Raw genomic sequence first — 57,671 nt, 5'->3', positions numbered from 1 at the left:
GCCGCAACGTGTCCCGCGCCCTCGACGAACGCGGCATGCTGCTGGCCCACCTGGTCCGCGCCCAGGAGGTCGAACGCCGGCGCATCGCCTACGACGTGCACGACGACACGATCCAGTCCATGGTCGCCGTCGGCATGCGCCTGCGCGCGATGGAGAGCGGCCTCGGCGGTGAGCGGGCCGCCGAGGTGCGCGGCATCGGCGAGGCCGTCGAGGCCGCCGTCGCCCGCCTGCGCGACCTGACCTTCGAGCTGCGCCCGCCGGCCCTCGACGAGGAGGGGCTGGTCGAGGGCCTGGCCGGCTACCTGCGGCAGGTGACGGCCGGCACCGGGTTGTCGTTCGAGATCGACCACCGCCTCGACGCCGACCCGCCGCCCGAGGCCGCCGTCACCATCTTCCGGATCTGCCAGGAGGCGATCACCAACGTGCGCAAGCACGCCCGCGCCACCTCGATCAGGCTCTCGCTGGTCTCGCTCGACCGCGGCGTGCACGTACGCGTCGCCGACGACGGCGCCGGGCTGCCTCCGGGCGCCGAGGGGCCGCTGCGCCACTTCGGGCTGATCGAGATGCGCGAACGGGCCGAGATCGCGGGCGGCTGGTGGAGCCTGACCGACCGGCCGGGGGCCGGGACCACCGTGGACTTCTGGGTCCCGGCCGTCCCCCACGCCTGACCGGAGCGACCGGCGGAGCGGCGCTCAGCGGCGGGGGAGCACCTCCAGGGACTGGCGGGCGATCTCCCACTCCTCGTCCGTGGGGACGACCAGCACCGCCACCTCCGCGCCCGGCGGCGAGACCGCCCGCTCCCCGGCCGGGCCGGCCGCGTTCAGCGCGGGGTCCACGGTGATGCCGAGCCGGTCGAGCCCGGCCAGGGACTCCGCGCGGGTGGCCGCGTCGTGCTCGCCGACGCCGCCGGTGAACACGATCGCGTCCAGGCGGCCGAGCAGGGCGTAGTACGCGCCGACGTACTTGCGGATGCGCCGGGTGTAGACCTCCAGGGCCAGCCGGGCCTCCTCGTCGCCGCGTGCCCGCACCTCGCGCATGTCGAGCGTCCCGGCCAGGGCGCGCAGGCCGCCCTCGTGGCTGAGCGCGCGCTCCACCTCCTCGCCGCCCATGCCGCGCACCCGCGCCAGGTAGCCGGCGATCGCGGGGTCCACGTCGCCGGAACGGGTGCCCATCACCAGCCCCTCCAGCGGGGTCAGCCCCATGGAGGTGTCCACGCTGCGCCCGCCGGACATCGCCGTCGCGCTGGCGCCGTTGCCCAGGTGCAGCACGACCAGGTCGAGGCCGGCCAGGTCGCGGCCGAGCAGGGCGGCGGCGCGGCGGGAGACGTAGGCGCAGGAGGTGCCGTGGAAGCCGTAGCGCCGCACGCCGAGCTCCCGCCAGGCCCGCGGCACCGCGTACGTGTACGCCTGCGGCGGCAGCGTGAGCTGGAACGCCGTGTCGAACACCGCCACCTGCGGCACCCCGGGGAACGCCGCCCGCGCCACCCGGATCCCCGCCAGGTTCACCGGGTTGTGCAGCGGCGCGAGCGGCGCCAGCTCCTCGATCGCGGTGATCACCTCGTCGTCGACGAGCGCCGGGCCGGTGAAGCGGGTGCCGCCGTGCACGACCCGGTGCCCGACCGCGACCGGCGCCAGCTCGGGCCCGGCCCGCGCGAACGCCTCCAGCATCGCCGCCAGCCCCTCGGCGTGCCCGGGGAAACGCTCCTCCCGCACGTACGGCGGTCCGCCGTCCGCGTGGTGCGTCAGCCGCCCGCGCTCCTCGCCGATGCGTTCCACCAGGCCGCGCGCCGGCCGCTCCCGGGTGCGCACGTCCACCAGCTCGTACTTGATGGAGGAGGAGCCGGTGTTCAGGACGAGTATTCGGCCGGCCATGTCCACGACCTGATCTCCGCCGGGTCCTCGCCGTGCTCCCTGGTGTACGCGCGCGCCCGCAGCCGCGCGTCGCTCATCCGCTGGCGCAGGTGCGCGGCCTTGGAACCGAGCCCCGGCACCCGGTCGATGACGTCGATGACCAGGTGGTAGCGGTCGATGTCGTTGAGCATGGCCATGTCGAACGGCGTGGTCGTGGTGCCCTCCTCCTTGTAACCGCGTACGTGCATGTTGGCGTGCCCGGTGCGGCGGTAGGCGAGCTGGTGGATGAGCGAGGGGTAGCCGTGGAAGTTGAAGATGATCGGCCGGTCCACGGTGAACAGCGTGTCGAACTCGGCGTCCGGCATGCCGTGCGGATGCTCCGACCGCGGCTGCAGCCGCATCAGGTCCACCACGTTGACGACCCGCACCTTCAGCTCCGGCAGGTGCTCGCGCAGCAGCGCCGCGGCGGCCAGCGTCTCCTGGGTCGGCACGTCGCCCGCGCAGGCCAGCACCACGTCCGGCTCGCTGCCCTGGTCGGTGGAGGCCCACGGCAGGATGCCCAGGCCGCGCGTGTTGTGCGCGATCGCCTCCTCCATCGTGAACAGGTCCAGCACCGGCTGCTTGCCCGCCACGATCACGTTGACGTAGTCGCGCGAGCGCAGGCAGTGGTCGGCCACCGACAGCAGGGTGTTGGCGTCCGGCGGCAGGTAGACCCGCACCACCGACGCCTTCTTGTTGACGACCACGTCCAGGAAGCCGGGGTCCTGGTGGCTGAAGCCGTTGTGGTCCTGCCGCCACACGTGCGACGACAGCAGGTACGTCAGCGACGCCACCGGCCGCCGCCACGGGATCTTCTGCGACGACTCCAGCCACTTGGCGTGCTGGTTGAACATGGCGTCCACGATGTGGATGAACGCCTCGTAACAGTTGAACAGGCCGTGCCGGCCGGTCAGCAGATAACCCTCCAGCCAGCCCTGGCACAGGTGCTCGCTCAGCACCTCCATCACCCGGCCGCCCGGCCCCAGGTTCTCGTCCGTGGGCAGCAGCTCGGCCTCCCACGCCCGGTCGGTGACCTCGAACACGTCCTGCAGCCGGTTGGAGGCGGTCTCGTCGGGGCCCATCAGCCGGAAGTTGCGCGGGTTGCCGGCGATCACGTCCCGCAGGAACCCGCCGAGCACACGCGTCGGCTCGGTCAGCTGCGCGGCCGGGGACTTGACCTCGACCGCGTGCTGGCGGAAGTCCGGCAGCCGCAGCGGCTGCAGCAGCTCGCCGCCGTTGGTGTGCGGGTTGGCGCTCATCCGCAGCGGCCCCCGCGGCACCGTCGCCAGCACCTCCTCGACCGGCCTGCCGTCGGAGCCGAACAGCTCCTGCGGCCGGTACGAGCGCATCCACTCCTCCAGCATCGCCAGGTGCGCCGGGTTGTCCCGGACCGCGGCCAGCGGCACCTGGTGGGCCCGCCAGGTGCCCTCGACCGGCTTGCCGTCCACCTCGCGCGGGCCGGTCCAGCCCTTCGGCGTGCGCAGGACGATCATCGGCAGCCGCCGGTCCTGGCCGTCCTTGTACTCGGCCAGCTCGTCGAAGACGGTGTCGAGGGTGGCGGCCATCTCCTCGTGCGAGGGGCCGACCAGATGGGGGCGGTAGCCGTACCCCTCCATGAGCTTGAACAGGTCCTGCTCGGGGATGCGGGCGAGCACGGTGGGGTTGGCGATCTTGTAGCCGTTCAGGTGCAGGATGGGGAGCACGACGCCGTCGCGCCGGGGGTCGAGGAACTTGTTGGAGTGCCAGCTGGCGGCCAGCGGGCCGGTCTCGGCCTCGCCGTCGCCGATGACGCAGGCCACCACCAGGCCGGGGTTGTCGAACGCGGCGCCGTAGGCGTGGGCCAGGGAGTAGCCCAGCTCGCCGCCCTCGTGGATGGAGCCGGGGGTCTCGGGCGCGACGTGGCTGGGGATGCCGCCGGGGAAGGAGAACTGCCGGAACAGCCGCCGCATGCCCTCGACGTCCTGGGAGACGTCCGGATAGCGCTCGGTGTAGGAGCCCTCCAGCCAGGCGTGCGCGACGGCGGCGGGCCCGCCGTGCCCGGGACCGGCGATGTAGATCATGTCCTGGTCGCGCTCGGAGATCACCCGGTTGAGGTGGGCGAAGCAGAAGTTCAGCCCCGGGGTGGTGCCCCAGTGGCCGAGCAGGCGCGGCTTGATGTGCTCGGGGCGCAGCGGCTCGGTCAGCAGCGGGTTGTCCAGCAGGTAGATCTGCCCGACGGACAGGTAGTTGGCCGCCCGCCAGTACGCGTCTATGTGGTCCATGCCCTTGCCCATTCCTCTGCAGGCGGTGCTGAATCCCCGGGCTGCCGATAATGTGCCGTCACATGGCGCTGCGCAGTTCCCACTGGTACTCCGGTGACGACAGGAACTCCTACATCCACCGGGCCTGGATGCGCCGCGGCCTGCCGCGCGAGGCGTTCGAGGGCGAGCGGCCGCACATCGCGATCGCCAACAGCGCCTCCGACCTCGCGCCGTGCAACTCCCACCTCGACGAGGTCGCCCGCAGCGTCATGAACGGCGTGTGGGAGGCCGGAGGCGTGCCGCTCGACCTGCCCGTCCTGTCGCTGGGCGAGACGAACGTGCGCCCGACCGCCATGCTCTGGCGCAACCTGGCCGCGATGGCCGCCGAGGAGCTGCTGCGGGCCAACCCGATCGACGGCGTGGTGCTGCTCGGCGGCTGCGACAAGACCGTTCCCGCGCTGCTCATGGCCGCCGCCTCGGTCGACCTGCCGGCGCTCGTCGTGCCCGGCGGGCCCATGCTGACCGGGCACTTCCGCGGCGTGCCGCTCGGCTGCGGCACCGACGTGTGGCGGCTCAGCGAGGAGGTGCGGGCCGGCACGCTCTCCCGCGAGGCGTTCCTCGCCTCGGAGTCGTCCATGATCCGCAGCCGCGGCCACTGCAACACGATGGGCACCGCCTCCACCATGGCCTGCCTGGCCGAGGCGCTCGGCATGACGCTGCCCGGCACGGCGGGCACCCCCGCCCCCGACAGCCGCCTGCTGGAACGCGCCCACGACAGCGGCCGGCTGGCCGTCGAGCTGGTACGCGCGGGCCGCCGCCCCAGCCACGTCATGACCCGGGCCTCCTTCCTCAACGCCATCGTGACGCTGGCCGCGATCGGCGGCTCGACCAACGCGGTCGTGCACCTGCTGGCCGTCGCCGGGCGGCTCGGCGTCGAGCTGAGCCTCGACGACTTCGACCGCGCCGGCTCGGGCGTGCCGCTGCTGGCCGACCTCCAGCCCGCCGGACGCCACCTGATGGACGACCTGTTCAGGGCGGGCGGCCTGGCCGCCGTGCTGCGGGAGGTCGAGGACCTGCTCGACCCCGCGGCGATCACCGTCACCGGCAGGCCGCTGGTCGAGCACCTGGCCGGCGCCGAGATCTGGGACGACACCGTGATCCGGCGGCGCGGCGACCCGCTGCTGCCCGACGCGGGCATCGCCGTGCTGCGCGGCAACCTCGCGCCCGACGGCGCCGTGATCAAGCCCGCGGCCGCCTCGCCGGAGCTGCTGCGCCACCGCGGCCGGGCGATCGTCTTCGACGGCGTCGAGGACGCCCGCGCCCGGCTCGACTCGCCCGGCCTCGACGTCGACGAGACCTCGGTGCTGGTGCTGCGCGGCTGCGGCCCCAAGGGCTACCCGGGCATGCCGGAGGTCGGCAACCTGCCGCTGCCGCGCAAGCTGCTGGCCAGGGGCGTGCGCGACATGGTGCGGGTCAGCGACGCCCGGATGAGCGGCACCGCGTACGGCACGGTCGTCCTGCACGCCTCGCCCGAGGCGGCGGCCGGCGGCCCGCTGTCGCGGGTGCGCACCGGCGACCCGATCGTGCTCGACGTGGCCGCCAGGAGGCTCGACGTCGACGTCCCCGACGCCGAGCTGGCCGCCAGGGAGCCGGTCATGACCGGCCACGCCCGCCCGGCCCGCGGCTGGGAGCGCCTGTACGTCGACCACGTCACCCAGGCGCACCTCGGCGCCGACCTCGACTTCCTGACGGGCTCCTCCGGCGACGCGCCCGGCCGGGAGTCCCACTGAACGCAAAGTGTGCCCGGCGCCATGCGCGGAATCTTCCCCGTGGGGTACGGGGTTCCCTGACGGGAGCCCGGCTCAGCGGATCTCCCGCGAGTACGGGACGATGTGATCAGGTTTGACGACGTATGAGGAGGAAGCGGTGAACGGCGACATCAGCCAGAGCCAGGAGTGGGCGGCTCTGGGCAAGCATCACGAGGAGCTGGCGGGAAAGCAGCTTCGTGAGCTGTTCGCGGAGGACCCGGGCAGGGCCGGGCGGATGACGGTGAGCGCCGGGGACCTCTACCTCGACTACGCCAAGCACCGCGCCACCCAGGAGACGATCGACCTGCTGGTGGCCCTGGCCGAGCGGGCGGGCCTGCGCGAGCGCATCGCCGCGATGTTCGGCGGCGAGCACATCAACGTGAGCGAGGACCGCGCCGTCCTGCACGTCGCGCTGCGCATGCGGGAGAACGCCAAGCTGGTCGTGGACGGCCAGGACGTCGTGGCCGACGTGCACGCGGTGCTGGACAAGATGAGCGCCTTCGCCGACAGCGTCAGGTCCAAGGAGTGGAAGGGCGCCACCGGCCGGCCGATCACGACCGTGGTCAACATCGGCATCGGCGGCTCCGACCTCGGCCCGGCCATGGCCTACGAGGCGCTGCGCGACTACGTGGACGCCGGCGTCGAGGCCAGGTTCGTCTCCAACATCGACCCCGCCGACATCCTGGGCAACCTGCGCGACCTCGACCCGGCCGGCACGCTGTTCGTGGTCGCCTCCAAGACCTTCACCACCCTGGAGACGCTGACCAACGCCAGGGTCGCCCGGTCCTGGCTGGTCGACGCGCTGGGCGAGGACGCGGTCTCCAAGCACTTCGTGGCCGTCTCCACCAACGCCGAGAAGGTCGCCGAGTTCGGCATCGACACCGACAACATGTTCGGCTTCTGGGACTGGGTGGGCGGCCGCTACTCCTTCGACGGCGCGATCGGCCTGTCGCTGATGGTCGCCGTCGGGCCGGACCGGTTCCGCGAGATGTTGTCCGGCTTCCACAGTATGGACCAGCACTTCCGCACCGCGCCCTTCAACGCCAACATGCCGGTCCTGATGGCCCTGCTCGGCATCTGGTACACCGACTTCTTCGGCGCCGAGACCCGCGCCGTGCTGCCCTACAGCCAGCGGCTGCACCGCTTCCCGGCCTACCTCCAGCAGCTCACCATGGAGTCCAACGGCAAGTCGGTGCGCGCCGACGGCAGCCCGGTGACCGTCCCGACCGGCGAGATCTTCTGGGGCGAGCCCGGCACCAACGGCCAGCACGCCTTCTACCAGCTCCTGCACCAGGGCACCCGGCTCGTCCCGGCCGACTTCATCGGCTTCGCCGAGCCGTTCGAGGACCGCGAGGGCATGCACGACCAGCTCACCGCCAACCTGCTCGCCCAGACCAGCGCGCTGGCCTTCGGCAAGACCGCCGAGGAGATCGCGGGCGAGGGCACGCCGCCGGAGATCGTGCCGCACAAGGTGATGCCGGGCAACCGGCCCACCTCGACGATCCTGGCGACCAAGCTCACGCCGTCCACGCTGGGCCAGCTCGTCGCGCTCTACGAGCACATCGTGTTCGTCGAGGGCACGATCTGGGGCGTCGACTCCTTCGACCAGTGGGGCGTCGAGCTGGGCAAGAAGATGGCGCTCGACGTGGCGCCCGCGCTCACCTCCGACGAGCCGCCGCAGACCTTCCCCGACTCCTCGACCGAACAACTCGTGCGCAGATACCGCGAGCTGCGCGGAAGGCGGGCCTAGAGATGGGGCGGGCGGGCGCGCTGGTCCTGTTCGGCGTCACGGGTGACCTCGCGCGCAAGATGCTGCTCCCCGCGCTCTACCACCTGACCGCCGACGGCAGGCTCGACCTGCCGATCATCGGCGTCGCCAAGACCGACATGGACCTCGACGCGCTGCGCGAGCACGCCCGCGAGGCGTGCGGCGGCGTCCAGGACGCGGCGTTCGAGAAGCTGGCCGGCAACCTGCGGCTGGTGGCGGGCGACTACCGCGACCCCGAGACGTTCGCGAGGCTGCGGCAGGAGGTCGAGGGCAAGGGGTTCCTCGTCCACTACCTGGCGGTGCCGCCCGCGCTGTTCTCCGTCGTCGCCGAGGGGCTGGCCGGCGCCGGGCTCAACCACGAGGCCAGGCTGGTGGTGGAGAAGCCGTTCGGGCACGACCTCGACTCCGCGCGGCGGCTCAACGACGAGCTGCTGAAGTACTTCGACGAGGACCACCTGCGGCGGGTCGACCACTTCCTGGGCAAGGAGCCGGTCGAGGACCTCATGGTGTTCCGGTTCGCCAACATGCTGCTCGAACCCCTGTGGAACCGGAACTACGTGCGCAGCGTGCAGATCACCATGGCCGAGGACTTCGACGTCGCCGACCGCGGCGGCTTCTACGACGCCAACGGCACGGTCCGCGACGTGGTCCAGAACCACCTGCTGCAACTGCTGGCCATCCTGGCGATGGACGCGCCGCCGTCCATGGACGCCCGCGCCCAGCTCGACGAGAAGTGGCGGGTGCTGCGCGCCGTCCAGGCGATCGACCCGGCCCACGTCGTGCGCGGCCAGTACGACGGCTACCTCGACACCCCCGGCGTCCGGCCCGGCTCCACCACCGAGACGTTCGTCGCCATGCGGCTCTACATCGACAGTTGGCGATGGGCGGGCGTGCCCTGGTGCATCCGTTCGGGCAAGGCGCTGCCCACCACCGACCTGGAGATCGTGGCCGAGCTGCGCAAACCGCCGGTGACGATGTTCCGCGGCGGCGACGTGCCGCCGGGGCCCAACCTCATCAGGTTCCGGCTGCAGCCCGACGCCGGGGTGACCTTCGACGTGCTGGCCAAGGAGCCGGGCCGGCAGCGGACGATCCCGGTGCCGGTGAGCGTCGACTTCACCAAGGTGCTCGGGCCGATGGAGGCCGCCTACGAGCGCATCCTGACCGACGCCGTCAGCGGCGACCCGCGGCGGTTCGCCCGGTTCGACCTGGTGGAGGAGTCGTGGCGGATCGTGGGCCGGCTGCTCGACCTGCCTGACCAGCCGCTGCCGTACGAGAAGGGCACCTGGGGGCCGGAGCCGGCGGAGAAGATCCCGCCGGGCGGCTGGCACGAGATCTCCACCACGTTCGACTAGCGGCCGATCCGGGTGAACGATGGGCCCATGGACATCAAGGAGCTGTTGGAGCAGTCGAAGGACGCCGTCACCGTCAGGCGGGTGTTCGGTGAGCCGATCCACCACGGCGACGTCCTGGTCATCCCCGTCGCCCGGGTCGCCCAGGGCGGCGGGGCCGGTCAGGGGCAGGGCCGGGACGAGAAGGGCGAGGAGATCGGCAGCGGCGGCGGTGGCGGCTTCGGCTACAGCGCCACCCCCGCCGGGGTGTTCGTGATCAAGGACGGCGACGTGCAGTGGCGTCCGGCCGTCGACGTCAACCGGATCGTGCTGGGCGGCCAGATCGTCGGCCTCGCCCTGGTGCTGACGATCCGGACCATCTTCAAGAAGTGGCGTCGCGGGAAGTAACGGGGGCACATCATCTGACGTGCTCATCGATCTGCTCGACGCGGGGCTGCCCGGTCACGAGGCGCTGCTGCCCGGCTCCAACCTGCCGGTGCGGGTCACCCCGCTGGGCGGCGGCACGTCGCTGGTCCGCTTCCCGCCCCGGTGGAGCCGTCCGGGCCGCGGCCACTACCTGGCGGGGGAGGAGTTCGTGCTGCTGGAGGGCGAGCTGCGGGTGTCGGGGGTGGCGTACCTGCCGGGGGAGCACGCCTGGCTGCCCGCCGGCGCCCTGCGCCACTCCGGCGCGGCGCCGGCGGGGGCGCTGGTGTGCACGTTCTTCGCCGGTGAGCCCACCTGGGTGTCCAGCGACCTGGACGAGCCCGACGGCCCCAGCCTGCGCACCCCGCTGGGGAGCGTCGTCGTCCCCGGCGGCGGGTTGCCGCTCACGCCTCACTCCGTCCTGGTGGACACGCCCGTCCCGCTCGACCATCCGGCCGAGATGATCACGGTGCCGAGCTGGACGTGGGAGCTGTCCACCTTGATCCCCGAGGGCCGCGTCCTCGTAAGGTGGACGCCGTGACGCTCCCCCTGACGTATCACGTGACCTTCGGCGTTCTGGTGATGGTCGGGGCGATGTCGCCCGGCCCCGCCTTCGCGATCGTGGTCCGCCGCGCGGCGCTGTCCGGCCGCGGGCCCGGCATGGCGGCGGCGGCCGGGATCGCCGTGGGCGTGGCCGCCTGGGTGGTGGCCGCCGCCACCGGCGTGGCCGCGCTGCTGGCGGCCTCCGCCACGGCCTTCACCGTGATCAAGGTGGCCGGCGCCGCCTACCTGCTGTACCTGGGGGCCAGGGCGCTGCGCGCGGCCCTGCGCAAGGGCGGCCCGCTCGACCTCGGCCTGCCCGGCCGCCCTGACCGCGGCCCGTGGGCGGCCTTCGCCGAAGGGCTGCTGACCAACACGCTCAACCCCAAGGCCGCGCTGTTCTTCATGGTCCTGGTGCCGCAGTTCGTGGACGAGGACGCCGCGTTGGGCGAGACGCTGCTGCTGGCGGCGGCCGCGCTGGCCGGGACGATGGTCTGGTTCCTCCTGGTGGCGAACGTGGTGGGCACGCTGCGCCGGGTGGTCGCCAGGTCGGGCGTGCGCAGAGCCGTGCACGGGCTGACCGGCGCCGGGCTCATCGCCCTCGGCGTCAGCCTGGCCGTCACCGGCCGCCCTTGAACGGCTCCTCGACGGCCCGGCGATGAGCGGTGCGCGCCGGCGTCAGGAGACGGCGACGCCGAGCAGGTGTCCGAGGCCGAAGGTGACGGCGGCGGCGCCCGCGCCCAGCCCGAGCTGGCGCAGGCCGCCCAGCCACCACGGCCGCGCGGTCATCACGGCCACCGCCGCGCCGAACCCGAACAGCGCCACCATGCTCAGCGCAAGCGCCAGGAACAGCCCCGACGCCCCGAACAGGAACGGCGCCAGCGGCACCAGCGCCCCGGCGGCGAAGGCGAGGAACGACGAGCCCGCCGCCAGGTAGGGCGAGGGCAGGTCGTCGGGGTCGACGCCCAGTTCCTCGCGCACGTGCACGCGCAACGCCTGCTCCGGATCGGCCGACAGCCCCTCGGCGACCCGGCGGGCGAGGTCGGCGTCCAGGCCGCGCGACCGGTACAGGGCGGCCAGCTCGGCCCGCTCGCCGTCGGGGTTGCGGGCCAGCTCGCGCCGCTCCACGGCGATCTCGGCCCGCATCAGCTCGGTCTGGGACCGCACCGACGTGTACTCGCCCGCCGCCATCGAGCACGCCCCCGCGACCAGGCCCGCGAACCCGGCGAGCACCGCGCCGCGCCCGGCGCCCGCGGCGCCCACGACGCCGGCGATGAGCGCCACGTTGGAGACCAGCCCGTCCATCGCCCCGAACACCGCCGGACGCAACCAGCCGCCGGTGACGTCACGGTGGCTGTGGTGCTTCTCAGGAGAGTAGGGCCGGGCAAGCTCAATGGTCATGACAATCCTCCCCTTAGTGGCAGTTCGTCAGGGAATCTAGGCCCTTCCGGCATGATCCGCAACGAAGGAGAGGCTTGCCTGATCTGCGGTTTTCCCGCTGCGTCACCGGCCGTGCACGCGCGATCACGTGCCCGGGGACGGGAACACGAACGTCCCCCCGGCACCCGCGGCGCGCGGGAGCCGGAGGGACGCGGACGAGGTCAGGCGTGCGCCGGGCTGGCAGGAGCCGGCTCGGCCGGATCGGGCTGAGCGGAACCGGACCGGGCGGCCGCCGGGCCGTTGACGAGCGCGTCGCAGTCGGCGATCGCGTCCTCCAGCAGCCTGCGCAGCAGCGCGTCGGGGTCCTTGATGCACGCCTGGACGATGCCGACCACGGCGAGCTGCACCGCGTTGGGCGCCGCGTACCGGCGGAAGCCCTTCTCGGTGATCTTGGCGGCCCGGCTGAAGCGCCTGGCCTGCTCGGCCGCGTGCGGCACCTGCTCCATCGCGCTGCGGCTCAGCTCGCTGAGCCGGCCGGACGGCGCGCCGTCGAGCCTGGCCAGCATCTCCTCGGCCGCCAGCACCGACACCGCGAGCGCGAGCTGGCGCTCGGCGGCGGCGACCGGGAGGGCCGTGGTCGCGCAGCGCAGCGCGATGTGCGCGTCGATCCGCAGGTCGTCGCCGGCCAGCCCGATGATGGACGGCACGAGCCCGACCAACTGGGCGCGGCTCTCGTCGCCGGTGTTGTCGTTGACCAGGCGGGCGAGCGCGGCCAGCAGCGGATGGGTGCAGGCCGGGTGGTCGCTCCACCGCTCGCCGGCCAGGTAGGACGCCAGCTCCATGAAACAGGCGCCGCGTTTCGGGTTGCGATGCCTGCCGCGGGACAGGACCGGCATGTGATCAAGGTGATTGTCCACGGGGTGCTCCATGCTCCACGCGATCGCCGTCCAGCCAGTTTGCGCTGTCGGGCGCGTCAAAGCCAGTGATCGGGCATCTTCCACAGGAATGGTTCCCTCAGGCGATGCGATCATTCCTCAACCGCTATTCATGGTTATGGCACCAAAGAATTTAATTTATGAGGAATTTTCGGCATTTATGACGAAAACAGCGGCCGTGCGGGCCGGAACCGTCAGCGTGCCGGCCGCCGGGTCGTAGGACGACCGCCTGACCACCTCGTCCGCCGACGCCGCCTGCACCGGGTGCAGCGCCACCCGGCGGCCCGGCGGCACCCCAGGCGCCCGCGTACAGGGCGACGGGGTGGGGTTGAGCACCACGACCACCGCGTCCCAGCGCGGGTCCAGCCCCGCGGTGTCCACCCGCATCACGATCACGCCCTCGCCGCCGGCCGGGAACGACAGCCGCCGCCGCACCTCCTCGGCCGTGCCCAGCGCGAACGCCGGGGTCGAGGCCCTGATCCGCAGCAGCTCCCCGAACGCCGCCCGCGCCGCCCCGATCGCCGCGCAGCCCGGACGCAGCGCCGGGTCCGCCAGCAACGGCCGGGCGTACGGCCAGGCGGCCTCGTTGTCCGCCCTCGGCGGCAGGCCCGCGCCGAACCCGTTGCCCGCCGAGCAGTCCCACAGCAGCCGGTTGAACCAGTCGCCGGAGTCGTAGGAGTTGCGGTCGAGCGACTTCGAGCGCAGCCGCTCGCTGCCCGCGTGCACGAACGCCGCTCCCTGCCCCAGCAGCACGGTGGCCAGCGACAACACCTGCATGCGCACCCGGTCGGCCATCGGCGTGCCCGCGGGCAGCTTGTAGGCCAGCGCGTCGAACAGCGTCTCGTTGTCGTGCGCGTCCACGTACGTCACGACGTCGTCCGGCCGGGCGGCGTAACCGGCGGCGGCGCCGTTGTGGCCCACTTCCGAGCCCGCGCGGCCCGAGGGCAGCACGTAGTCGCGCAGGCCGCCGGCCAGGCCCAGCATGACCAGCTCGGTGCAGTGGCGCAGGCGCTCGCGCTGCTGCTCCTCCGAGCCGTTGGAGGGCGCGCCGTTGGGCGCGCCGGCCAGGCCGGAGCCGAAGCCCTGCACCCGCGGGTCGGCGTCGAACGGGCCGCCGCCGCGCACCGCGTCCCGCAGCCGGTCGTCGAACGTGCCGATGCCGGTGCCGGCCATGTTGGCCTGCGTGGCCTGCTCGAACCTGGCGTCGCCGGCCACCTCGCCGAAGCTCCAGCCCTCGCCGTACAGGATGATCGAGCGGCCGTCCACGCCGTCGCGCTCGGGGGTGAGCGCGTCGAGCGCGGCGCGCACGGCCAGGATGTTGGCCTTCGGGTGGTGGCCCATGAGGTCGAAGCGGAAGCCGTCCACCTTGTACTGCCTGGCCCAGGTGCGCACCGAGTCGACCACGAGCCGGCCCATCATGGCGTGCTCGGGCGCGGTGTTGGCGCAGCAGGTGGAGGTGGCCAGGGAGCCGTCCTCCAGCAGGCGGTGGTAGTAGCCGGGCACGATCGGGTCCAGCACGTCCGCCGAGTGGGTGTGGTTGTAGACCACGTCCATGACCACGCGCAGCCCGGCCTCGTTCAGCGCGGCGACCATGGCGCGGAACTCCCTGATCCGCTCGTCCGGGTCGGTCGCGTACGAGCCCTCGGGGACGGTGTAGTGCAGCGGGTCGTAGCCCCAGTTGAAGGAGTCGCGGTCCGCGGTGAGCGCCACGATCTCCTGCTGCCGTTCGGAGTCGGGCGGCAGGGCGGCGAGGTCGCAGTCGGGCTCGGTCCGGTCCGACCGGCGCTCGGGGACCGTGGCCAGGTCGAACACCGGCAGCAGGTGCACGTGGGTGAGCCCGTCCGCGGCCAGCGCGCGCAGCTCGCGCATGCCGTCGCCGTCGTGGCGGAAGGCCGCGTACGTGCCGCGCAGCTCCTCGGGCACGGTGGCGTCGGAGGCGGAGAAGTCGCGTACGTGCAGCTCGTAGATGACCGCGCGGTCCAGCGGGACCGGGGCGGGCTTGGCCAGGCGGTCCCAGCCGGGCGGCTTGAGCGCGGGGTCGTCCAGGCTCACCAGCCTGCTGCGCACCCCGTCGGGCGCGGTGGCCAGGCTGTAGGGGTCGGTGACCTCGCTCGTGACGACGCGGCCCGCGGCGGGGGAGTAGACGGTGACGCGGTAGGTGTAGTCCTTGCCGTACCAGGTGGGCAGGCCGCGGATCGACCACACGCCGGTCTCCTCGTCCAGCCGCATCGCGTGCCGGCGGCCGCCGAGCGCCAGCTCCACCCGTCGCGCGGTGGGCGCCCAGAGGGCCAGGCGGGGCAGCAGACGTCCCGACGGCCCGAGCCCGGCGCGGACGGCCCCGGCGTAGACGTCGTCGAGCACGCCCGGGATCTGCACGCCGGTCGCCGCCGCCACCGCGCCCGAACCGTCGTGGGCCACGGCCACCACCTGGCCGCGCAGCGCCTCCTTCACCAGCCCGGCGTCCTCGGGGCGCAGCTTGAGCGCGGTGCCGCCGGTCAGGTGCGGCCACGCCTGCCGCCGGACGTCGTCCAGCGCGCCCGGCGTGAGCGGGACGGTCACGGCATGGCCGGTCAGCCGGCCGTCGTGGCAGGCGATGCCGCCGGCCGGGGCGCAGGCCAGCGCGTGCGTCAGCGACGGATCCACCGTCCAGACGACCGTCTCCCTGTCGATCCAGTGGGCCCGCGCCTCGCCGTCGCCGATCGCGGTCACGTAGATCATGGTGCCCGCCCGGCGGCGGCCCATGCGAGGCCGCCGCGCCGGGCGGCGCACAGCCTCCGGGACCAGCTCACGTTGTCGTGACCGTGTCATTACTTTGCGTGATCGGTGACTTTGCGTGATCCTGAGCTCATGGACGGATTCCTGGACCCCACCTGCGGAGGCATGACCGAACTACGTGTGCACGGCGTCTCCGGCACCCCGCCGGCGAGCATCCTCAACCATCCCCACCCCCGCCAGATCGCCGGCGACGCCACCACCGGCTTCTATCGCCGCTGGTGGCCCGGCGGCCGCCCCGACGGCGAGCAGGACGACCTGCCCGGCATCCGCCACCGCGAGGCCTACGCCTGGGGCGGCCTCACCTCGGGCGGCAGGACCATCGCCCTCTGGCTGCTCCTGCTGCCCTTCTCCCTGGCCAACCTGTCCTACTTCATGCTCCCCAGGCCCGTGGGCGGCGCCCGCCTGCGGCACGTGGCCGAGGCGGCGCAGCGGCTGTTCGCGCTGCTGCTCACCGGCACCCTCGTGGGCGCGGTCACCCGGGCGAGCGTCGACCTCATCGGCTGGCAGTGCACCGCGGCCGGGCGGGCCTGCGCCCGCGAGAGCGCGCCCGCCTGGGTCCACTGGATGAGCGAGTTGTGGGGCGCCGAGCCGTCGCGGCGGCTGGCCGTCGCCGCGCTGGCGCCGTTCGCGGTGGTCGTGCTGCTGTGGTGGCTGGCGCGGCGCACCTGGGAGCGCGACGAGCAGACCGGCTTCCCGCCCGACGGCGGCTCGCGTCCCGGGCCGTTGCTGGCCCGGCCGCGGTTGTGGCACGGCGGCGCGCCCGTGTGGCGGTTGCGGGCCGTGCACGTCGCCTTCGCGCTGGGGTCGATCGGCCTGGCGGTGTCGGCGCCGTTCGTGGGCGACCCGCGGGGGTTGGCGCTGACGGCGGCCAACGCCGCCGTCCAGGTCGCCGCCGCCGTGCTGGCGGCGCTGCCCGGCATCGCCAGGCGGCTGGCGCCGGGCGAGGCGGTCCCGCCGTGGCTCACCGGCGCGTGCCGGGCGCTGCGGGTGGCCGGGCCGCTGGCCTTCGTGGCCACGATCGCCGCCGCCCTGGCCGGGATGTCGCCCGCGCTGCCGGGGCGGCAGCTGCCCGGCATCGGCGTTGGAGCGTTCCAGTTCGCGCTGACGGTCGGGCTGGGGCTGTTCATCCTGGTGGCGACGTTCGTCCTGGCCCGCATGGACCGGCCGGCCGAGACCGGCGACCCGATCGAGCGGCGGGCGATGTGCGGCATGGCGGCCTGGTTCACGCTGATGGTGGCGGCCGGCAGCGCCAACGTGCTCGCCCTCGGCCTGCTGTTCTGGACGGCCACGTTCTTCGGCGTGCCCGCCTCGGTCGCCGAGCCCGGACCGGTCGACCGCAGGCTCTACCTCGACGACCCGGTCTGGTGGACGGCCGCGCTCGTGCCGCTGCTGGTGATCGGGTTCGTCGCCGTGGCGGTCGAGCTGTGGCTGGTCCGCGGGTCGGCCGCCGCCGCGCTCACCCCGAAGCTGACCCCCTACTACGGCGCCTACGACCGGGACGTGGCCGGCAAGTGGGCGCTGGCCTCGCTCACCGACCGCGCCGGGCTCGTGCTGGCCGTGCTCACCGGCATCGGCGTGGCCGGTTCCGGCGCGGTGACCGTGATCTACCGGTTCCACCTGTTCGCCCCGGTGGGCGGCCTGGCCGGCCTGCTGGCCTCGATCGGGAGCTGGGCCATGACGGCGATCGTCGTGGGCCTGGTCCTGCTGGGCCGCCGGACGTACAGCGACACGCGGCTGCGCCGCACGGTCGGCATCCTGTGGGACGTCTCGACCTTCTGGCCCAGGGCCATCCACCCGCTGGCGCCGCCCTGCTACACCGAGCGGGTGATCCCCGAGCTGCTCGCCCGGGTCAAGACCCTGACCAGGACCGCCGACGACGAGGTGGTGCTGTCCGGGCACAGCCAGGGCAGCGTGCTCACCGCCGCGCTCGTCCTCCAGGTACGGCCCGAGCTGCGGTCCCGGGTCCGGCTGCTCACCCACGGCTCGCCGCTGCGCCGCCTGTACGCCGCCTTCTTCCCCGCCTACTTCGGCACCCCCGGCCTGTCGGCGATGCGCGACGCCGTCCGCTGGACGAACCTGTACCGGCTGAGCGACCCCATCGGGGGGCCGGTCTTCCGCCGGGTCGACCCGTTCGGGCCACGTCCGGCGGGCGAGGGCGAGCAGACCGTCGACCGGTTCTGCTGGGACCCGCTCCAGCCGGGGCCGGGCGAGCCGCTGCCCGAGGCGCGCTGGCACTCCGACTACTGGCTCGACCCAGCCTACGAGGAGACCCTGGCCCGGCTCACCAGGTCAGATGGAGCTCCTCGGGCGCGCGGTGGATGAGCGTGGCGGCCATCACGACGTCCTGGCGGGCCAGCCGGAGGCCGGGCAGCTCCGCCACCAGCAGCTCCAGCGTCACCCGGAGCTGCTCGCGGGCCAGGAACGCGCCGGGGCAGCCGTGCACGCCGTGGCCGAACGCCAGATGGCGGGCGCGCGGCCGGGTGATGTCGAAGACGTCGGGCCGCTCGTGCACCGCCTCGTCGCGGCCGGCCGAGGCGAAGGAGACGAAGACCGTCGAGCCCTCTTCCAAGGGCGTGCCGGCCAGGGTGAGCGGCCTGGTGACGCGGCGGCGGAAGCCCTGCACGGGCGCCTCGTACCGGGCGGCCTCCTCGATCGCGGCCGGGATCAGCTCGGCCGGGCTCGCGCACAGCAGCTCCCACTGGCGGCGGTCGCGCAGCAGGCGGTGCACGACCGAGCCGAGCAGCGCGGTCGTGGTGAGGTGCCCGGCGAGCATGACGTTCTCGACGTTGGAGGCGATCTCGTCGCGCTGGGCGGCCGTCGGCTCGCCGGGGCCGGGCGCCAGGCCGCGCACCACCTCGCCGGTCAGGTCGGCGGCCCCGCCTGAACGGGCGGCGTGGGCGGCCAGCAGGCGCCGCAGCGCGGCCACGTCGCGGGCGGCGGCGATCTGCTCGTCCTCGGGCATCGGGGTGAACAGCAGGTCCTCGGCCCGGAAGCCGCCCCTGATCGCGGTGGGCACGTCGGCCGCGGGAAGGCCCAGCAGGTGGCCGATCACGGCGGCGGGCAGCGGCTTGGCGTAGCGGGACATCCACTCGCCCCCGCCCGCCTTGGCGAACGCGGTGACCAGGTCGGCGGCCGTGGCGGTGACGAACGGCAGGACGGCGGCCACCCGGGCGGGCGACAGGCCGCGGGTGAGCGGCCTGCGGTAGCGCCGGTGCGCCTCGCCGTCGGTGCTGAGCACCACGGGCGCGCCGCCCGGCACCCCGGCCAGCTCGGCGAAGGCCCGCGGGCTCGGGACCACGTCGGGTCGCAGGGCGCCCTGGGAGGAGAAGTCGTCCGGCCTGGACAACACCTCGCGCACGTCGTCGTGCCGGGCCACCAGCCAGGCGTCCAGCTCCTCGACGAAGGTGAGCCCGGGGGCGGCGCGGGCGCGGGCGTAGAGCGGGTACGGGTCGCGGTAGAGCGCCTGTCGATCCACGCGTCCCATCGTCCGGCGTGGCCCGGAGCGCCACAAGATCTGAAATTTTCTTTTAGTTCACTCCGAAGTCTTGAAACTTATATCCACGAACGATTGAGTTCGGTCGTGCAGACCCTCCGTTTCCTGGCCGCCGCCGCGCTCGTGTTAGGGCCGGTGGCCCTGAGCGCGCCCGCGCAGGCCGACCCCGCCCCGCCCGCCGAGGACGCGCTGAAGGCGTCCTCCTACCCGCCGCCCTCCACGCTGATCAGCCAGGCCACCGCCGGGCAGCCCCGCCTGGAGACGGCCAAGAGGACCCGGCCGGTCGCGCCGGGCCTCTCGCTGACCTCGTTCGACACCTACGATGCGCTGGGCTGGCTGCGCGCCGACGCGCTGACCGCCGACCTCGGCGGCGGCAAGGGCGGGCCCAGGGCCGACTACGTCTTCTCCGGCGAGGTGACCAGGACCGAGCCGCTGTCCGGCCCCGCCGGGCGCTCCCGGGCGGTGGCGGCGGTCAACGGCGACTTCTTCGACATCAACAACTCCGGCGCCGCCCAGGGCATCGGCGTGCAGGACGGCACGCTGGTCCAGTCGCCGGCCGCCGGGCACGACAACGCGGTCGCCGTCACCGGCGACGGCATCGGGCGGGTGCTCAAGATGTACTTCGAGGGCACCGCCACGCCCTCCGGCGGCGCGCCGATCGCGCTCACCCAGTTCAACCAGATGGTGCAGAACGGCGGCGTCGGCCTGTTCACGCCGCTGTGGGGCTCCTACAACCGGGCCCGCGCCGTCGAGGGCGCCGCCACGGTCGCCGAGGTCGTGCTGGTGGACGGCGTGGTCACCGAGGTGCGCAACGCCGCCGGCACCGGGCCCATCCCCGCCGGCACCACCATCCTGCTCGGCCGGGACGCCGGCGCCGCCGCCCTGTCGGCCCTGAAGGCCGGCGACCGCGTGGACGTGAAGTACCAGCCGAAGGCCTCGGACGGCTCGACCGTCAAGGCGGCCGTCGGCGGCAACTACGTCCTGGTCAAGGACGGCGTCGTGCAGAACAGCACCGACGCGGCCGCGCACCCGCGCACCGCCGTGGGCTTCTCCGCCGACGGCAGGAAGATGTACCTGCTGACCGTGGACGGCCGCCAGGCCGACAGCCGCGGCGTCACGCTCAACGAGCTGGCCGCCATGATGGTGGACCTGGGCGCGGCCAACGCCCTCAACCTCGACGGCGGCGGCTCCTCCACCCTGCTGGCGCGCGAGCCCGGCTCGGCCGGGGTGCAGGTGGAGAACAGCCCCTCCGACGGCGGCGAGCGCCACGTGCCCAACGGCCTGGCGCTGTACGCGCCCGAGGGCAGCGGCAGGCTCAAGGGCTTCTGGCTGGAGACCGCGAGCGACCCGGCCAAGGCACCCGGCGTCGGCCCGGTCGCGGGCGGCCGTCCCGACCGCGTCTTCCCCGGCCTCACCAGGCGGCTGACCGCCGCCGGCTACGACGAGACGTACGGCCCCGCGGCCGGCACGCCGTCGTGGCGGGCCAACCCGGCCGTGCACGGAGTCATCAGGAACGGCAGGTTCCACGCCCTGGTGCCCGGCCAGACCACGGTCACCGCCGCGCGCGGCGGCGCCAAGGGCACGATCGGCCTGACCGTGCTCCAGCCGCTGCAGCGGCTCGGCGCCACGGCCGACCGGCTCGGCATCGCGGGCGCCGACGGCAGCGCCGCCTTCGGCGTCGTCGGCTACGACCGCAACGGCAACTCCGCGCCCATCGAGCCGGACGACCTCACGCTCGACTACGACCGGAACCTGTTCGAGGTCACCCCGGCCGAGCACGGCTACTTCACCGTCAAGGCCCGGCAGGCCACCGGCTCCGGGCTGATCACCGCCAAGGTCGGCAAGATCACCACGGCCGTGCCGGTGACGGTCGGCTTCGAGTCCAAGCCGGTCGCCGACTTCGAGGACGCGGCCAGGTGGACCTTCGCCGCCGCCCGCGCCACCGGCTCGCTGTCGGCCGCGCCGGGCCAGAGCGGCGGCGGGCTCAAGCTGTCCTACGACTTCACCACCTCGACCGCCACCCGGGCCGCGTACGCCAGCCCGCCGCAGCAGATCGTGGTGGACGGGCAGCCGCAGGCGTTCGGGCTGTGGATCAACTCCACCGGCAAGGGGGAGTGGCCCAGCCTGGAGTTCTACGACGCGCTCGGCCAGTCGCAGATCCTGCGCGGGCCGTACCTGACGTGGACCGGCTGGCAGTACGTCGAGTTCCCGGTGCCCGCCGGGGTCAACTACCCGCTCAAGCTCCGGCGCTTCTACGTGGCCGAGACCAGGGCCGACGCCAAGTACGGCAACGACATCCTGATCGACGGCCTGGTGGCCAAGGTGCCGCCGTCGATCACCGCGCCCGCCGCGCCCAAGGTCGCCGACCCCGTGGTCAAGGCGGACGTGGCCAAGGCGCCCTGGCGGTTCGCGGTCATGTCGGACGCCCAGTTCGTGGCCAGGAACCCCGACAGCGACATCGTCAGGAACGCCCGCCGCACGCTCAAGGAGATCAAGGCCGCCAAGCCCGACTTCCTGCTGATCAACGGCGACCTGGTGGACGAGGCGTCGCCGGAGGACTTCGCGCTGGCGAAGAAGATCCTCGACGAGGAGCTGGGAGGAGAGCTGAAATATCACTACATCCCCGGCAACCATGAGGTCATGGGCGGCAAGATCGACAACTTCAAGGCCGTCTTCGGCGACACGTACGGCACGTTCGACCACAAGGGCACCCGCTTCGTCACCCTGGACACCTCCCGCCTGAACCTGCGCGGCGGCGGCTACGACCAGGTCGCGATGCTCCGCTCCGAGCTCGACAAGGCAGCGAAGGACGCCTCCGTCGGGTCGGTCGCCGTGCTGTTCCACGTGCCGCCGCGCGACCCCACGCCGGGCAAGGGCAGCCAGCTCGGCGACCGGAAGGAGGCCGCGCTGGTCGAGGGCTGGCTGGCCGGCTTCCAGCGCGACACCGGCAAGGGCGCGGCCTTCATCGGCGGGCACGTGGGCACGTTCAACGCCTCGCGCGTGGACGCGGTGCCGTACTTCATCAACGGCAACTCCGGCAAGAACCCGGCCACCGCCCCCGAGGACGGCGGCTTCACCGGCTGGTCGCTGTGGGGCGTGGACCCCGTGACGCCCGCCGAGGCCGAGCACGTACGGCGCAACTGGTTCACCGACGCGCCCGACTGGATCGGCACGCAGGTGCGGCCGCACGTGGACGAGCTGACGCTGACCGCGCCCGCGACCGTCGCCGTCGGCGCGCCCGCGCCGGTCACGGCGGCGATCCGGCAGGACGACCGGGCCGTCCCGGCCGCCTACCCGGTCTCGGTCACCTGGTCCGGCTCGCCCAACCTGCACGTCGGCACCCGCCAGACGGCCAAGCCGTGGCACGTGGCGGTGCTCGACCCGGGCACGGGCACGATCACGGCCCTGCGGGCGGGACAGGTGACGGTCGCGGTCACCGTCAGCGGGGTCACCCGCCAGGCGACCGTGGCGCTCACCGCCAAGGCCGCCGCCTGAGGCCCCGGCCGGGGAGGAATCACCCTCCCCGGCCGAAGCACCCCAGATACCGAAATATCGGGACGAAGTGTTAAGAATCTAGACAGCCATGGGATTCCCCCTTCTTCCTCCGGATAGCACTCCTGACGTGCGGGGACCTGCCCCCGCAGGCGCGGGACCGGGGGAAGGACTGGGGGCTCGTCGGTGAACGCATGGACCTTCGAGGGACAACCCGGCGCGCTGGGCGACACGGTCACGCTCGTGGAGGGCGGCTCGTTCTGCGTGTGCCAGTGCGGCGGCGACATCGTCCCCGGCGGCGCGCAGGGCGTCTACCACGCCGACACCCGCCTGCTGTCCCGCTGGATGCTGCGGGTGGACGACCATCCCGTCGAGCCGCTGCAGGTCATCATGGGCGAGCCGTACCACGCCACCTTCCTCGGCAAGGCCCGGCCGCGTCCCGGATGGGCCGAGAGCACGCTGCTCGTGGTGCGCGACCGCTACGTCGGCGGCGGGCTGCGCGAGGACCTCACGCTGCGCAACATGTCCGAGGAGGCCGCGGGCTGCGTCGTGTGCGTGCAGGCCGGCGCCGACCTGGCCGACCTGTTCGAGGTGAAGTCCGAACGGAGCTGGCCCGCCGAGGACGTCGAGATGAACCCCGGCGAGCGCGGCATCGAGGTCTACTCGCCCAGCCGGGCCCGCGGCGCCAGGATCGCCGTCGAACCGGCGGGCACGCCGGTCGTCACCGCGCCGGGCCTGCTCACCTTCGACGTCGTGGTGCCCGCCCGCGGCGAGTGGCGGGTCACCGTGCTCGTGACGCCGGTCCACGAGGGCGAGGAGTCCTCGGCCCGGTTCCCGGTCGCCCATCCCACCCACCACGCCGAGCCGGCCCGCCGTCTGGCCGAGTGGACCGCCAGCACCCCCGTCCTGGAGAGCACGAACGCCGCTCTCGTCGAGGCCCTGGCCCGCTCCCGGGAGGACCTGGGCAGCCTGCGCCTGTTCGACCGCGACCATCCCGACGAGCCGCCCGCGATCGCCGCCGGTGCGCCCTGGTTCATGACGCTGTTCGGCCGCGACTCGCTGCTGACCTCCTGGATGGCGCTGCCGCTGGACCAGACGCTCGCCCTCGGCACCCTGCGCAGGCTGGCCCGGCTCCAGGGCGCCAAGGTCGACGCGCTGTCCGAGGAGGAGCCCGGCAAGATCATGCACGAGCTGCGCTTCGGCGTCCAGGACGGCTCCTCGCCGTACGGCGGGCGGGCCTACTACGGCTCGGTGGACGCCACCCCGCTGTTCGTCATGCTGCTCGGTGAGGTGCGCCGCTGGGGCGTGCACCGCGAGGCGGTGGAGGAGCTGCTGCCGCACGCCGACGCCGCCCTGGCCTGGATCGAGGAGTACGCCAGCCGCGACGGCTTCGTCTGGTACCAGCGCAAGACCGACCGCGGCCTGGTCAACCAGGGCTGGAAGGACTCCTTCGACGGCGTCAACTTCGCCGACGGCACCATCGCCCGCCCGCCGATCGCCCTGGCCGAGGTGCAGGGCTACGTCTACGCCGCCTACCTCGCCCGCGCCCACTTCGCCTGCCAGCAGGGCGACGAGGCCGCCGAGCGGCGCTACGTGCAGCGGGCGCGGGCGATCAGGGAGGCGTTCAACGAACGGTTCTGGCTGCCCGGCCCCGGCTACTACGCCATGGGCCTGGACGGGCGCGGCCGGCCCATCGACGGCCTCGGCTCCAACATGGGCCACTGCCTGTGGGCCGGCATCGCCGACGAGGACAAGGCCCGGCAGGTGGCCCGCCACCTGCTCTCGCCCGAGATGTTCACCGGGTTCGGGGTGCGCACGCTGGCCTCGTCCATGGGGGCCTACAACCCGATGAGCTACCACAACGGCTCGGTGTGGCCGCACGACAGCGCGATCATCGCCGCCGGGCTGATGCGCTACGGCCACGTCGAGGAGGCCCAGCGCATCGCCGTCGGGCTGCTGGAGGCCGCGCACGCCTTCGGGGGCGGCTGCCGGAGCTGTTCTGCGGGTTCGGCAAGGAGGAGTACGGGCGGCCGGTGCCGTACCCGACGTCGTGCTCGCCGCAGGCGTGGGCCGCCGCCGCGCCCATCCAGCTGCTGCGCACGCTGCTGCGGCTGGACCCGTGGGTGCCGTACGGGAAGTTGTGGCTGGTCCCGGCGCTGCCCGAGGGGTTCGGGGAGGTGACGATCAAAGGCATGCCGGTGGGCGACTCCAGGGTCGGCATCCGCGTCAGGGGCGAGGACGGCACGCCGCTGGTGTCCGGCCTGCCCGACGGCGTCGAGCTGGTCACCGAACCGCGCTGCCCGATCAGCGGCGCCTGCCGCTCCGGCCCCGCCCGCAGGGCGCACGGCCTGCCGGCGCTGTGACGACCGGACCGACACGGGGAGGTGCTGGGATGACGACGGAAGCCGAGGACGACTGGGAAGGCGCGCTGCGCATCGTGATGGTCGCTCCGCCCTGGGAGGAGGTGCCGCCGCGGGCCTACGGCGGGATCGAGCAGATGCTCGCCGACCTGATCACGGGCCTGTCCGCCCGCGGCCACGAGGTGACGCTGATCGGCGCGGGCAGCACGGGTCTGCCGGCCAAGTTCCTGGTCACCTACCCCGAGGCGCCCTCGGAGCGGATCGGCGAGGGGCTGCCCGAGGTGCTGCACGCCGCCCAGGCCTGGCGGGCGCTGGAAGGGCTTCCCGCCGACATCGTGCACGACCATTCGCTGGCAGGGCCGCTCACCGCCCTCGGCAGGGCGACCCCGACCGTGGTCACCTGCCACGGCGATGCCGGCGGTGAGCTGGGCGAGGTGTACCGGGCGCTCGGCGAGCGCGTCAACCTGATCGCCGTCTCCGACGCCCAGCGCGCCGACGCCCCCGACCTCAACTGGATCGCCACCGTGCACAACGCGCTCGACACCGCCTCCTTCCCCTTCCGGGAGCACAAGGAGGACTGGGTGCTGTGGCTGGGCCGCTTCAGCCACAGCAAGGGCACGCACCTGGCCATCGACGCCGCCCGCGCGGCGGGCCGCCGCATCGTGCTGGCCGGCAAGCTCACCGAGCCGTGCGAGCACGTCTACTTCGACGAGCACGTACGGCCGCGGCTCGGCCCCGGCGTCACCTATCTGGGCGAGGCCGACGCCGGGCGCAAGCGCGAGCTGCTGGCCGCCGCCCGCTGCATGGTCTTCCCCATCCAGTGGGAGGAGCCGTTCGGCATGGTGGTGATCGAGGCCATGGCCTGCGGCACGCCCGTCGTCGCCATCGGCCGGGGCGCGGTGCCGGAGATCGTGGTGGACGGCGTGACGGGGTTCGTCCTGCGGGAGGCGGCCGAGCTGCCCGCGGCGATCGAGGCGGCCGGACGGCTCGACCCGCGGGCCTGCCGCGCCCACGTCGAGCGGCACTTCGGCGTGGCGGCGATGGCCGCGGCCTACGAGGCGGTCTACCGCCGCATGCTGGCCACCCCCGCTCGGCGGGGCTCGCCGACGAGCCCGGCGGCCGGGGCGACGCCCGGCGGTGGGGCCCACCGGTCAGCCGGCCGCCGGGACGGTGTACTTGCCGGCCAGCTCCGACACCGCCGCCTCCTTGAGGATGACGGCGCCGCCCACCGCCTGCTTGTCGGGCTTGACCACGTAGGAGGCGCGGGAGGCGGGCCGGTCGAAGACGCTGAAGTCCATCGGCGTGCCGCCCAGCCCGGCCTCCCACGACTTCTGCGACCGGTGCGCCGCGACGATGCCCGCCCGGCTGAGGTCCTTGGCCTCGCACGCCTTGCGCAGCGCGTCGCCGACGATGATCGCCGCGGTCCACCCGGCCGCCACGCCGCTGTCCAGGGGCTGGCCGGCGTACTTGGCCCGGTAGTCGGCGACGAGCTTGGCGTAGGCGGGCAGCGGCGCGCTGATCGGGGCGCCCGCGGTCACGTAGAAGAAGTCCTTGAGCAGCGCCGGCGCGGCGGGGGTGGCCAGGAGCTGCGGGCTGTAGGCCGAGTTGCTGCCCACGAACGGCACGTCCATCCCGGCGGCCAGGGCCACGCCGACCAGCGAGGCCGTCTGGCGCGGGCCGACCGAGACCAGCACGGCCCGCACGCCCGCCTTCCTGAACGCCGCCACCTGCGCGGTCATGTCCTGGTCGGTCGCCTTGATCTTCTGCTCGACCAGCGTGAGCCCCAGCTCGCCGGCGGCGTACTTGGACCCGGCCAGCGCGCTCTCGCCGTAGTCGCCCTCGAAGTACAGGTGGCCGATCCGGTCCCCGGCCTTGACGCCCTTCTCCTTCACCAGGAAGTCGACGGCGTTGATCATGTCGACGTCGTAGGTGGTGCCGGTGACCTGGATGGCCTCGCTGCCGAGCAGGCTGGTGGCCCATGCCATGGGCAGGGTGAGGATCTTGTCCGCGGTGATCCGGTCCTTGAGCGCGGTGACCATCGGCGAGCCGATGAACTGCGGGATCGCGGCCGTCCTCGGCGCGACCTCGGCGTAGGCGGCCATCGCCTTCTGCGCGTCGTAACCGTGGTCGCGGACGATGGTCTCGATCTTCCTGCCGCAGACGCCGCCGCTCTGGTTGACCTGCTCGAAGTAGAGCTGCTGCGCCTGGGTGAGGCTCTTGCCCAGCGAGGCGTAGGGGCCGGTCAGGTCGGTGAGCAGGCTGAGCGTGATCGTGTCGGCGGTGACGCCGGGGCCGGTCCTGACGCCGTCGCCGCCGGCGGCGGTGGCGGTCGCCTGGCCGCCGCCGGTGGCCTTGCCGCTGGCGCAGGCGGTGGCCGCCAGCCCCAGCGCCAGCAGCGCGGCCAGGACGGCCGTGCGGTTACGGGACATGTGAGCTCCTGGTCTCGGGGGACGGATCCGGTGACGGTGAAGCGGACGGGCGGCGCCCCGGTGACCGGCGGCGCAGGGCGCGCGGCAGGCCGAGCAGGCCGCCCGGGAGGAAGAGCACGACGGCGACGACGGCGGCGCCGTACAGGATGCGGGCGGCCTCGGCGGGGGACAGGCCGCCGCCGGAGCCGGACGGGGACACCAGGGGGATGGCGTCGCCGTACCGGGTCAGCAGCTGCGGCAGCAGGGAGACGAAGACGGCGCCGAGCACCGCGCCGCCCACCGAGCCCAGGCCGCCGATGACGATCATCGCGAGGTAGTCGAGGGAGAGCAGCATGCCGAAGTAGTCGGGCACGGTCCGCTGGAAGACCAGGGCCAGCAGCACGCCGGCCAGGCCGCCGTACATGGACGACAACACGAAGACGCCGGCCCGGTAGCGGGTGACGGGCACGCCCATCACCCCGGCCGCGATCTCGTGGTCGCGGATCGTGTTCAGCGCCCTGCCCGGCCGCCCGCGCAGCACGCCGCGGGCGAACAGCGCCGCCGCCAGCAGCGCCAGGCCGCCCAGGAACCACAGCCGCTCCAGCGCGCCGAACGGCACGTCCAGCACGACCAGCTCCGGCCCGTCGGCGAAGGCGAACCCGAAGACCTCCATCGCCGGGACGGCACGCCCGTTGAACCCGCCGGTCACCGGCCCGGCGTTGAACAGCAGATGCTGCCCGCCGAAGATCAGCGCCAGCGTGGCGATGCCCAGGTAGGCGCCCTTGAGCCGGCCCGCGATCGGGCTGAACAGCCCGCCGGCGACCCCGGCCAGCGCCACCGCCAGCACCGCGGCCACCGGCGTCGGCAGGCCCAGGCCGCCCAGCGACGCGGTGGGCTCGGCGGCCAGGTAGACGTAGGCGTAGGCGCCGACGGCCAGGAAGAACGCGTGGCCCATGGACAGCTGACCGGTCGCCCCGGTCAGCAGGTTGACGCCGATCGCGCCGATCGCGGCCGCCATCGCGAACAGGCCCGCCTGCAGCCAGAACCCCTCCAGGTAGAAGGGCACGGCGACGAAGACGGCCAGGGCCACCAGTGACACGACGGGCCTAGACACGGGCCCGCTCCCTCGTCCCGAACAGCCCGGCGGGCCGCAGCAGCAGCACGACGACCATGACGAGGAACGGCGCCACGTCGCCGATCCCGCGGCCGAGGAAGGCCAGGTCGTTCTGGTAGCCGGTGGTCAGGGCCTCGGTGACGCCGACGATCAGGCCGCCGGCCAGCGCCCCCGTGGTGGAGTCCAGGCCGCCGAGTATCGCGGCGGGGAAGGCCTTCAGCGCGGCCAGCGAGGAGCCGCGGTCCAGGCCGGGCGTGGGGAAGACGCACAGGAACAGCGCGGCCACCGCGGCCAGCGCCCCGGCCACGGCCCACGCGCTGACCGAGACCCGGCCGAGCCGCACGCCCATGAGCGCGGCCGTCTCGGGGTCCTCGGCGGTGGCCCGCATCGCCACCCCCCACCCGGTGTACTTGAACGCCAGCAGGAACGCCGCGATCAGTACCCCGGCCACGGCCAGCGCGACGACCCGGGTCTCGGCGACCGTGACCGGCCCGAGGCGCAGCACCCGCGAGCCCCACGGGTCGCCCATGGCCAGCACCTCGGTGCCGATCCGCCGGGTGAGCTCGGTGGTCAGCACGATGTCCACGCCGATGGTGACGATGGCCAGCACGCTGTGCGAACCGGCCTTCGAGCGGCGGATGACCAGGAACTCCACCAGCGCTCCGATGACCGCCGCCGCCGCGACCCCGGCCAGCAGCGCGGGCCAGAAGCCGAGGTGGGGGTGCAGCCGCGCCACCACGTATCCGCCGGCCAGCAGCAGCGAGGCGTGCGCGAAGTTCACCACCTCGGTCGCCTTGAAGATGACGACGAAGCCCAGCGCGATCAGCGCGTAGACGGCCCCCAGCGAGACCCCGTTGACGAGCAGCTCCACGAAGGTGATCACTCCGTCTCCTCCACGCCCAGGTACGCGCCGATGACCGCCGGGTCGTTCTGCACCTCGGCGGGCGGCCCGTCGGCGATGCGGCGGCCGAAGTCCAGCACGGTCACCCGGTCGGCCAGCCGCATGACCATGCCCATGTCGTGCTCGACCAGGAGGACGGAGACGCCCAGGCTCTCCCGTACCGACCTGATCAGCCCGGCCATCTCCAGCCGCTCGCCGCCGTTCATCCCGGCGACCGGCTCGTCCAGCAGGAGCAGGCGTGGCTCCATGGCCAGGGCCCTGGCCAGCTCGACCCGCTTCTGCACGCCGTACGGGAGCAGCCCGACCGGCGTGTCCAGCACCGCGGCGAGCCCGGCGAAGGCCGCGATCTCGGCGACCCTGGCGGTGTGGGCGCGCCGCTCACGGCGCGCGCCCGGCAGGCCGAGCCCGGCGGAGACGAACCCGGCCCGGGTGAGCCGGTGGCGGCCCAGCAGCAGGTTGTCCCGCACCGGCTGGTGCGGGGAGAGCGCGATGTTCTGGAACGTGCGGGCGACGCCGAGCGCGGCGATCCGGTGCGGGCGCAGCGTGGTCAGCTCGCTCGCGCCGAACCTGACGCTGCCCGAGGCGGCCCGGCAGACGCCGGACAGCACGTTGAAGCAGGTGGACTTGCCCGCGCCGTTGGGGCCGATGAGCGCGTGCACGGTGCCGGGCGCGACCGTGAAGCCGACGCGGTCCAGCGCCGTCAGGCCGGCGAAGCGGACGGTCACGTCGCGTACCTCCAAGACGGGCATACCATCCGGTTGGTATGTCGGGGTCACGCGGACCACCTCGACAACCCGGCTCTCGCCGGTGGGGCCGGGGTCCCGTCGTCCACGCCCAGGTAGCGGCGGCGCACCTCGTCACCGGCGGCCAGCTCGGCCGCGGGCCCCGCCAGCGCGACCGCGCCGACCTCCAGCACGTACGCGTGGGAGGCCAGCGACAGGGCCGTGGCGACGTTCTGCTCGACGAGCAGGATCGAGGTGCCGGCGGCGTTGATCGTCCTGATCGTGGCGGCGATCGTGGCGGCCGCCCGGGGGCCAGGCCGAGCGTCGGCTCGTCCAGCAGCAGCACCGACGGCTCGGCCATCAGCGCCCGGCCGATGGCCAGCATCTGCTGCTCGCCGCCCGACAGCAGCCCGGCGCGCTGGTGCGCGCGCTCGGCCAGGACGGGGAACAGCTCGCGCACGCGCCGCCCGGCCCGGACGGCGGCCGCGCGCGGCGTGCCCAGCCCGCCGGCCCGCAGGTTCTCCTCCACCGTCATGCGGGCGAACACGCGGCGGCCCTCGGGCACGTGCGTGACGCCGCGCCGCACCACGGCCGCGGCCGGCTGCCCGTCCACCCGCACCCCGGCCACGGTGACGCCGCCCGCGGCGATCCGGCCCCGGTGGAACCGGAGCGTTCCCGAGACCGCCCGCAGCAGCGTCGTCTTCCCTGCGCCGTTCGCGCCCAGCACCGCCACCACCGCCCCGGACGGCACGCTCAGTGACACGCCGTCCAGCGCCCGGACGGGACCGTAGTCCACCACGAGACCGTCCACGCTCAGCTCGGCCATTCGTCTTCCTCACAGGACCCCATGGCGGCCCACCCAAACCGGCGGGCGGGGCCGCCGTCCAGATGCGGCGGCGAAGTCGGGCTCGCTGCCCACCGCGGCCGGGGGCCCGTTGTGCAGCCGCACAACGCGAGGTCACAAAACGCTACAGAGCCTTGTTCTGGAACGGCGGCCGGTGGCAGCCTCGGGGAATGCGTCCCCCTACGGTCGTGGACGAGGACGTCCGCCAGACGTTACGCACTGCAGCCAGGGCACTGCTCGAACGCCTGCCCGAACTGACCGGCGAGCTGGTCGCCAGGACGCGCGGCGGCGACGACGTCTACAGCGCCTGCGTCCCCTACGACGAGCACTGGAAGAGCACCCTCGAAGGCGTGCGCCTGGGCCTGACCGCGATCCTGCAGGAGCCGTCCGAGCGGCGCGACCTGGTCTTCACCCGGTCGATGGCCCAGCGCAGGGCCGAGCAGGGTCTTCCGCTGGAGTCGCTGCTGCGCATGTACCGCCTGGCCGGCCAGGTCACCTGGGCGGCGATCGTGGACCACATGGAACGCGAGCGCCCCGAACGCCTCGACGTCCTGGTCCGCGCCGCCAGCCACGTCTGGCACGCGATCGACCGGCAGTCGCTGGTGGCCTGCGACGTCTACGGCAGGCGCGAGCAGGAGATCCTCGGCCGCAGCAAGGAACGCGTCAACGCGCTGCTGGACGCCCTGCTCGACGGCGCCGCCGACGCGGGGGTGGTGCGCGCCGCCGCCGACTCCCTGGACCTGCCCGAACGCGCCCGCTACGCCGTCGTCACCGTGCGCTTCCCGCGCGGACGCCACCACGACGACGTCCGGCTGCCCGCGACCCTGGGCACACTGCGGCTGCTGTGGCGCATGCGCACCGGGCACGAGGTCGCCGTCGTCGCGCTCGGCCGGGCCACCCTGGACGATCTGTGCCAGGAGCTGAGCCTCATCGTCAGTGGCGTGGCCGGGGTCAGCCCCGTCGTCACCGGCCTGGACGAGCTGGGCACCGCGCACGAGCTGGCCTCCCTCGCCATGCGCACCTGCGCCGACGGCGGCCCCGAGATCGCCCGCCTGGACGAGCGCGTGCCCGCCGTGCTGATGATCAGCCGGCCCGGCGTCACCGGCCACCTCGTCGAAGGCGCGCTCGGCCGGCTGCTCGCCCTCGACCCGGCCGACCGCGACACGTTGCTGACCACCCTGGAGACCTGGCTGGCCTGCGACGGCTCGGCCGCCAGGGCCGCCGGCCGGCTGTTCTGCCACCGCAACACGATCATCAACCGGGTCCGCAGGATCGAGCAGCTCACCGGCCGCTCGCTCACCCGCCCGCGGGACATCGTCGACCTCGCGCTGGCCCTGGACGCGGTCCGCCTGCTGCCCCCGGCGCAAGGGTGATCAGGCTCGGCCCCGCCCGGTGAGACCCGCAAAGCGCCGCATTCTCGGATATTTCAACCCTTAGCGAGAATGGCCGCTTTCGTTGCTGCGCTCTTTGCTGTTCTCTTGTCATGCCGAAGATGCGATATGGGCGGTAGGCGGGAATGTAGCTGTCGATCAGCGCATTCGACACCTGGCTGCATACATGCCGGCATTGCTGATGAATTATCTGGACGTCGCGTCCATGCCGCCGTCCCAGGTGTCGCCGAATCGCTCGTGATCTCTTTTCATTCGCTTCTTCTGCACGATCCACGGGAAACTCATGCGAATCAACCGACGAAGCGTCGTCCTGGCCGTCGCGATATGCCTGGCGGCCGACCCCATGGGGAGCGTGTCCGCGCACGCCGACAGCACCCTCCGGCAAACCGCCCCGCTCGTGCGGCCGGTGCCTGTCCAGCCGACGCCGCCTGCCGGCAAGGGCGAACCCGGGAAGGAGGGCCAGGAGGCCGGCGGGCTGGTCTGCGGGCCGCCGTACGTGACCGGCGATCCGGACCTCGGGCCGACGATCCTGCCCCGGGCCGGCTATCTCGGCGCCCTTCTGCGTGACTACGTGCCGCTGGGCGGTCTCACCCCGCAGCACTTCCTCTCCCGCTACTGGGACCACGCCGCCAACAATTACCGTTTCCCGCCCGACTCCGGTTTCGGCCGTTCCGGCAATTACCCCAACGGCAGACTGCTGCTCAAGACGACGTTTCTGCAGATCGGCATGAGGCTCGACCGTTTCGGCGGTTACGGGGGAGCGTTCCTGTCGCCGCTGGGCGACCAGTTCATCAAGCGCGCTCTGCCGCCGCGCAACCTGAACACCAATCCGCAGGATCCGCAGCATCTGTGCAATTACCACGCGTTCCGGGTGCTCAAGTCGTTCCGCGTCGAGGTGGGCCCGGCGGCGCCCGCGTTCGAGCAGTCGGGCGGCGGCACGCAGTACCACGTGCTCAGCAGGTACATCCCGGAGGCTCCGCAGACCAGCGAGGAAGTTCCGGTGAGCTGGCTGATTGCGAACGGATACCTGGAGGAGATCGAACCGGTCGTGGTGACCGTCGTCAGGACCGACGGCGACACGGCGGCCCGCGACACGGTGGCCTCCGACACGGTGGCCTCCGACACCGGTGCCCGCGACACGTTCCGCGACACGGCGGCCCGCGACGCGATCAACCGCGGCACCTACGTCACGGCCGGCAAGCCCGCCCCGATGATCCGCCCGTCCAGGTCCGGGCGGCCCTAGGCACGGGCCGCGGCGGCCTGCGCACCCCCACCGTTCCGGTACGTCACCGGGCGGTGTACGGCGTCAGGCCGCCCGCGTGCACCAGCGAGATCGTCCGTTCCAGGTCGGGGGTCAGGTAGCGGTCGTCGCCCAGCGGCGCGACGTGGCGCCTGAGCTCGTCGTGCAGGGCGCGGGTCGCCGTCCCGAGCGGCAGGCCGGCCATCTTCGCCGCGATCAGGTCGATGCCCTGCGCCGCCATCAGGTACTGCACCGCCAGCACGATCTCCAGCCGGTCGAGGTTCGCGTGCAGGTCGCGGGCCGAGGCCATCGCCATCGTGTTGTGGTCCTCCTGGCCATCCTTGACCGGACGCGACAACGTGCCCGCCGGATGGGCCCTGACCTGCATCTCGGGGACCACCGCCGCGGCCACCGACTGCACCTGCACCATCCCGGAGTTCAGGCCGACGCTCCCGCCGGCCAGGTTCGCCGGCAGGCCGTAGCTCCAGCGGGGCGACAGCAGACGTCCGGACAACTCCTGCGACAGGACGCCGAGGTCGGTGATCTCGGCGTTCAGGCTGTCGGCGAGATGGCCCATGATCGAGCCGTCCCAGTTGCCGCCCATCACGAACTCGTAGCCGGGGCCGCGTTCCCGCCGGAAGACCAGCGGGTTGGAGGTCGAGGAGTTGGCCTCGCGCGCCAGCGTCCGGCGGATGGCGGCGAGCACCTGCCGCAGCCCGGCCATGATGTGCGGGGCCGCGCGCACCGAGACCGCGTCCTGCACGCGCGGGGTGTAGTTCGCCGGGTCGAGCCGCCTGCGGCCCTCCTCGGTCATCCATTCCGAACCCGCGACCATGGCCCGCAGCCGCGCCGCGACCGCGTCCTCCTCCGGGATGTGCCGCTCGCGGTGCGTACGCGCGTCCAGCGAGCCGCGCTCGGCCCTGGTCGCCTCCATGAACAGGGCGAATGCCCCCTCCGCCTGGTCGGCGAGCACCGTGGCCCGGTGCAGGGCGTGCATCAGCGTGGCGGCCAGCACCGTGCTGCCGCTGACGATCGGCAGCGCCTCCCCGGCCTCGAAGGTGAAGCTCGCGGGCAGCCCGGCCCGCGGCAACATCTGCGAGGCCGGCCCGGTCTCGCCCCGGTAGTGCACCGGCGCGTCCTCGCCCAGCGCGGCCAGCCCGGCCGCCGCCTGCGGCTGCAGGTCGCCGGTGCCGAGCGAGCCGATCTGCGGCATCACCGGCACGACCCCGGCGTTCACCAGGGACAGCAGCCGCTGCGGCACCTCGGGCCGTACGCCCATCTTCGCCCTGGCCATCTGGTTGGCCTTGAGGATCAGCGCCAGCCTGACCACGTCGTCGGGGAACGCCGGGCCGACGCCCGCCGCGTGCGAACGCAGCACGTTGCGCTGGAACTGCTCGGCCTCCTCCGGCGAGAGCGGGCGGTCCTTCAGCGGGCCGAGCGCCTGGTTCCAGCCGTACACCCGCTGGCCGCTCAGAGCCGCCAGCGCCCCCGCCCGCGACTGCGCCATCCGGGCCCGCGCGGCCTCCGACACCCGCGCGAGCACGGGACGGCCCGCCAGGATCGCGAAGGCGTCCCGCAGCGCGAACCGGCCGCCGTCCAGCACCAGGTTCAGCACCGGCGCCGTCCCCGGAGGGGCCGGGGCCGCCACTGGGGCCGCGACCGGGGCCGCGACCGGGAGAGGGGCCGGGACGGCGACGGCCCGCTCCGGCACGCACACCGCCGCGAGCAGGCCGACACCGGCGGCCATTCGTCCTACTTTGCTGATCGCCACGGTCCCCCGGCCCCTTCACGACGAAGATCCACTCCGCTCCGTTTATAACCGGCCGGACGGACGGCGCCCGGCACGGCTCCGCACCGGGGGACGAGTGCTGACCCGCCCTATGGCAGGCGCTTACCTCCCGCCCTGGACGCCACCGCCACATGCGGCCGCCCGGTGATCGGATGCGGCCCCACATGGGCCAGGACGCCGAAGACCTCCTCGATGAAGGCCGGGGTCAGCACCTCCAGGGGCGGCCCCTGCCCGGCGACCCGGCCCTCGCGCAGCACGACGATCCGGTCGGCGTAGGCGGCGGCCTGGTCCAGGTCGTGCAAGGCGGCCAGCAGCGTCAGGCCGAGCGAGCGGATCAGGTCCAGCAGGAGGAGCTGGGACCCGACGTCCAGGTGGTTGCCCGGCTCGTCCAGGATCAGCAGCGGCGCCTCCTGGGCCAGCGCGCGGGCCAGCAGCACGCGCTGCCGCTCGCCGCCGGACAGCGTGGTCATCAGCCGGTCGGCCGCCCAGTCCATGCCGACCCGCTCCAGGGCCGTGGCGACCACCGCCCGGTCGCCCGCGCTCTCCCGGTCCAGCGCCCGCTTGTGGCTGTGGCGTCCGGCCGCGACGACCTCGGCCACGGAGAACCCTTCTCCGGCCGGGTTGTGCTGGGGCAGGACCGCCCGCCGCCGCGCGGCGTGCCGGGGCCGCATCCGCCACAGGTCGTCGCCGTCCAGCCGGACGACGCCGCCCGACGGGCGCAGCGACCGGTAGACCGTGCGCAGCAGCGTGGACTTGCCGCTGCCGTTCGGCCCGACCAGCGCCACGAACTCGCCCGGCCCGGCGCTCAGCGTGACGTCGGTGACGATGGGCCGCGCGTCGATGCTCGCGCTGACGCCCGCGAGGTCAAGCCGCATCGCCGCCGCCTCCCGCCCGCCGCCGGCGCAGCAGCCACAGGAAGAACGGCACGCCGAGCCCCGTGGTGAAGACGCCCACCGGCAGCTCGTTCGGCCGGTCGGCCACCCGCGCCGCCAGGTCGACCAGCACCAGGAACACCGCGCCGGCCAGCAGCGAGACCGGCAGCACCCGGCGGTGGTCGGCCCCGACCACGAACCGGACCATGTGCGGGACCATCAGCCCGATGAACCCGATGCCGCCGACCACGCTGACCACCGTCGCCGTCAGCAGCGACCCGGCCGCCAGCAGCCCGATCCGCAGCGCGGCGACCGGCACGCCGATCGCGACCGCGGACTCCTCGCCGGCCAGCAGCGCGTTGAGCGCCCGCGCCTGCGAGGACAGCCACGCCACGCAGCACACGACGAGCAGTGCGGGCACGCCCAGGTCGGCCCACGACGCCCCGGCGACGCTGCCCATCAGCCAGAACATCATGCCCTGCAGCTCGGTCGGGTTGAGCTGGAGCTGCACGAACGTGGTGGCCGCCGAGCACAGGTAGCCGACGGCCACGCCGGTCAGCACCAGCCACGAGTCCAGCAGCCTGCCGGAACGCTGGGACAGGACGTACACCACCAGCGCCGACAGCAGCGCGGCGGCGAAGGCGGCCCCGGTGACGCCGAGCGCGCCGGTCAGCCCGGCCAGCGCGCCGCCCCCGAGCGCGGGCACCAGCACGGCCCCCAGCGACGCCGCCGACGACACGCCCAGCACGTACGGGTCGGCGAGCGGGTTGCGGACCAGCGCCTGCAACGCCACCCCGGCCACCGACAACGCGGCCCCGGCCAGCGCGGCCAGCAGCGCCCGAGGTGTGCGGATCTCCCACACGACCTGCGCGAGCAGCGGATCGGCCTGCTCGCCGCGCCCGGTCAGGTACGCCCACACCACCCCCCACACCTGGTCCGGCGGCAGGTTCACCGACCCGGCGGAGATCCCGATCACCAGGGCCACGACCAGCGCGGCCCCGAGCCCGGCCAGCAGGAACCCGGTCGCCCGCCCGGACACCGCGTGCGGCCGCCGCGGCGGGACGGGCGCGGCGCGGCGCGGCGGCGCGGTCAGCGTGTCAGCCACCGGGATGCACCACCTTGGAGATCTTCTCCACGGCCCAGGCGTTCAGCGGCCCGAGGTAGACGCCGTCGGAGACGACCGTGAAGGTTCTGGATCTGGCCGCGGCCCAGTGGGGGTAGGCGGCGAACAGCTTGGCCGCCGCCTCCGCGCCCTTCTCCTCGGGCGTGAACAGCCCGACGACCAGCACGTCCACCTGGGCGGTGGCGAGCTGCTCGCGGTTGAGTGTGCGCGTCATGTCGGCGGTCTGGCCGGCGAAGGCGTTGACCCCGCCGGCCGCCCTGATGACGTCGTCGTAGATGCCGCCGGTCATCACGGCGGGCAGGCCGTTGGCGTTCATCATGGCCATGCCGGGATAGGCGATCAGCACCTTCCTGGGCGGCAGCGCCGCGACGCGGGCCCGTACCGACTCCACCCGCGCCCGCAGCCGCCCGATCAGGTCGAACGCCTTGCGCTGCACGTCGAACACCCGCCCGAGCAGGCTGATGAACTCCAGCGAGGAGTTGATCGACTGGTTGCGGTAGGCGCGCTTCTCCTGCTCGGTGGCCTCCGGCTTGCCCATCGCGCAGTTGACCGGGTTGACCAGCGAGGTGATGCCGGCCGCGGCGAGCTGCTCGCGGGTGGCGAAGCCCCGGGCGGGGTCGAACCCGCCCGACCAGGTGGAGACCACCAGGTCGGGCTTGAGCTTGAGCACCTGCTCGGCGGGCACGTCGAAGTTCTTGTTCATGGTCAGCCCGCCGGTCGGCAGCGCCCTGATGCGGGCCGTCATGGACGGGTCGTCGGACACGCCGTAGCTCTGGGCGTTGGCCAGGATGCTGCGCTCCAGCCCGAGCAGCAGGAAGCTCTCCACCTCGCCGACGCTGGTGCCGTTCAGGATCAGGACGCGCTGCGGCGGCCGGCGGAAGGTGACCCGCGTGCCGCAGTTGTCGAAGGTGAGGGGGTAGGCGGTCCGGCCGGCGGACGCCGGCGCGACGGTGGTCGCCTCGCCGCCGGTGGCCGCGGGCGTGCCGCAGGCGGCGGCCAGCAGCACGAGCGCGAGCGCCGAGGCCCGGCGGGTACGGGAAGGTCTCATGGGTGATGTCCTCTGAGTCGAGTCCGGAGGCGCGCACGCCGGACCGGCCCCACGGCGGGGGCGGGCACGGCGGCGAGCCGGGATTGTCGTCGGAGGAACCGCGGGGCACGGGCGCGCGAAGGACCGCGGGCGCGCTCAGGCGGGCAGGCCCACGACCGTCGGACGGACCGGCCACCGCGGCTCCGGTCCACCCGCGGGAGGCCCCCGCAGCACCAGCACGTGCCGCAGGAACAGCCGGACGCGCGCCGTGACGTCGTCGCGCCCGCCCACCGGGGTGCGCGCCGGCGCGGCCCACCCGGACACGGCGAGGAACAGCACCAGCAGCGGGCGCAGCACCCACCCGGCCAGCTCGCGGACCAGGGCGCACAGCCCCGACTCCACCCAGCGCAGCCAGACCGACGTCAGCAGCACGCTCGCCGCGTGCACGAGCAGCATCCCGAACCCCGGGGCGCCGGTGTCGTGCGCGTGAACCAGGCTCGCGGGGGCGGCGGCGGGGGCGGGATGGTCGCAGCTCAGCGAGAGCAGCAGGTGCAGGACGACCTGCGAGGCGCCCGTCGCGGGCACGATGGCGGCCAGCGTGCGCTCACGCCCGGTCAGGGCCAAGGCCGGCGCGAGGACCAGCAGGAACCCCGCCAGCAGCGCCCCGGGGTCGAAGCAGCCGCCGCCCGCCAGGTGGGCGAGCGCGGCCAGCGCGGCACACGTGCCGGCGAAGCTCGCCGCACGCAGCCACCGCACCAACGACCATGGACCCATCGAGGCCAGATCCTCCCACACGCCCGGCTCGCCCGCGTCTCACGGGGTGCGCGGGGTGGGGGATGGGCACGGGCCGGGGGCGGCGTGCTTCCCGGTTCGGGGATGGGCATGGGCTGGGGGCGGTGTGCTTTCCGGTGGGGTGTGCGGCGTGGCCGGCGCGGCGTACGCTCCGATGGTGACCCTCCGGTTGACTCCTCCGCCGCCTGACGACCGCTCGACGACGAGGGCTCCGTGAGGAGCCGCACATGACCGGCCTCGGCCCGCGCGCGGTCCTCGTCCCCGACCTGGGCGAAGACCTGGCTCGCGCGGTGGGCGAGCTGGAGAGGCTGCTGCTGGTGCTACGCGCCGCCGAGTCCGTGGGCTCGCCGCTGCCCGGCCCGCTCGCCGGCGGGATCGCGCTGACCGCGCTGCGCCGGCTCTGGCGCGCGATCGGCCCCACGCAGGGCAGGCGCGCCGCCGCCGCCCGCCTGGCCGGTCGCCTGTACGCCCCCGGCGGCCAGGTCGAGCACGTGCCACTGCGCCTGGTCGACGTCGACCCGCTCGACGTGGCCACCCTGTCGGCGGCCGCGGTGGCGCTCGGCCTCGGGGCGGTCGGCAAGGGCGTGGTCCGCCAGGCCCTCGACGCCGTGTGCACCGACCTGCCCGCCACCGAGCTGGTGTCGGCGGCCGCCCGCTTCACCGGCCTGCTCGACCTGGCCGACACCGCCGACTCCATCGTCCTGCGCGAACGGCTGGCCGCCGCCGGGCCGGGCGCCGACGTCGTCCTCACTCCGGAGGCCGAGCGCGCCTACCAGGCCACCGTCGGCCGCCTCAACACCATGTGGCCCGCCACCGGCACCGCCGCCTCTCCCTGAACCGCGCGGTTCACGGGGTCTGGGGAGCGGCGGCGGCGCGGTCGTGCGTGAAGGGCCGGGGGAGGCGCAGGCGGGCGCGCAGCGGAAGGCCCGACGGGATGAACGCCTCGGCCTGGAGCGCCGCGACGCCGATCCTGGGCAGGTCGCGGGCGTTCGGGTAGACGACGAAGCGCGGCTCCCAGATCGGCCGGAACTTGGCGTTGAACCGGTACAGCGACTCGATCTGGAACCAGTGCGACAGGAAGACCAGCACCGACCGCCAGGCCCGCAGCACGGGCCCCGCGCCGAGCCGGTCGCCGCGGGCCAGCGTCGAGCGGAACATCGCGAAGTTGAGCGACACCTGCGTGATCCCCAGCGACGGCGCGGCCCGCAGTGTCTCGGCGATCAGCAGCTCGTTGAGGCCCGGGTCGGCGTCGCGGTCGCGGCGCATCAGGTCCAGCGAGACGCCCCGCGTGCCCCACGGCACGAAGTGCAGCACGGCCCTGAGGTCGCCGTCCTTGCAGGCGGTGGCGACCAGGCACTCGGCGTCGGCGGGATCGCCGAAGCGGCCGAGCGCCATCGAGTAGCCGCGTTCGGTCTGGGTGCCGCGCCACAGCCCGGCGGCCCGGCGGATGCCCTCCTTCTCCTCCTCGGGCACGTCGCGGGCGCGGCGCACCCGGCAGACGTACCCGGCGCGGCGGGTGCGGTTGACCATCTGCCGCACGTTGCGCATCGCGCGGCCCTCCAGCGTGAAGTCGTCGACCTCGACGATCGCCTCGTCGCCGATCTCCAGCGCGGACAGCCCCGCCACCTTCGTCCAGACCTCGCCGCCCGTCTCGCCGCAGCCGATGACGGCGGGCACCCAGGCGTGCCGCCGCGCCTCGGCCGTGAACGCGCCGATCGCGGCCGGCCACGCCTCGCGGTCGCCGATCGGGTCGCCGCTGGCCAGCATCACGCCGGAGACGACCCGGTAGGCCACGGCCGCCTTGCCCGACGGCGAGAAGATCACGCTCTTGTCCCTGCGCAGCGCGAAGTAGCCGAGCGAGTCGCGCTCGCCGTGCACGGCCAGCAGGGCGCGCAGGCGGCGTTCGTCGTCGGCGGTCAGCTCGGCGGCCGGCCGTTCCGGACGCAGCGCCAGGTAGAGCGTCGTCACGGCGGTGAGCGCGCCCAGCGCGACGAGGGAGAAGTAGACCAGGTCGGAGACGCGTTCCACGGTGAACGTGACCGGCCCCTCGATGCCCGCCAGCCCCAGCGCCACGTGCTCCAGCCGGTCGGCCACGCCCGGACGGTCCACCAGCGCGCCCGGCCGGACGCTCACGATCAGGTAGCCGAGCCCCATGTCGATCGCGCCGAGCACGAGCAGGTTCCACAACGCCCGCCAGCGCGAGCGCGGGTCGGGCAGCGCCGTGAACTCCCGCCTGCCGGCCACCAGCACGGCCAGCAGCACGACGCTGATCGCGGCGGTCACCGGCCGCAGGTGCAGCACGCCCATGACGGCGCTCACCGGCAGCAGCACCACCACCGCCCGCCAGGCCCGCACCTTCCCCCGGCGCAGCGCGTGCGCGATCATCACCAGCATGATGCCGACCACCAGCGATGTCGCCCGCGCCACGGTCGTCACCGTCCCGGGCAGCAGGTCCGACCACTGGCCCATCCGCGTGTGCTCCAGCCGCGGCGCCACGGCCTTGGCGATGTCCAGCAGGCCGATGACCAGCGACGCGTAACCCGCCAGCGCGGGGATCCAGGGACGCTTCACAAATACCGATTGAAGCTCCTGCCGGTTAATCTCGTCGTTAACCACGCGCTTACGCCGGCCGGGATATTCCTGCTGTTCATGGGACTGACCTCGATCGCGCTGCTGGTGGCCGCCGCGGTGCTCGCGGTGGCCGGGCTCGCGGCCACCGTCTGGGTGTGGCCGCGGCTGGCCGGGCGTGGCCTGCCGCCGGTGCTGGGCCGGGCGGGCCTGCTGGCGGGCTGCCAGGCGCTGACCGTGGCGGCGCTCGCGCTGCTGGTCAACTACTACTTCGGCTTCTACGCCTCCTGGGCGGACCTGCTCGGCGCCGACACCGGCGCCGCCCAGATCACCGTCGCCGGGGCCGCGGCCGGGCTGCGGGTGCTGGACAGCCGGGCGGTCCCGGGCGGGCGGATCGAGGAGGTCGTCCTGCCGGGCGCGACCACGCGCCTGAGCGAGGAGGCGTACGTGTTCCTGCCCTCGGCCTATTTCAAGGACCCCCGGCGCAGGTTCCCCGCGATCCTCGCCCTGACCGGCTACCCCGGCGACCCGCGCAATCTCATGACCCGCCTCGACCTGCCCGGACGGCTGGCCCACGCCATCGCCCTGCACCAGGTCGAGCCGGCCGTCCTGGTCATGATGCGGCCGAGCGTGGTGCTGCCGCGCGACACCGAGTGCGTGGACGTGCCGGGCGGCCCGCAGGCGCTGACGTACTTCGCCACCGACGTCCGGCAGGCCGTGACCGCGCACTACCGGGCGGCGGCCGGCCGCGACTCCTGGGGCGTGCTCGGCGGCTCGACCGGCGGCCACTGCGCGCTGAAGCTGGCGATGAGCCGCCCTGACGCGTTCTCCGCCGCCGTCTCCCTGTCGGGCTACTACAAGACGATCGTGGACGGCACCACCGGCGACCTGTTCCACGGCGACCAGGGGCTCGCCGACCGCAACGACCTGATGTGGCGCCTGGCCCGGCTGCCCGCGCCGCCCGTGTCCGTGCTCGTCACGAGCAGCAGGAAGGGCGAGGCCGACTACCTGCCGACCGAGCGCTTCCTGAACGCCGTCAAACCGCCCATGCGGGCCTCGTCGCTGATCCTGCCCAGCGGCGGCCACAACTTCAACACCTGGAACCGGGAGCTGCCGCAGGCGCTGCCGTGGCTGGTCCAGCAGCTCGCGGTGCCCGCCGCGGCCCCTTAGACGAGGCGCCGGATCGGGGCGGGGTGGTTCATCCGCGCGCCCACGGGGGAGTAGATCTCTCCGTGACCGACGTGTACGCCACCGCCGCCGACCTCGACCTCGCCCCGGCCGGGTTCGTCCGGGCCATCGAGGAGCTGCCGCTGGTCGACCAGCACGTCCACGGCGTGGTGCCGCGCGACCTGTCGCGCACCGCGTTCGAGGAGCTGATCACCGAGTCCGACCGGCCGGTGCCGGAGTGGATGACGCAGTTCGACTCCCAGACCGGGTACGCCATCCTGCGCCACTGCGCGCCCGTCCTCGGCCTCGAACCGCACTGCACGCCGGAGGAGTACCTGGCCAGGAGGGCCCGGCTGGGCGCCGGCGAGGTGAACCGGCTGCTGCTCGGCGCCACCAACGTGGCCCACTACCTGGTCGAGACCGGCTACCGGGGCGAGGAGCTGGTGGGCCCGTCCGGCATGGCGGAGCTCACCGGCGTGCCGGCCGACGAGGTGGTGCGGCTGGAGACGGTGGCCGAGCAGGTCGCGGCCGGCGGCTGCGCGGCCTCCTCGTTCGCCGACGCGTTCGCGCGGGAGCTGTGGGAGCGCACCGGCAGCGCGCGCGGGCTCAAGAGCGTCGCCGCCTACCGCCACGGCCTCGACCTCGACCCCGAGCCGCCGAGCCGGGCCGAGGTCACCGAGGCGGCCGGGCGCTGGCTCGGGTCGGGCGGCGGTAAGCTGACGGAGCCGGTGCTGCTGCGGCACGTGATCTGGGCCGGGATCGAGCGAGGGTTGCCGATCCAGTTCCACACCGGCCTCGGCGATCCCGACCTCGACCTGCGCCGGGCCGACCCGCTGCTGCTGCGCGGCCTCGTCGAGCGCGCGGAGCCGACCGGGGTGCCGCTGGTGCTGCTGCACTGCTACCCCTTCCAGCGGCACGCGGGGTTCCTCGCGCAGGCCTATCCCAACGTCTACTTCGACGTGGGGCTCGGTGTGACCTACACCGGGGCCCGCAGCGTGGCGCTGGTGGCCGAGAGCCTGGAGCTGGCGCCGTTCGCCAAGATCCTCTTCTCGTCCGACGGGTGGGGGCCGGCCGAGCTGCACCACCTCGGCGCGGTGTTGTGGCGGCGGGCGATGGCGCGGGTGCTCGGCAGGCTCGTGCTGGACGGCGAGTGGTCGGCCGAGCAGGCGATGCGGGTGGCGGCGATGGTCGGGGCGGACAACGCGCGACGCGTCTACGGACTGGGAACACGGGAGGAGAGCACGGGGTGAACGACTTCGGGGGCCGTACGATCAACAGGCCCGTCGACGGAGCCGTCATCGGGACCGGCGCCGCGGAGAGCGCCGCCTACACGGCGCTGCGGGAGGGCCTGCGGCGGGAGCTGCCCGCGGCGCAGGCGCTGCGCCGCGAGCTGCACGCGGCGCCCTGCCTGTCGGGCCAGGAGGGCCCGACGCTGGCCCGGCTGCTGGCCGCGCTGCCCGCCGGGGAGGTCGAGCACGTCGCCGGCACGGGCGCGGTCCTGCGCGTCGGCGGTCCGGGCCCGGCGGTCGGCGTACGCGGCGAGCTCGACGCCCTGCCGCTGACCGAGCGCACCGGCGTCGAGTGGGCCGCCCCCGAGGGCGCGATGCACGCCTGCGGGCACGACGTGCACATGGCGGCAGTGGTCGCCCTGGCCAGGACCCTCGACCGGCTCGGCGCCGACCCGCCCCTGCTGGTCGTGCTGCAACCGCGCGAGGAGGGTTTCCCCTCCGGTGCCTCCGACGTCGTGGGGTCGGGCGCGCTGCACCGCCACCGGGTCGGCGCCATGATCGGCGCGCACGTGCAGCCCCTGCTGGCGGAGGGCACGGTCGCGTCCGTGCCGGGCGCGGTCAACGCCTCCTCCGACGAGTTCAGGGTGGTCGTCAGGGGAGTGGAGGGCCACGCCGCCTACCCCCACCTGACCAGGGACCCGGTGGTCGCCATGGCGCAGGTCATCGTGACCGCCCAGCAGGTCGTCAGCCGGGTCGCCGACCCGATGACGCCCACCGTGGTCACCTTCGGCACGGTCAACGCCGGCACCGCGCCCAACGCCGTCCCGGGCGAGGCCGTGGCCAGGGGGACCCTCCGGGCGATGTCCGAGAACTGGCGCCAGGAGCTGCACGAACGGTTCACCCAGGTGGTCGAGGACGTCGCCAGGGCATGCGGCTGCGTGGCCGAGGTGACGATCCTGCCGGGGGAGCCGGTGCTGGTCAACGACACCGGGCTGGCCGTACGCGCCGGCGGGCTGCTGCGCGGCCACGGCTGGACGGTGGACGGCGGGCTGCGCTCGTGCGGGGCCGACGACTTCTCCCACTACGCCTCGGTGGCGCCCTCGCTCATGATGTTCGTCGGCGTGGACACCGCCGCCGGCCTGCACACCCCCGAGTTCCTGCCCGGCGACGCGGCCGTGGGCGCGGTGGCCGAGAGCCTGCTGGCCGGCTACCTCGCGGCCGCCTCCGCGCTGCCCGGCCCCGCCGGCGCGAACGGGATCCTGTTCTCCAGGAACGCCTGAGACCGGGCCCCTGCCGCGTCCATTCCTCCAACAACCACGGCAGGGAAGTCCAAGCACCGCCAGACGGGGCATCGCTGACGAAACCACCATCAACCCCTAGTGTCGGAAGGGATGGATCTCGAAACCTTCGCCCCCGGTTCGGGCCGTCTCGAACCCCGCGCGGCGCTCCGTTCCGACGCCCCCGCCCTCGACCTCGACGGCCTGTGGCGCTTCCGGCTCTCACCCGTGGCCGACGTGCCCGACGACTTCGCCCGGCCCGGCTTCGACGACTCCGCCTGGGACGAGCTGCCGGTGCCGGCCCACTGGCCCCTGCACGGCCACGGCGCCCCCGCCTACACCAACGTCTCCTACCCCTTCCCCGTGGACCCGCCGCACGTCCCGGACGAGAACCCGACCGGCGACTACCGGCGCGCCTTCGACCTGCCGGACGGCTGGAGCGGCGGCCGGCTGCGCTTCGAGGGCGTCGACTCCTTCGCCAGGGTCTGGCTGAACGGCCACGAGCTGGGCTTCTCCACCGGCAGCAGGCTGCCCGTCGAGTTCGACGCCGGGCCGTGGCTGCGTCCGGGACGCAACGTGCTGGCCGTGCGCGTGCACCAGTGGTCGGCCGCCAGCTACCTGGAGGACCAGGACATGTGGTGGCTGCCCGGCATCTTCCGGGACGTCACCCTCACCCGGTCGGCCGCCGACGTGTTCGTCCACGCCTCCCACGACGGCCGGCTGTCCTTCGAGGCCGCCGCGGGCCTGCTGAGCATCCCCGAGCTCGGCGTGCGCGACCTGGAGCCCGGCGTCGAGATCACCGTCGAGGCCGAGCCGTGGACGGCCGAGACGCCCCGCCTGTACGAGGCCGTCCTCACCACCCCGCACGAGACCGTACGGCTGCGCGTCGGCTTCCGCACCGTCTCCGTCGAGGACGGCGTGCTCCTGGCCAACGGCCGCCCGCTGCTGCTCAAGGGCGTCAACCGGCACGAGTTCCATCCCGACCATGGCCGCGCGGTCCCGTACGGGACCATGCGCGAGGACGTGCTGCTCATGAAGCGGCACAACGTCAACGCCGTCAGGACCAGCCACTACCCGCCGCACCCCGACTTCCTGGACCTGTGCGACGAACTGGGCCTGTGGGTCGTCGACGAATGCGACCTGGAGACGCACGGCTTCGGCCAGGTCGGCTGGCGGCGCAACCCCACCGACGACCCGCGCTGGGCCGACGCCCTGCTCGATCGCATGCGCCGGATGGTCGAACGGGACAAGAACCACCCCAGCGTCATCATGTGGTCGCTCGGCAACGAGGCGGGCGCCGGTCGCAACCTCGCCGTCATGGCCGACTGGACGCGCGAACGCGACCCGTCCAGGCCGCTGCACTACGAGGGCGACTGGTCGTGCGCCCACACCGACGTCTACTCGCGCATGTACGCCACCCACGCCGAGGTCGAGGCCATCGGCCGCGGCGAGGAGGAGCCGCTCGACGACCCCGCCCTGGACGCGCGGCGGCGCGCGATGCCGTTCCTGCAGTGCGAGTACGCCCACGCCATGGGCAACGGGCCCGGCGGCCTGGCCGAGTACCAGGAGCTGTTCGAACGTTTCCCGAGGCTGGCCGGCGGGTTCGTGTGGGAGTGGATCGACCACGGCCTGACCGATCCCCGCCACGAGTACGCCTACGGCGGCGACCACGGCGAGCCCGTGCACGACGGGAACTTCGTCATCGACGGGCTGGTGTTCCCCGACCGCACGCCCTCCCCGGGCCTGCTGGATCTGAAGAAGGTGTTCGAGCCGGTGCGGTTCGAGTTCGGCGACGGCGTCGTGCGGGTGGTCGACCGGCACGACTTCCGCGGCCTGGCCCACCTCGCCTTCGAGGCCGTCGTCGAGGACGACGGACGCCCGGTCGCGCGCTTCCCGCTGGCGGTGCCGCCGTCCGGCGGCGAGGTGAAGCTGCCCGATCCGCCCCCGCCGCCGGACGGGGCGGGGGAACGCTGGCTCACGGTCCGCGCGACCCTGGCCGGCGACCAGCCGTGGGCCCCCGCGGGCCACGAGCTCGCCTGGTCCCAGACCCGTCTGCCGAGCCCCGCCCTTCCCGCAGCCGCCACCGGTACGGGAGCACGACCGGAGACGTCCGGCGGGCGGCTGACGCTGGGCGGCGGCGAGTTCGACCCGCGCACCGGCCGCCTGCTGCGCCTGTTCGGCCTCGACGTCGAAGGCCCGCGCCTCGACCTCTACCGCGCCCCCACCGACAACGACCGCTACGGCGGCCTGGGCCGCAGGTGGCGTGCGCTCGGCCTGCACCGCCTCACCCACCGCGTGGACGGCGTGCGGACCGGGGACGGCCTCACCGTCCGGACCAGGGTCGCCCCCGCCGCCACCGACCTCGGCATGCGCGTCACCTGGACATGGACCGCGCCCGGCGGCGACGCCCTGGACCTCACCGTGGACGTCGAGCCCGAGGGCGAGTGGCCCGACCCGATCCCGCGCCTCGGCGTGCATCTGGTGCTGCCCGGCGAGCTCGCCCACGTCACCTGGTTCGGCCGGGGGCCGGGGAGGCCTACCCCGACACCGGCATGGCCGCCCGCGTGGGCCGCTGGAGCGCCACGATCGACGACCTCCAGACGCCCTACGTCTACCCGCAGGAGAACGGCCGCCGCGCCGACGTGCGATGGGCCGAGTTCGGCGGGCCGGCCGGGACGCCCGGGTTCCGGGTCGCGGGCGAGCCGGCGTTCGGGCTGACCGCGCGCCGGTGGAGCACCGCCGAGCTGGAGGCCGCCCGCCACCGTCCGGACCTGGTGCCCGGCGACCGGGTGCACCTCCACCTGGACCTCGCCCAGCAGGGCATCGGCACCGCCACGTGCGGCCCGGGTGCGCTGCCCCGGTACGACCTGCACGCCACCTCGGCCACCCTGCGCCTGCGCTTCACCCGGTCCTGACCCCGCGGGGCGCCGGCCGGGGTCCCTCGACCCCGGCCGGCCCCGCCCTCCAGGACGGGCGCCCTACAGCGGGATCCACTCCGTGGCCGTCGTGACCTCCTCCAGCACGGACGGGATCGGCTCGACGCCGAGCCCCGGCCCCGTGGGCACCTCCAGATGGCCGTCCACCAGCTCGAACGGCTCGGTCACGTCGGTCGCGAAGTAGCGGCGTGACCCGGAGGTGTCGCCGGGCAGCGTGAAGCCCGGCAGCGCCGCCAGCGCCACGTTCGCCGCCCGCCCGAGACCGGTCTCCAGCATGCCGCCGCACCACACCGCCACGCCGTTGGCCCGGCACAGGTCGTGGATGCGCCGTGCCTCCAGGTAGCCGCCGATGCGGCCCGGCTTGATGTTGATGATCGAGCACGAGCCGAGCTCGATGGCGGCGGCCGCGTGCTCGGCCGACTCGATGGACTCGTCCAGGCAGATCGGGGTGCGCAACTGGCGGGCCAGCCTGGCGTGCTGGACGAGGTCGTCGTTGGCCAGCGGCTGCTCGATCAGCAGCAGGTCGAACGCGTCGAGCCGGGCCAGCCGGCGGGCGTCGGCCAGCGAGTACGCCGCGTTCGCGTCCACCTGGAGCAGCAGGTCGTCGCCGAAGCGCTCGCGCACCGCGCGCACCGGCTCGACGTCCCAGCCCGGCTCGATCTTCAGCTTGATGCGGACGTAACCCTCCTCGACGTAGCCCGCCACGGCGTCGAGGAGCTGCGGGATCGACTCCATGATGCCCACCGACACCCCGCACGGCACCCGGTCGCGGGCCGCGCCCAGGAAATGGCCGAACGACTCGCCGGAGGCCCGCAGCTGCGCGTCCAGGACGGCGGTCTCCAGCGCGGCCTTGGCCATGCGGTGGCCCTTGATCGGTTCGAGGGCGCGGGCGACCCCGTACGCGTCCAGGGTCGTCGGCAGGGCGGGCAGCAGGAACCGGCGGATCACCTCGGCGGCGCCGTCGACGTACTCGGAGGAGTAGAGCGGCTCGGACATGGCCACGCACTCGCCCCACCCCTCCGCGTCGGGCGTCACCACCCTGACCAGCAGGACGTCCCGGGCGGTCTCGGTGCCGAACGACGTGCGGAACGGCGCCACCAACGGCATCGCGATCCGGCGCAGCTCTACTCCTGTGATCTTCACACTCTCTCCAACTCGGTCGGCGCGCAGGTGCTCCCTGGCGACCGTACGACATGCGGCGACACCAGGGTTCGTGCCGGGCCACCAAAGGCCGGCGGTTCTTCGTCGCCGAGCCCCAGAGCCCCGGGACGGCCCTCAGACGACGATGCCGGGGGTGCGGGCGATCCGGATCCGGCATGGCGTGTCCTCGCTGAGCCGCACCGCCTCCAGCGGCACCGTCACCTCCGGCGTGCGGTACCGGCCGCCGGAGAACGCCGCCGCCAGGCGGGCGCGTACGGACTCGGCCGGCATCTGCCCGTCGATGGAGCTGGTGCCGTCGCGCCCGATCTCCGCCACGCACGCGCCCGGCTGCGTGGCCAGCGCCAGACCGGCCACCGTCGCCCCGGCGAGGGCGGACACGTCGCGCCTGGTCCAGCCGTAGTGCCACATGCCGGCCGCCACCACGGGCGCGGCCGGGCAGGCGGGCTCGGTGATCACCACGTCGAGCCCCTGGAGCAGGGCGGCGGCGATCTGTTCGGCGCCCCTGAGCGCCCCGGACCCGATCCGCAGGCCGGGCAGCTCGGGCAGCGGGCCGCCGAGCGTGTAGATCAGCTTGATGCCGGTGGTGAAGGGCCCTGGACCGCTGTCGTGCCAGCCACAGGCCACGACGCCGACCGACGGGGCGGCGCCCAGCGTGCCGATCCGCAGCATAAGGAAATGACTACCCTCCGCGGCCCCCGGTCACACACCGTCAACCCCTCCGGTGGAGGATCCTGGCTGGTCAGCGCATGCTCCGGGCGTCGAGGGCGCGCAGCACCCGGGAGACCACCTGGGGGTCGGCCCGCGGGTCGCGGCGGGCGTCCAGCACCGCCTGCCGGGCAGCCGACATCATCTCCTCCTGCACCCGCCGCACCAGCCGGGCCCGCTGCGCCCGCTGCTCGAACGCCTCGCGCCGCTCGTCGTCGGCGGCCTCGGGGCTGATCCGCAGCCCGAGGTCCATCATGCGCCGGCCGAGCAGCTCGACCACCTCCTCGGGCAGGTCCTCGGCCTCGTCGATCTCCCGCAGCCGCCGCTTGGCCGCGTGGGCGGCCCGGATCGCCAGGCGCTTCTCCAGGTCGCGCTCGGCCGCCGTGTCGGCCTTGACGCCGAGCCGCGCCACCAGCCACGGCAGCGTCAGCCCCTGCACCACCAGCGTCACCAGGATGACCGCGAACGCGATGAACACGATCACCGGCCGCTGCGGGAAGGGCCGCCCGTCGTGGATCCGCAGCGGGATGGCCAGCGCCAGCGCCACGGACGCCACGCCGCGCATGCCCGCCCACCACATGACGACGGTCTCGCGCCAGCTCATCGGCACCTCGGTGTCCTCGCGCCGCCCCTTCTTGGCCAGCCACGCGGCCGGCAGCAGCCACAGCAGCCGGACCACCACCACGACGCCCACCACGGCGGCGCTCCACCACAACACCGCGCCGAACCGCCCGTGGACCGTGCCGAACACCGTGTGCAGCTCCAGCCCGATCAGCCCGAACGCGATCCCCGTCACCAGCGTGTCCACCACCTGCCAGAACGTGGCCGAGGCGAACCTGCCGAACACGTCGTCGGCGTCCCACATGCGGTCGCTGAGGTAGAAGGCGGTGGTCAGCACGGCCAGCACGCCCGACCCGCGCAGCTCGTCGGCCACCGCGTAGCTCACGAACGGCACCACCAGCGACAGCCCCACCTGCAGCGTCGCGTCGCCCAGCAGCGCCATCAGCTTCCCGGCCGCCCAGCCCAGCGCGAACCCCGCCGCCACGGCCACCCCCGCCGACAACACGAACTCGCCCAGCGCGCCCGGCCACGAGAACACGCCCGTCACGACCGCCGCGACCGCCACGTGGTAGAGCACGATCGCGGTCACGTCGTTGAACAGGCCCTCGCCCTCCAGCAGCGACACCATGCGCCGCGGCAGGCCCAGCCGCCCGGCCACCGCCGTGGCCGCCACCGGGTCGGGCGGCGCGACCAGCGCGCCCAGCGCCACCGCCGCCGCCAGCGGCAGGCCCGGGACGAGCGCGTGCGCCGTGGCCGCCACGGCCGCCGTCGTCACGAACACCAGCGCCACCGCGAGCAGGAAGATCGGCTGCCAGTTCGCCGCGAACTGCCGCCACGACGTACGCCGCACCGCCGCGTACAACAACGGCGGCAGCAGCAGCGGCAGCACGATGCCCGGCGGGATGTCCACGTTCGGCACGAACGGCAGCACCGCCAGCAGGATGCCCAGCAGCGTCATCAGCACCGGCGCGGGCAACCCCAGCCGCTCACCCAGGGGGACGGTGACCAGCGCGCCCAGCAGCACCAGCATGAGCAGCACGAACTGGTCCACGACGCCCCCCGGTGATCGTCGTCACCCAGCGTAAGCGCAGGCCGCCTCAGCGGTCGAGGACGTGCAGGGTGTGCGGCCGCGTGCCCAGCGGCACCGGCTCGGCGGCGGTGCAGGCCACCACGTCGGCCACCCTGGCGCCGAACAGGTCGGGCACGTAGATGGCCGGTTCCAGGCAGACCGTCATCCCCGGGGCGAACACCGCGTCCTCACCGGCCCGCGGCCCCTCGTCGTGGCCGAGGCCCACGCCCCGGCCCACGTGCGGGGCGGCGAAGCGGCCGTACCCGCTGGCGTCGATGACCTCCTGCACCGTCCTGGCCAGCTCCGCGAACGGGACCGACGGCCGCAGCGCCGCCACCGCCGCGCGGTGGGCGGCCAGCACCACCGAGTACATCGCCTCGTAGTCCTCCGGCGGCTCGGCGACGGCGAACACCCGGCCCGCCTCGGCGCAGTAGCCGTCCCAGCGGCCGCACACCGACACCAGCAGCGCGTCGCCCGGGTTGATCACCCGCCCGCCCGGCACGTGCTCGGGCCGCGCGGTGTGCTCGCCCGCCGACACGCGCAGCGAGATCACCTCCTCGCAGCCCGACTCCAGGGCCAGCAGCCGCAGCCGGCGCGCCATCGCCCGCTCGGTCGCGCCGAACCAGGCCAGCTCGGCCGCCTGCGCCAGCACCGCCTCCGCGGCCGCGACCGCCCGGCCGAGCGCCGTCAGCTCGGCGGGGTCCTTGCGCAGCCGCAGCGGCGCCAGCACCGCGGAGGCGGGCACCAGCTCGGCGGCGATCGCCAGCCGGAACAGCTCGCTCGCCCGCATCTCCGGGTCCACCCCCACCCGGCGCGCGGAGGCGGGCACCAGGCCCGCCGGGTCGCGGGTCTCGACGACCGCGTCGGCCGTCACCACGAGGAACACGCCCGGCCCGGCGCCGCCGTCCGGCGAGCCGTCCTCCGGCCCGGCGCCCTCAGGGAAGGCGGCCTCGGGGGAGGCACTCAGGAACCGGAAGTCGGGCGAGGGCCGCAACACCAGCACGTCGATGCCCTCCTGGGCCATCGCCCGCCGCACGGCCGCCACCCGCGCGGCGTGGCGCCGGCTCACGCCGGCTCGTGCAGCCAGCAGGCGACCGGCCCGAAGTCCGGCTCCTTCTCGCGGCACACCTCCATCACCAGCGGGCAACGCGGGTTGAACCGGCAGCCGCCCGGCGGGTTCGCCGGATCGGGCACGTCCCCGGCCAGCTCGGCGGGCAGCACGCCCATGCCGTCCGGCTTGGGGATGGCCCCCAGCAATGCCTTGGTGTACGGATGCTTCGGGTCGTCCCACACCTCGGCCGTCTCGCCCACCTCGACGATCTTACCGAGGTACATGACGGCGATCCGGTCGGCGATCAGCCGCACCACCGACAGGTCGTGGCTGATGAACAGCAGCCCGGCCCCGGAGTCCACCGCGAGGTCGCGCATCAGCCGGGCCACCTGGGCCTGGGCGGAGGCGTCCAGCGCGGAGATCGGCTCGTCGCCGATGAGCAGCCGCGGCCGTGCCGCCAGCGCCCTGGCGATCGCGATGCGCTGCCGCTGGCCGCCGGAGAACTCGTGGGGGTGCCGTCCGGCGAACTCGCGCGGCAGGCCCACCCGCTCCAGCAGGTCGGCCGGGTCGGTACGGCTGTCGCCCGCGGTGCGCAGGCCGTCGGCGATCTGGTCGCCCACCCGGCGCCGCGGGTTCAGCGACGCGTACGGGTCCTGGAACACCATCTGGATGCCCGTGAGCTTCCTGCGCCGCAGGCCGAGCGGCGTGACCTGCTGCCCCTCGAACGCGATCGACCCGTGGGTGACCGGGTTCAGCCCGCAGACCGCCCGCGCCAGGGTCGACTTGCCGCACCCCGACTCGCCGACCAGGCCCACGACCTCGCCCGCCCGTACGGTCAGGCTGGCCCCCGCCACCGCCCGCACCACCGGACGCCCGGGGGAGCGGTGTTCGACGACCAGGTCCTCGATGTCCAGCATCAGCCCTCCACGTCCGAAGCAGAATCAGGCAGCGAGTCCAGCAGCGCGCGGGTGTAGGGGTGCTCGGGGTCGCGCAGCACCCGCCCGCGCGGCCCGGTCTCCACGACCAGGCCGTCCTTCATCACGCTCACCTCGTCCGCGACCGCCGACATGACGCCCAGGTCGTGCGTGACCAGCAGCACGGCCAGGCCCAGCTCGTCGCAGAGCCCGCGCAGCAGCCGCAGCACGCCCGCCTGCACGGTCACGTCCAGCGCCGTGGTCGGCTCGTCGGCGATCAGCACCTTGGGCGAGCACGCCAGCGCGACGGCGATCGCGATGCGCTGGCGCATGCCGCCGGAGAACTGGTGCGGGAAACGCCCGTACGCCTCCTCGGCGCCCGGGATGCGTACCTTGCCCAGCAGCTCGACCGCCCGCGCCTTCGCCTCGGCCTTGCCCAGGCCCAGGTGGTGCCGCATGTGCTCGGTGAGCTGCCGGCCGATCGTGAGCATCGGATGCAGGCTGGTCGCCGGGTCCTGGAACACCATGGCGACCTCGCCGCCGCGCACCTGGTTGAGCTCCTTGGGCGGCAGCGTGAGCAGGTCCCGCTCGCCGAGCCCGATCCGGCCCGAGACGCGCGCGCCGTGCGGCAGCAGCCCCAGCACGGCCAGGCCCGTCATCGTCTTGCCCGACCCGCTCTCGCCGGCCAGGCCGTGCACGCGCCCGGCGGCCAGCTTCAGGTCGACGCCGCGCAGGATCTCCTTGCCGCCGATCGACACCTTCAGGTCGGTGATGTCCAGCGTCACAACGCACGCTCCTTGATCGCGCGGGCCGTCCGCGGGTCGAGCGCGTCCCGCAGCGTGTCGCCGAGGAAGTTGAACGCCAGCACCACGGTCAGGATCGCCAGGCCGGGGAACGTCGCCACCCACCAGCTGTCGAAGACCTCCACGCCGGAGGCCACCATCGCGCCCCACTCGGGGGACGGCGGCTTGGCGCCCAGGCCCAGGAACGACAGGCCGGACAGCAGCAGCAACGCCGTGCCGATGTCGAGCGTGGCCAGCACCAGGATCGGGCCGGTCACGTTCGGCAGCACGTCCACCCGCAGCGAGCGCCACACCGAGAAGCCCAGCAGCCGCCCGCTCAGCACGAACTCCCGCTCGCGCACGCCCAGCACCAGCCCGCGGGTGACCCGGGCGTAGGCGGGCCAGGCCACCACCAGCACGGCCAGCACCGCGTTGCCCAGGCTCGCGCCCAGCGCCGCGGCCACCACCATGGCCAGGATCACGGTCGGGAACGCGAACACCAGGTCCGCGATCCGCATGATCGTCTCGCCGACCCACTTGCCGAAGTACCCGGCGCACGCCCCCAGCAGGCCGCCGACCAGCACCGACAGCACGACCAGCAGCAGCGTCAGCGGGATCGACACCCGCGCGCCGTACATGACGCGGCTCAGGATGTCGCGTCCGAGCTGGTCGGTGCCGAACCAGTGGCCGGGCCCCGGGGGCGCCAGCCGCGGCAGGTCCTGGGCCAGCGGGTCGTGCGGCGCCAGCCACGGCGCGGCCAGCGCGATCACCAGCCAGGCCACGGCCAGGACGGCGCCCGCGACGGCCAGCGGCTGCCGCCACGCCTCGGGCAGCCTGCCCAGCAGACCCTTGCCTCTCATTGCAGCCTCACTCGGGGATCGATGACGCCGTACAGCACGTCCACGATCAGGTTGATGACCAGGTAGACCACGCCCACGACCAGGCCGACGCCCATCACGGCGGGCAGGTCGAGGCTGGTGGCGCTCTTGTAGGCGTACTGGCCGACGCCGGGCCAGGCGAAGATCGCCTCGACCAGGACGGTGCCGGACAGCAGGCTGCCGAAGGCCAGACCGGCCACGGTGATGATCGGGACCAGCGCCGAACGCAGCACGTACCTGAACAGGATCACCCGGCCCGGCAGCCCCTTGGCGCGGGCGGCCCGGACGTAGTCCTGGCCCAGCACCTCCAGCACCGCCGAACGGGTGAAGCGGGTCAGCAGGCCGATCGTGTACAGCGCCAGCACCAGCGCGGGCGTGATCAGGTGGCCGACGGCGGAGGTGAAGATGTCCCACCGGCCCGCCAGCAGCGCGTCGACCGTCTGCAGCCCGGTCACCGCCGGCGCCGAGCCGAGCGCCGCGTCCACGCGGCCGCTGCCCGGCGTGATCTGCAACCGGAAGAAGAACACGTAGAACGCCACCAGCGCCAGCCAGAACGTCGGCACCGAGATGCCGATCAGGCTGACCAGCCGCAGCACGTGGTCGGACAGCCGGTCCCGGCGCAGCGCGGCGACGACGCCGAAGGCCACGCCCAGCACCAGCGAGATCAGGATCGCCGCGCCCGCCAGCTCCAGCGTCGCCGGGACGAACTCGGCCAGGTCCTGGCTGACCGGGCGGTGGCTCTGCTGGCTCATGCCCAGGTCGCCCTGGACCAGGCCCTGCAGATAGATCCCGTACTGCTGCCACAGCGGCTTGTCCAGGCCGTGCTCGGACCGCCACTGCGCCACGATGGCCGGGTCGCCCAGCGCCCGCTGGCCCAGGTTGGCGGCCACGGGGTCGCCGGGCACCAGGTTCGTCAGCAGGAACGTGACGAGCGTGATGCCCCAGGCCAGCAGCACGGCGATGAGGATGCGCCGGATGAGGAAGCGGGCCAGCGGGTGCACACCCCGCCGCCGCCGCGGGCCCGCGGCGGCCGCCTCGACCGGGGAGCCGGCGCCGGGGCGCGGCGGCGAGCCCGCCGCGCCCGGGTTGTCGGACACCTGCCGGTCTCCTTACTTCGCGCCGAGGTCGGCGACGTCCACGGTCCAGACCGGGTGGTACTCCAGGCCCGTCACGGACGCGGCCGACACGATGTTCTGGCTCGGCTGGATCAGCGGCACGAACGGACCGGAGGTGTTGAGCTTGGTCTGCAGGTCGGCGTAGGCCGCCTTGCGCGCCTCGTCGCCGATCGCGGTCGCGGCCTTGTCAGCGGCCGCCTCGATCTCCTTGGCCGCGCCTTCCTTCCAGCCGGCCCGCAGGCCCACGGTCTTGCCGGGCGCGAAGGCCAGGTAGTCGCTCGGGTCCGGGTAGTCGGGGCCCCAGTACCACAGGCCCATCTCCTCCTTGCCGTTGCGGTAGTTGTCCAGCGCGGTCGTCACCGGCGCGGGCTGGAGGTCCACCGTGATGCCGACCTCCTTGAGGTTGGCCTGGACGCGCTCGGCCAGCGGCTGGAACGACAGGCCGTTGACGGTCAGCTCGCTCGGGAACTCCAGCTTGACGGTCGGGTTCGACACGCCGCTGGCCGCCAGGGCCGCCTTGGCGCCCTCGACGTCCCGCTTGGGGGCCTGCTCGGGCGGCAGCGCGCCGAGCAGCTGCGACGGGATCACGCCCGGCGCCTGCGTCGAACCCTCGCCGGCCAGCTCCAGCAGGCCCGCGTAGTCCACGCCCTTGCGCACGGCCTCGACGAACTTGGCGTTCGGCGTGGTCTTGCTGACGCCCGAGTCCTGGTTGGCCAGCAGGAAGATGACGTTCGCCGAGGCGGTCTTCTTCACCTGCAGGGTGGAGGGCATGTTGGTGACCTGGTCACCGGACAGGTTCAGCGCCACCTGGCTGTCGCCGCGCTGCACGTTGAGCTTCTGCGTGGCGGCCTCGACGTTGCGGATGACGACCTTGTCGTAGGCCGGCTTGGTGCCGTAGTACTTGGGGTTCGCCTTGAGCGTGACCTGGCTGCTCACGTTGAACGACTCGATCGTGTACGGGCCGGACCCCGCCGAGGAGGCGTTCAGGTACTGCTCGGCCTTGTCCTGGGCGTCGGCCGTCGCGCCGTGCTCCTTGGCGACCTTGCTGTTGAGGATGCCCAGCGCCGGGTTCGGCAGGATGTAGGGCAGCGCCGGGTTCGGCGCCTTCGACGTCAGCGTGATCGTCGAGTCGTCGGTTTTGGTCACCTCGACGCCGTCCAGCAGGAACGACGGGGTGCCCTTCATGTCACGCACGCGGTTGAGCGAGAACACCACGTCGTCGGCGGTGATCGGCGAGCCGTCGGCGAAGGTGGGGCCCTTCTTGAGCTTGAGCGTCAGCGTCTTGCCGTCCTTGCTCAGCTCGTAGGACTCGGCCAGCGCCGGGACCGGCTTGGTCACGTCGGAACCGTCGAAGGTCAGCAGCGTCTCGTAGACGGCCTTGCCGACGATGAGCCCGGTCGGCTCGTAGGTGCGGCCGGGGTCGGCCGTCTTGAGGTCGAACGACGTGTCGATGACGAGCGTCTTCCCACCGCCACCGGAGGCCGCCGGGGTCTGCGAGGTGCCGCCGCTTCCGCAGGCGGCGAGGGCGAGCGCACCGGCGAGCAGCACTGCCGCCGTCTGCGAGCGGTTCGCCATGGGGTCCTCCAAATTGGACGTTCGGGAGA

At 73.8% G+C, this 57,671-nt stretch carries 42 protein-coding genes and 3 pseudogenes (1 of these 45 only partly in view); 19 read left to right on the top strand and 26 right to left on the bottom strand.

Annotated elements, in window-relative coordinates; translation table 11 throughout:
• Positions 1–668 carry the end of a PAS domain-containing sensor histidine kinase gene (locus tag ACNF49_RS34010; RefSeq protein ID WP_482940119.1) on the top strand. Its footprint begins 757 nt before the window's first position, so the window shows 668 of its 1,425 coding nt (coding positions 758–1,425); the start codon falls outside the window, past its left edge; the stop codon is at positions 666–668.
• A 24-nt stretch (positions 669–692) separates the two neighbouring features.
• On the opposite strand, the gene ACNF49_RS34005 is transcribed toward ACNF49_RS34010, so the two are convergent.
• Both ACNF49_RS34005 and ACNF49_RS34000 read right to left on the bottom strand, forming a co-directional pair.
• Entirely contained in the window at positions 693–1,871 is a 1,179-nt protein-coding gene (locus ACNF49_RS34005; RefSeq protein WP_482940118.1) for an acetate/propionate family kinase, read from the bottom strand.
• The gene (locus tag ACNF49_RS34000) at positions 1,847–4,150 is read right to left on the bottom strand and encodes a phosphoketolase family protein (protein WP_482940117.1); all 2,304 of its coding nucleotides are present in this window, start codon (positions 4,148–4,150) and stop codon (positions 1,847–1,849) included. Before ACNF49_RS34000 ends, ACNF49_RS34005 begins: the two co-directional genes overlap by 25 nt.
• 62 nt (positions 4,151–4,212) lie before the next feature.
• Between ACNF49_RS34000 and ACNF49_RS33995 the strand changes: the two genes are divergently transcribed.
• The 6 genes from ACNF49_RS33995 (at position 4,213) to ACNF49_RS33970 (ending at position 10,632) form a co-directional block, all read left to right on the top strand.
• Complete coding sequence (locus ACNF49_RS33995; protein ID WP_357976711.1) at positions 4,213–5,919, top strand: IlvD/Edd family dehydratase; 1,707 nt, start codon at positions 4,213–4,215, stop codon at positions 5,917–5,919.
• A gap of 136 nt (positions 5,920–6,055) precedes the next feature.
• Entirely contained in the window at positions 6,056–7,687 is a 1,632-nt protein-coding gene (gene pgi, locus ACNF49_RS33990) for a glucose-6-phosphate isomerase (protein WP_482940116.1), read from the top strand.
• A 2-nt stretch (positions 7,688–7,689) separates the two neighbouring features.
• On the top strand, positions 7,690–9,057 hold the full coding sequence (gene zwf, locus ACNF49_RS33985) for a glucose-6-phosphate dehydrogenase (RefSeq protein WP_357976706.1): 1,368 nt from the start codon (positions 7,690–7,692) through the stop codon (positions 9,055–9,057).
• Between the two features lie 27 nt (positions 9,058–9,084).
• Entirely contained in the window at positions 9,085–9,441 is a 357-nt protein-coding gene (locus ACNF49_RS33980; RefSeq protein ID WP_357976703.1) for a spore germination protein GerW family protein, read from the top strand.
• 19 nt (positions 9,442–9,460) lie between these two features.
• Positions 9,461–9,997, top strand: coding sequence for a cupin domain-containing protein (locus ACNF49_RS33975; RefSeq protein WP_357976700.1), 537 nt, complete (start codon positions 9,461–9,463; stop codon positions 9,995–9,997).
• Positions 9,994–10,632 carry a LysE family translocator gene (locus tag ACNF49_RS33970; RefSeq protein WP_482940115.1) on the top strand — a complete coding sequence of 213 codons (639 nt, stop codon included), beginning with the start codon at positions 9,994–9,996 and terminating at the stop codon, positions 10,630–10,632. Before ACNF49_RS33975 ends, ACNF49_RS33970 begins: the two co-directional genes overlap by 4 nt.
• Positions 10,633–10,674: 42 nt before the next feature.
• On the opposite strand, the gene ACNF49_RS33965 is transcribed toward ACNF49_RS33970, so the two are convergent.
• From ACNF49_RS33965 to pulA, 3 genes are all read right to left on the bottom strand, one after another.
• Positions 10,675–11,397 carry a VIT1/CCC1 transporter family protein gene (locus ACNF49_RS33965; RefSeq protein WP_358010508.1) on the bottom strand — a complete coding sequence of 241 codons (723 nt, stop codon included), beginning with the start codon at positions 11,395–11,397 and terminating at the stop codon, positions 10,675–10,677.
• Between the two features lie 200 nt (positions 11,398–11,597).
• On the bottom strand, positions 11,598–12,293 hold the full coding sequence (locus ACNF49_RS33960) for a hypothetical protein (RefSeq protein WP_482940114.1): 696 nt from the start codon (positions 12,291–12,293) through the stop codon (positions 11,598–11,600).
• Between the two features lie 156 nt (positions 12,294–12,449).
• Positions 12,450–15,020 carry a pullulanase-type alpha-1,6-glucosidase gene (pulA, locus tag ACNF49_RS33955; RefSeq protein WP_482940113.1) on the bottom strand — a complete coding sequence of 857 codons (2,571 nt, stop codon included), beginning with the start codon at positions 15,018–15,020 and terminating at the stop codon, positions 12,450–12,452.
• 138 nt (positions 15,021–15,158) lie between these two features.
• Here pulA and ACNF49_RS33950 point away from each other — a divergent pair, with 138 nt between their 5' ends.
• Entirely contained in the window at positions 15,159–17,408 is a 2,250-nt protein-coding gene (locus tag ACNF49_RS33950) for a hypothetical protein (protein WP_357976686.1), read from the top strand.
• On the opposite strand, the gene ACNF49_RS33945 is transcribed toward ACNF49_RS33950, so the two are convergent.
• The gene (locus ACNF49_RS33945; RefSeq protein ID WP_482940112.1) at positions 17,368–18,561 is read right to left on the bottom strand and encodes a cytochrome P450; all 1,194 of its coding nucleotides are present in this window, start codon (positions 18,559–18,561) and stop codon (positions 17,368–17,370) included. The genes ACNF49_RS33950 and ACNF49_RS33945 overlap by 41 nt on opposite strands.
• Positions 18,562–18,666: 105 nt before the next feature.
• On the opposite strand from ACNF49_RS33945, the gene ACNF49_RS33940 reads away from it, so the two are divergent.
• The 4 genes and pseudogenes from ACNF49_RS33940 to ACNF49_RS33925 form a co-directional block, all read left to right on the top strand.
• Positions 18,667–22,074, top strand: a complete 3,408-nt coding sequence (locus ACNF49_RS33940) for a phosphodiester glycosidase family protein (RefSeq protein WP_482940111.1) — start codon at positions 18,667–18,669, stop codon at positions 22,072–22,074.
• Between the two features lie 183 nt (positions 22,075–22,257).
• Entirely contained in the window at positions 22,258–24,252 is a 1,995-nt protein-coding gene (locus ACNF49_RS33935; protein ID WP_482940110.1) for an amylo-alpha-1,6-glucosidase, read from the top strand.
• Complete coding sequence (locus ACNF49_RS33930; protein ID WP_482940109.1) at positions 24,249–24,434, top strand: hypothetical protein; 186 nt, start codon at positions 24,249–24,251, stop codon at positions 24,432–24,434. Before ACNF49_RS33935 ends, ACNF49_RS33930 begins: the two co-directional genes overlap by 4 nt.
• A 29-nt stretch (positions 24,435–24,463) precedes the next feature.
• Positions 24,464–25,393: pseudogene (locus ACNF49_RS33925) on the top strand (glycosyltransferase family 4 protein); the annotation flags it as partial.
• A 189-nt stretch (positions 25,394–25,582) separates the two neighbouring features.
• Here the strand turns inward: ACNF49_RS33925 and ACNF49_RS33920 are convergent.
• The 5 genes and pseudogenes from ACNF49_RS33920 to ACNF49_RS33900 all read right to left on the bottom strand — a co-directional run bounded on the left by ACNF49_RS33920 (position 25,583) and on the right by ACNF49_RS33900 (position 30,402).
• Positions 25,583–26,860, bottom strand: coding sequence for an ABC transporter substrate-binding protein (locus tag ACNF49_RS33920; protein ID WP_357976670.1), 1,278 nt, complete (start codon positions 26,858–26,860; stop codon positions 25,583–25,585).
• Positions 26,850–27,953 carry a branched-chain amino acid ABC transporter permease gene (locus tag ACNF49_RS33915; RefSeq protein ID WP_482940108.1) on the bottom strand — a complete coding sequence of 368 codons (1,104 nt, stop codon included), beginning with the start codon at positions 27,951–27,953 and terminating at the stop codon, positions 26,850–26,852. Before ACNF49_RS33915 ends, ACNF49_RS33920 begins: the two co-directional genes overlap by 11 nt.
• Complete coding sequence (locus ACNF49_RS33910; RefSeq protein WP_357976664.1) at positions 27,946–28,836, bottom strand: branched-chain amino acid ABC transporter permease; 891 nt, start codon at positions 28,834–28,836, stop codon at positions 27,946–27,948. The genes ACNF49_RS33915 and ACNF49_RS33910 overlap by 8 nt, the downstream gene beginning before the upstream one ends.
• Positions 28,833–29,603, bottom strand: coding sequence for an ABC transporter ATP-binding protein (locus tag ACNF49_RS33905; RefSeq protein ID WP_482940107.1), 771 nt, complete (start codon positions 29,601–29,603; stop codon positions 28,833–28,835). The genes ACNF49_RS33910 and ACNF49_RS33905 overlap by 4 nt, the downstream gene beginning before the upstream one ends.
• A 23-nt stretch (positions 29,604–29,626) precedes the next feature.
• Positions 29,627–30,402: pseudogene (locus ACNF49_RS33900) on the bottom strand (ABC transporter ATP-binding protein).
• A 188-nt stretch (positions 30,403–30,590) separates the two neighbouring features.
• Here ACNF49_RS33900 and ACNF49_RS33895 point away from each other — a divergent pair.
• Complete coding sequence (locus ACNF49_RS33895) at positions 30,591–31,793, top strand: PucR family transcriptional regulator (protein ID WP_357976656.1); 1,203 nt, start codon at positions 30,591–30,593, stop codon at positions 31,791–31,793.
• A 301-nt stretch (positions 31,794–32,094) separates the two neighbouring features.
• The gene (locus tag ACNF49_RS33890; RefSeq protein WP_482940106.1) at positions 32,095–33,054 is read left to right on the top strand and encodes a TNT domain-containing protein; all 960 of its coding nucleotides are present in this window, start codon (positions 32,095–32,097) and stop codon (positions 33,052–33,054) included.
• A gap of 43 nt (positions 33,055–33,097) precedes the next feature.
• On the opposite strand, the gene ACNF49_RS33885 is transcribed toward ACNF49_RS33890, so the two are convergent.
• The 5 genes from ACNF49_RS33885 to ACNF49_RS33865 form a co-directional block, all read right to left on the bottom strand.
• The gene (locus ACNF49_RS33885; protein ID WP_482940105.1) at positions 33,098–34,798 is read right to left on the bottom strand and encodes an HAL/PAL/TAL family ammonia-lyase; all 1,701 of its coding nucleotides are present in this window, start codon (positions 34,796–34,798) and stop codon (positions 33,098–33,100) included.
• A gap of 131 nt (positions 34,799–34,929) precedes the next feature.
• A complete protein-coding gene (locus ACNF49_RS33880) occupies positions 34,930–35,715 on the bottom strand; it encodes an ABC transporter ATP-binding protein (protein ID WP_357976647.1) in 786 nt (261 codons plus the stop codon).
• A complete protein-coding gene (locus ACNF49_RS33875; protein WP_357976644.1) occupies positions 35,705–36,817 on the bottom strand; it encodes a FecCD family ABC transporter permease in 1,113 nt (370 codons plus the stop codon). Before ACNF49_RS33875 ends, ACNF49_RS33880 begins: the two co-directional genes overlap by 11 nt.
• Positions 36,810–37,883, bottom strand: a complete 1,074-nt coding sequence (locus ACNF49_RS33870) for an ABC transporter substrate-binding protein (RefSeq protein ID WP_482940104.1) — start codon at positions 37,881–37,883, stop codon at positions 36,810–36,812. The genes ACNF49_RS33875 and ACNF49_RS33870 overlap by 8 nt, the downstream gene beginning before the upstream one ends.
• Before the next feature lie 135 nt (positions 37,884–38,018).
• Positions 38,019–38,636, bottom strand: a complete 618-nt coding sequence (locus ACNF49_RS33865) for a hypothetical protein (RefSeq protein ID WP_357976638.1) — start codon at positions 38,634–38,636, stop codon at positions 38,019–38,021.
• 245 nt (positions 38,637–38,881) lie between these two features.
• Between ACNF49_RS33865 and ACNF49_RS33860 the strand changes: the two genes are divergently transcribed.
• Positions 38,882–39,490 carry a hypothetical protein gene (locus tag ACNF49_RS33860; RefSeq protein ID WP_482940102.1) on the top strand — a complete coding sequence of 203 codons (609 nt, stop codon included), beginning with the start codon at positions 38,882–38,884 and terminating at the stop codon, positions 39,488–39,490.
• A gap of 10 nt (positions 39,491–39,500) precedes the next feature.
• On the opposite strand, the gene ACNF49_RS33855 is transcribed toward ACNF49_RS33860, so the two are convergent.
• The gene (locus ACNF49_RS33855; RefSeq protein ID WP_482940101.1) at positions 39,501–41,225 is read right to left on the bottom strand and encodes a phosphatidylglycerol lysyltransferase domain-containing protein; all 1,725 of its coding nucleotides are present in this window, start codon (positions 41,223–41,225) and stop codon (positions 39,501–39,503) included.
• 78 nt (positions 41,226–41,303) lie between these two features.
• On the opposite strand from ACNF49_RS33855, the gene ACNF49_RS33850 reads away from it, so the two are divergent.
• From ACNF49_RS33850 to ACNF49_RS33835, 4 genes and pseudogenes are all read left to right on the top strand, one after another.
• Positions 41,304–42,392 carry an alpha/beta hydrolase gene (locus ACNF49_RS33850; RefSeq protein ID WP_357976629.1) on the top strand — a complete coding sequence of 363 codons (1,089 nt, stop codon included), beginning with the start codon at positions 41,304–41,306 and terminating at the stop codon, positions 42,390–42,392.
• Positions 42,393–42,454: 62 nt separating this feature from the next.
• Positions 42,455–43,639 carry an amidohydrolase family protein gene (locus tag ACNF49_RS33845; protein WP_357976626.1) on the top strand — a complete coding sequence of 395 codons (1,185 nt, stop codon included), beginning with the start codon at positions 42,455–42,457 and terminating at the stop codon, positions 43,637–43,639.
• A complete protein-coding gene (locus tag ACNF49_RS33840; RefSeq protein ID WP_357976623.1) occupies positions 43,636–44,898 on the top strand; it encodes a M20 metallopeptidase family protein in 1,263 nt (420 codons plus the stop codon). The genes ACNF49_RS33845 and ACNF49_RS33840 overlap by 4 nt, the downstream gene beginning before the upstream one ends.
• 111 nt (positions 44,899–45,009) lie before the next feature.
• Positions 45,010–47,810, top strand: a pseudogene (locus ACNF49_RS33835) (glycoside hydrolase family 2 TIM barrel-domain containing protein).
• Between the two features lie 63 nt (positions 47,811–47,873).
• Here the strand turns inward: ACNF49_RS33835 and menC are convergent.
• From menC to ACNF49_RS33790, 9 genes are all read right to left on the bottom strand, one after another.
• A complete protein-coding gene (menC, locus tag ACNF49_RS33830; protein WP_357976617.1) occupies positions 47,874–48,974 on the bottom strand; it encodes an o-succinylbenzoate synthase in 1,101 nt (366 codons plus the stop codon).
• Positions 48,975–49,106: 132 nt separating this feature from the next.
• On the bottom strand, positions 49,107–49,661 hold the full coding sequence (locus ACNF49_RS33825; protein ID WP_357976614.1) for an acyclic terpene utilization AtuA family protein: 555 nt from the start codon (positions 49,659–49,661) through the stop codon (positions 49,107–49,109).
• 70 nt (positions 49,662–49,731) lie between these two features.
• A complete protein-coding gene (locus tag ACNF49_RS33820) occupies positions 49,732–51,309 on the bottom strand; it encodes a Na+/H+ antiporter (protein ID WP_482940100.1) in 1,578 nt (525 codons plus the stop codon).
• A gap of 46 nt (positions 51,310–51,355) precedes the next feature.
• Positions 51,356–52,396: a M24 family metallopeptidase gene (locus ACNF49_RS33815; protein ID WP_482940099.1), complete on the bottom strand. Its 1,041-nt coding sequence runs from the start codon at positions 52,394–52,396 to the stop codon at positions 51,356–51,358.
• A complete protein-coding gene (locus ACNF49_RS33810; protein ID WP_357976606.1) occupies positions 52,393–53,295 on the bottom strand; it encodes an ABC transporter ATP-binding protein in 903 nt (300 codons plus the stop codon). Before ACNF49_RS33810 ends, ACNF49_RS33815 begins: the two co-directional genes overlap by 4 nt.
• Positions 53,295–54,077 carry an ABC transporter ATP-binding protein gene (locus ACNF49_RS33805; RefSeq protein WP_357704654.1) on the bottom strand — a complete coding sequence of 261 codons (783 nt, stop codon included), beginning with the start codon at positions 54,075–54,077 and terminating at the stop codon, positions 53,295–53,297. Before ACNF49_RS33805 ends, ACNF49_RS33810 begins: the two co-directional genes overlap by 1 nt.
• The gene (locus ACNF49_RS33800; protein ID WP_352328927.1) at positions 54,074–54,934 is read right to left on the bottom strand and encodes an ABC transporter permease; all 861 of its coding nucleotides are present in this window, start codon (positions 54,932–54,934) and stop codon (positions 54,074–54,076) included. The genes ACNF49_RS33805 and ACNF49_RS33800 overlap by 4 nt, the downstream gene beginning before the upstream one ends.
• Entirely contained in the window at positions 54,931–56,049 is a 1,119-nt protein-coding gene (locus ACNF49_RS33795; protein ID WP_482940098.1) for an ABC transporter permease, read from the bottom strand. The genes ACNF49_RS33800 and ACNF49_RS33795 overlap by 4 nt, the downstream gene beginning before the upstream one ends.
• A gap of 12 nt (positions 56,050–56,061) precedes the next feature.
• Positions 56,062–57,642, bottom strand: coding sequence for an ABC transporter substrate-binding protein (locus ACNF49_RS33790; protein ID WP_482940097.1), 1,581 nt, complete (start codon positions 57,640–57,642; stop codon positions 56,062–56,064).
• Positions 57,643–57,671: the final 29 nt, after the last annotated feature.

This window comes from Actinomadura sp. ATCC 39365, from assembly GCF_054392275.1.
Note: the sequence above shows the minus strand (reverse complement) of the source record. Positions and strands in the feature narration are given on the sequence as shown.

What these genes read in the sequence shown, in the direction of transcription:
- ACNF49_RS33920 (WP_357976670.1), bottom strand. Translation starts at nt 26,860, where the DNA reads ATGTCCCGTAACCGCACGGCCGTCCTGGCCGCGCTGCTGGCGCTGGGG.
- ACNF49_RS33860 (WP_482940102.1), top strand. Translation starts at nt 38,882, where the DNA reads ATGACCGGCCTCGGCCCGCGCGCGGTCCTCGTCCCCGACCTGGGCGAA.
- ACNF49_RS33965 (WP_358010508.1), bottom strand. Translation starts at nt 11,397, where the DNA reads ATGACCATTGAGCTTGCCCGGCCCTACTCTCCTGAGAAGCACCACAGC.
- ACNF49_RS33905 (WP_482940107.1), bottom strand. Translation starts at nt 29,603, where the DNA reads ATGCCCGTCTTGGAGGTACGCGACGTGACCGTCCGCTTCGCCGGCCTG.
- zwf (WP_357976706.1), top strand. Translation starts at nt 7,690, where the DNA reads ATGGGGCGGGCGGGCGCGCTGGTCCTGTTCGGCGTCACGGGTGACCTC.
- ACNF49_RS33890 (WP_482940106.1), top strand. Translation starts at nt 32,095, where the DNA reads ATGCGAATCAACCGACGAAGCGTCGTCCTGGCCGTCGCGATATGCCTG.
- ACNF49_RS34005 (WP_482940118.1), bottom strand. Translation starts at nt 1,871, where the DNA reads ATGGCCGGCCGAATACTCGTCCTGAACACCGGCTCCTCCTCCATCAAG.
- ACNF49_RS33950 (WP_357976686.1), top strand. Translation starts at nt 15,159, where the DNA reads ATGGACGGATTCCTGGACCCCACCTGCGGAGGCATGACCGAACTACGT.
- ACNF49_RS33870 (WP_482940104.1), bottom strand. Translation starts at nt 37,883, where the DNA reads ATGAGACCTTCCCGTACCCGCCGGGCCTCGGCGCTCGCGCTCGTGCTG.
- ACNF49_RS33880 (WP_357976647.1), bottom strand. Translation starts at nt 35,715, where the DNA reads ATGCGGCTTGACCTCGCGGGCGTCAGCGCGAGCATCGACGCGCGGCCC.
- ACNF49_RS34000 (WP_482940117.1), bottom strand. Translation starts at nt 4,150, where the DNA reads ATGGACCACATAGACGCGTACTGGCGGGCGGCCAACTACCTGTCCGTC.
- ACNF49_RS33885 (WP_482940105.1), bottom strand. Translation starts at nt 34,798, where the DNA reads ATGGCCGCCGGTGTCGGCCTGCTCGCGGCGGTGTGCGTGCCGGAGCGG.
- ACNF49_RS33790 (WP_482940097.1), bottom strand. Translation starts at nt 57,642, where the DNA reads ATGGCGAACCGCTCGCAGACGGCGGCAGTGCTGCTCGCCGGTGCGCTC.
- ACNF49_RS33850 (WP_357976629.1), top strand. Translation starts at nt 41,304, where the DNA reads ATGGGACTGACCTCGATCGCGCTGCTGGTGGCCGCCGCGGTGCTCGCG.
- ACNF49_RS33865 (WP_357976638.1), bottom strand. Translation starts at nt 38,636, where the DNA reads ATGGGTCCATGGTCGTTGGTGCGGTGGCTGCGTGCGGCGAGCTTCGCC.
- ACNF49_RS33980 (WP_357976703.1), top strand. Translation starts at nt 9,085, where the DNA reads ATGGACATCAAGGAGCTGTTGGAGCAGTCGAAGGACGCCGTCACCGTC.
- ACNF49_RS33800 (WP_352328927.1), bottom strand. Translation starts at nt 54,934, where the DNA reads ATGAGAGGCAAGGGTCTGCTGGGCAGGCTGCCCGAGGCGTGGCGGCAG.
- ACNF49_RS33825 (WP_357976614.1), bottom strand. Translation starts at nt 49,661, where the DNA reads ATGCTGCGGATCGGCACGCTGGGCGCCGCCCCGTCGGTCGGCGTCGTG.
- ACNF49_RS33810 (WP_357976606.1), bottom strand. Translation starts at nt 53,295, where the DNA reads ATGCTGGACATCGAGGACCTGGTCGTCGAACACCGCTCCCCCGGGCGT.
- ACNF49_RS33895 (WP_357976656.1), top strand. Translation starts at nt 30,591, where the DNA reads ATGCGTCCCCCTACGGTCGTGGACGAGGACGTCCGCCAGACGTTACGC.
- ACNF49_RS33995 (WP_357976711.1), top strand. Translation starts at nt 4,213, where the DNA reads ATGGCGCTGCGCAGTTCCCACTGGTACTCCGGTGACGACAGGAACTCC.